This is a genomic window from Rhizobium sp. BR 315, assembly GCF_050577975.1.
GTDB classification, from domain to species: Bacteria; Pseudomonadota; Alphaproteobacteria; order Rhizobiales; family Rhizobiaceae; genus Rhizobium; species Rhizobium miluonense.
The window spans coordinates 115,344-171,561 of sequence record NZ_JARWKZ010000007.1 but is presented as its reverse complement, the minus strand read 5'-3'; the positions used below and the strand labels follow the sequence as shown (position 1 = coordinate 171,561).

At 60.7% G+C, this 56,218-nt stretch carries 57 protein-coding genes, 1 pseudogene and 1 riboswitch (2 of these 59 only partly in view); of the genes and pseudogenes, 23 read left to right on the top strand and 35 right to left on the bottom strand.

Features of this window, described 5'->3' with window-relative positions:
- The 7 genes from QD409_RS10855 to QD409_RS10825 form a co-directional block, all read right to left on the bottom strand.
- Window positions 1-7, bottom strand: partial view of a K(+)-transporting ATPase subunit C gene (locus QD409_RS10855; protein ID WP_430762715.1) — the start only. It extends 599 nt beyond the left edge of the window; only the first 7 of its 606 coding nucleotides appear in the window; its start codon is at window positions 5-7; its stop codon lies off the left edge, out of view.
- Window positions 8-19: 12 nt separating this feature from the next.
- Entirely contained in the window at window positions 20-2,107 is a 2,088-nt protein-coding gene (kdpB, locus tag QD409_RS10850; protein WP_430762714.1) for a potassium-transporting ATPase subunit KdpB, read from the bottom strand.
- 221 nt (window positions 2,108-2,328) lie between these two features.
- On the bottom strand, window positions 2,329-4,032 hold the full coding sequence (gene kdpA / locus QD409_RS10845) for a potassium-transporting ATPase subunit KdpA (RefSeq protein WP_430762713.1): 1,704 nt from the start codon (window positions 4,030-4,032) through the stop codon (window positions 2,329-2,331).
- 27 nt (window positions 4,033-4,059) lie between these two features.
- Entirely contained in the window at window positions 4,060-4,149 is a 90-nt protein-coding gene (gene kdpF / locus QD409_RS10840; protein WP_034509905.1) for a K(+)-transporting ATPase subunit F, read from the bottom strand.
- Between the two features lie 453 nt (window positions 4,150-4,602).
- Window positions 4,603-5,613: a zinc-dependent alcohol dehydrogenase family protein gene (locus QD409_RS10835; RefSeq protein ID WP_430762712.1), complete on the bottom strand. Its 1,011-nt coding sequence runs from the start codon at window positions 5,611-5,613 to the stop codon at window positions 4,603-4,605.
- A gap of 403 nt (window positions 5,614-6,016) precedes the next feature.
- Entirely contained in the window at window positions 6,017-7,027 is a 1,011-nt protein-coding gene (locus tag QD409_RS10830; protein ID WP_092844508.1) for a Tim44 domain-containing protein, read from the bottom strand.
- 200 nt (window positions 7,028-7,227) lie between these two features.
- Window positions 7,228-7,449: a hypothetical protein gene (locus QD409_RS10825; protein ID WP_092844511.1), complete on the bottom strand. Its 222-nt coding sequence runs from the start codon at window positions 7,447-7,449 to the stop codon at window positions 7,228-7,230.
- Window positions 7,450-7,844: 395 nt separating this feature from the next.
- Between QD409_RS10825 and QD409_RS10820 the strand changes: the two genes are divergently transcribed.
- The gene (locus QD409_RS10820; protein ID WP_092844513.1) at window positions 7,845-8,123 is read left to right on the top strand and encodes an HU family DNA-binding protein; all 279 of its coding nucleotides are present in this window, start codon (window positions 7,845-7,847) and stop codon (window positions 8,121-8,123) included.
- A 146-nt stretch (window positions 8,124-8,269) separates the two neighbouring features.
- Here the strand turns inward: QD409_RS10820 and QD409_RS10815 are convergent, their stop codons facing one another.
- From QD409_RS10815 to QD409_RS10765, 11 genes and pseudogenes are all read right to left on the bottom strand, one after another.
- Window positions 8,270-9,103, bottom strand: coding sequence for a glycerophosphodiester phosphodiesterase family protein (locus QD409_RS10815; RefSeq protein WP_430762711.1), 834 nt, complete (start codon window positions 9,101-9,103; stop codon window positions 8,270-8,272).
- A gap of 210 nt (window positions 9,104-9,313) precedes the next feature.
- Entirely contained in the window at window positions 9,314-10,288 is a 975-nt protein-coding gene (nrdF, locus tag QD409_RS10810) for a class 1b ribonucleoside-diphosphate reductase subunit beta (RefSeq protein WP_092844515.1), read from the bottom strand.
- 25 nt (window positions 10,289-10,313) lie between these two features.
- On the bottom strand, window positions 10,314-12,431 hold the full coding sequence (gene nrdE / locus QD409_RS10805) for a class 1b ribonucleoside-diphosphate reductase subunit alpha (RefSeq protein ID WP_425348512.1): 2,118 nt from the start codon (window positions 12,429-12,431) through the stop codon (window positions 10,314-10,316).
- A gap of 80 nt (window positions 12,432-12,511) precedes the next feature.
- On the bottom strand, window positions 12,512-12,919 hold the full coding sequence (gene nrdI / locus QD409_RS10800; protein WP_430762710.1) for a class Ib ribonucleoside-diphosphate reductase assembly flavoprotein NrdI: 408 nt from the start codon (window positions 12,917-12,919) through the stop codon (window positions 12,512-12,514).
- Entirely contained in the window at window positions 12,919-13,140 is a 222-nt protein-coding gene (gene nrdH / locus QD409_RS10795) for a glutaredoxin-like protein NrdH (protein ID WP_092844521.1), read from the bottom strand. Before nrdH ends, nrdI begins: the two co-directional genes overlap by 1 nt.
- 249 nt (window positions 13,141-13,389) lie before the next feature.
- Window positions 13,390-13,609, bottom strand: a riboswitch (cobalamin riboswitch).
- 116 nt (window positions 13,610-13,725) lie between these two features.
- Entirely contained in the window at window positions 13,726-14,871 is a 1,146-nt protein-coding gene (locus QD409_RS10790) for an acyltransferase family protein (protein WP_430762709.1), read from the bottom strand.
- 229 nt (window positions 14,872-15,100) lie between these two features.
- Window positions 15,101-16,198, bottom strand: coding sequence for an FUSC family protein (locus tag QD409_RS10785; protein WP_430762708.1), 1,098 nt, complete (start codon window positions 16,196-16,198; stop codon window positions 15,101-15,103).
- A 247-nt stretch (window positions 16,199-16,445) separates the two neighbouring features.
- Window positions 16,446-16,999: pseudogene (locus QD409_RS10780) on the bottom strand (DUF1269 domain-containing protein).
- 53 nt (window positions 17,000-17,052) lie between these two features.
- A complete protein-coding gene (locus tag QD409_RS10775) occupies window positions 17,053-17,343 on the bottom strand; it encodes a hypothetical protein (protein WP_092844525.1) in 291 nt (96 codons plus the stop codon).
- A gap of 100 nt (window positions 17,344-17,443) precedes the next feature.
- Window positions 17,444-17,614, bottom strand: coding sequence for a hypothetical protein (locus QD409_RS10770; RefSeq protein ID WP_430762707.1), 171 nt, complete (start codon window positions 17,612-17,614; stop codon window positions 17,444-17,446).
- A gap of 4 nt (window positions 17,615-17,618) precedes the next feature.
- The gene (locus tag QD409_RS10765) at window positions 17,619-17,843 is read right to left on the bottom strand and encodes a hypothetical protein (protein ID WP_430762706.1); all 225 of its coding nucleotides are present in this window, start codon (window positions 17,841-17,843) and stop codon (window positions 17,619-17,621) included.
- 61 nt (window positions 17,844-17,904) lie between these two features.
- Here QD409_RS10765 and QD409_RS10760 point away from each other — a divergent pair, with 61 nt between their 5' ends.
- Entirely contained in the window at window positions 17,905-18,081 is a 177-nt protein-coding gene (locus QD409_RS10760; protein ID WP_430762705.1) for a hypothetical protein, read from the top strand.
- 15 nt (window positions 18,082-18,096) lie between these two features.
- Here the strand turns inward: QD409_RS10760 and QD409_RS10755 are convergent, their stop codons facing one another.
- Entirely contained in the window at window positions 18,097-18,264 is a 168-nt protein-coding gene (locus QD409_RS10755) for a hypothetical protein (RefSeq protein ID WP_430762704.1), read from the bottom strand.
- Window positions 18,265-18,501: 237 nt separating this feature from the next.
- Between QD409_RS10755 and QD409_RS10750 the strand changes: the two genes are divergently transcribed.
- A complete protein-coding gene (locus tag QD409_RS10750) occupies window positions 18,502-19,266 on the top strand; it encodes a putative nucleotide-diphospho-sugar transferase (protein WP_430762703.1) in 765 nt (254 codons plus the stop codon).
- A 67-nt stretch (window positions 19,267-19,333) separates the two neighbouring features.
- On the opposite strand, the gene QD409_RS10745 is transcribed toward QD409_RS10750, so the two are convergent.
- Entirely contained in the window at window positions 19,334-20,263 is a 930-nt protein-coding gene (locus QD409_RS10745) for a phytanoyl-CoA dioxygenase family protein (RefSeq protein WP_430762702.1), read from the bottom strand.
- 97 nt (window positions 20,264-20,360) lie between these two features.
- Here QD409_RS10745 and QD409_RS10740 point away from each other — a divergent pair, with 97 nt between their 5' ends.
- A complete protein-coding gene (locus tag QD409_RS10740; RefSeq protein ID WP_430762701.1) occupies window positions 20,361-21,185 on the top strand; it encodes a helix-turn-helix domain-containing protein in 825 nt (274 codons plus the stop codon).
- A gap of 53 nt (window positions 21,186-21,238) precedes the next feature.
- Here QD409_RS10740 and QD409_RS10735 read toward each other — a convergent pair whose 3' ends face one another.
- On the bottom strand, window positions 21,239-22,135 hold the full coding sequence (locus QD409_RS10735; RefSeq protein ID WP_430762700.1) for a helix-turn-helix domain-containing protein: 897 nt from the start codon (window positions 22,133-22,135) through the stop codon (window positions 21,239-21,241).
- Window positions 22,136-22,230: 95 nt separating this feature from the next.
- Here QD409_RS10735 and QD409_RS10730 point away from each other — a divergent pair, with 95 nt between their 5' ends.
- From QD409_RS10730 to QD409_RS10720, 3 genes are all read left to right on the top strand, one after another.
- Entirely contained in the window at window positions 22,231-23,793 is a 1,563-nt protein-coding gene (locus QD409_RS10730; RefSeq protein ID WP_430762699.1) for a 4-hydroxyphenylacetate 3-hydroxylase N-terminal domain-containing protein, read from the top strand.
- Window positions 23,794-23,803: 10 nt separating this feature from the next.
- On the top strand, window positions 23,804-24,316 hold the full coding sequence (locus QD409_RS10725) for a flavin reductase (RefSeq protein WP_430762698.1): 513 nt from the start codon (window positions 23,804-23,806) through the stop codon (window positions 24,314-24,316).
- A 144-nt stretch (window positions 24,317-24,460) separates the two neighbouring features.
- Window positions 24,461-25,111, top strand: coding sequence for a glutathione S-transferase family protein (locus QD409_RS10720; protein ID WP_092844787.1), 651 nt, complete (start codon window positions 24,461-24,463; stop codon window positions 25,109-25,111).
- Between the two features lie 14 nt (window positions 25,112-25,125).
- Here QD409_RS10720 and QD409_RS10715 read toward each other — a convergent pair whose 3' ends face one another.
- The 7 genes from QD409_RS10715 to QD409_RS10685 all read right to left on the bottom strand — a co-directional run bounded on the left by QD409_RS10715 (window position 25,126) and on the right by QD409_RS10685 (window position 34,622).
- On the bottom strand, window positions 25,126-25,827 hold the full coding sequence (locus tag QD409_RS10715; RefSeq protein WP_430762697.1) for an ABC transporter ATP-binding protein: 702 nt from the start codon (window positions 25,825-25,827) through the stop codon (window positions 25,126-25,128).
- Window positions 25,824-27,539 carry an ABC transporter permease subunit gene (locus QD409_RS10710; protein WP_430762696.1) on the bottom strand — a complete coding sequence of 572 codons (1,716 nt, stop codon included), beginning with the start codon at window positions 27,537-27,539 and terminating at the stop codon, window positions 25,824-25,826. Before QD409_RS10710 ends, QD409_RS10715 begins: the two co-directional genes overlap by 4 nt.
- Complete coding sequence (locus tag QD409_RS10705; protein ID WP_430762695.1) at window positions 27,526-28,395, bottom strand: branched-chain amino acid ABC transporter permease; 870 nt, start codon at window positions 28,393-28,395, stop codon at window positions 27,526-27,528. Before QD409_RS10705 ends, QD409_RS10710 begins: the two co-directional genes overlap by 14 nt.
- 106 nt (window positions 28,396-28,501) lie before the next feature.
- Window positions 28,502-29,677 carry an ABC transporter substrate-binding protein gene (locus QD409_RS10700; protein WP_430762694.1) on the bottom strand — a complete coding sequence of 392 codons (1,176 nt, stop codon included), beginning with the start codon at window positions 29,675-29,677 and terminating at the stop codon, window positions 28,502-28,504.
- Between the two features lie 58 nt (window positions 29,678-29,735).
- Window positions 29,736-31,397, bottom strand: a complete 1,662-nt coding sequence (locus tag QD409_RS10695; RefSeq protein ID WP_430762693.1) for an amidohydrolase — start codon at window positions 31,395-31,397, stop codon at window positions 29,736-29,738.
- A gap of 234 nt (window positions 31,398-31,631) precedes the next feature.
- Window positions 31,632-33,110 carry an aldehyde dehydrogenase gene (locus QD409_RS10690; protein WP_430762692.1) on the bottom strand — a complete coding sequence of 493 codons (1,479 nt, stop codon included), beginning with the start codon at window positions 33,108-33,110 and terminating at the stop codon, window positions 31,632-31,634.
- Between the two features lie 57 nt (window positions 33,111-33,167).
- The gene (locus QD409_RS10685) at window positions 33,168-34,622 is read right to left on the bottom strand and encodes an APC family permease (protein ID WP_430762691.1); all 1,455 of its coding nucleotides are present in this window, start codon (window positions 34,620-34,622) and stop codon (window positions 33,168-33,170) included.
- Window positions 34,623-34,937: 315 nt separating this feature from the next.
- On the opposite strand from QD409_RS10685, the gene QD409_RS10680 reads away from it, so the two are divergent.
- The 16 genes from QD409_RS10680 (at window position 34,938) to QD409_RS10605 (ending at window position 50,517) form a co-directional block, all read left to right on the top strand.
- Window positions 34,938-35,708 (top strand): IclR family transcriptional regulator, encoded by a 771-nt coding sequence (locus QD409_RS10680; protein WP_430762742.1) that lies wholly within the window; start codon window positions 34,938-34,940, stop codon window positions 35,706-35,708.
- A gap of 13 nt (window positions 35,709-35,721) precedes the next feature.
- Window positions 35,722-36,975, top strand: coding sequence for a Tm-1-like ATP-binding domain-containing protein (locus tag QD409_RS10675; RefSeq protein ID WP_430762690.1), 1,254 nt, complete (start codon window positions 35,722-35,724; stop codon window positions 36,973-36,975).
- A complete protein-coding gene (locus QD409_RS10670; RefSeq protein ID WP_430762689.1) occupies window positions 36,972-37,622 on the top strand; it encodes an HAD-IA family hydrolase in 651 nt (216 codons plus the stop codon). Before QD409_RS10675 ends, QD409_RS10670 begins: the two co-directional genes overlap by 4 nt.
- A 17-nt stretch (window positions 37,623-37,639) precedes the next feature.
- Window positions 37,640-38,995, top strand: a complete 1,356-nt coding sequence (locus tag QD409_RS10665) for an aspartate aminotransferase family protein (protein WP_430762688.1) — start codon at window positions 37,640-37,642, stop codon at window positions 38,993-38,995.
- 2 nt (window positions 38,996-38,997) lie between these two features.
- Window positions 38,998-40,281 carry an aspartate aminotransferase family protein gene (locus QD409_RS10660; protein ID WP_092844543.1) on the top strand — a complete coding sequence of 428 codons (1,284 nt, stop codon included), beginning with the start codon at window positions 38,998-39,000 and terminating at the stop codon, window positions 40,279-40,281.
- A 7-nt stretch (window positions 40,282-40,288) separates the two neighbouring features.
- The gene (locus QD409_RS10655) at window positions 40,289-41,308 is read left to right on the top strand and encodes a homoserine kinase (RefSeq protein ID WP_430762687.1); all 1,020 of its coding nucleotides are present in this window, start codon (window positions 40,289-40,291) and stop codon (window positions 41,306-41,308) included.
- Window positions 41,309-41,361: 53 nt separating this feature from the next.
- A complete protein-coding gene (locus QD409_RS10650; RefSeq protein WP_430762686.1) occupies window positions 41,362-41,748 on the top strand; it encodes a 5-carboxymethyl-2-hydroxymuconate Delta-isomerase in 387 nt (128 codons plus the stop codon).
- 44 nt (window positions 41,749-41,792) lie between these two features.
- Entirely contained in the window at window positions 41,793-43,310 is a 1,518-nt protein-coding gene (gene hpaE / locus QD409_RS10645; RefSeq protein WP_092844546.1) for a 5-carboxymethyl-2-hydroxymuconate semialdehyde dehydrogenase, read from the top strand.
- Between the two features lie 30 nt (window positions 43,311-43,340).
- Window positions 43,341-44,321, top strand: a complete 981-nt coding sequence (gene hpaD / locus QD409_RS10640) for a 3,4-dihydroxyphenylacetate 2,3-dioxygenase (protein WP_092844547.1) — start codon at window positions 43,341-43,343, stop codon at window positions 44,319-44,321.
- 66 nt (window positions 44,322-44,387) lie between these two features.
- Entirely contained in the window at window positions 44,388-45,842 is a 1,455-nt protein-coding gene (gabD, locus tag QD409_RS10635) for an NADP-dependent succinate-semialdehyde dehydrogenase (RefSeq protein ID WP_430762685.1), read from the top strand.
- 25 nt (window positions 45,843-45,867) lie between these two features.
- Window positions 45,868-46,740, top strand: a complete 873-nt coding sequence (locus tag QD409_RS10630) for a fumarylacetoacetate hydrolase family protein (protein ID WP_430762684.1) — start codon at window positions 45,868-45,870, stop codon at window positions 46,738-46,740.
- Window positions 46,740-47,543: a 2-oxo-hept-4-ene-1,7-dioate hydratase gene (gene hpaH, locus QD409_RS10625; RefSeq protein ID WP_430762683.1), complete on the top strand. Its 804-nt coding sequence runs from the start codon at window positions 46,740-46,742 to the stop codon at window positions 47,541-47,543. The genes QD409_RS10630 and hpaH overlap by 1 nt, the downstream gene beginning before the upstream one ends.
- A gap of 11 nt (window positions 47,544-47,554) precedes the next feature.
- The gene (gene hpaI, locus QD409_RS10620; protein ID WP_430762682.1) at window positions 47,555-48,361 is read left to right on the top strand and encodes a 4-hydroxy-2-oxoheptanedioate aldolase; all 807 of its coding nucleotides are present in this window, start codon (window positions 47,555-47,557) and stop codon (window positions 48,359-48,361) included.
- Window positions 48,362-48,531: 170 nt separating this feature from the next.
- Window positions 48,532-49,320, top strand: a complete 789-nt coding sequence (locus tag QD409_RS10615) for an SDR family NAD(P)-dependent oxidoreductase (RefSeq protein WP_430762681.1) — start codon at window positions 48,532-48,534, stop codon at window positions 49,318-49,320.
- A 16-nt stretch (window positions 49,321-49,336) separates the two neighbouring features.
- Complete coding sequence (locus tag QD409_RS10610; RefSeq protein ID WP_430762680.1) at window positions 49,337-50,116, top strand: MoaF C-terminal domain-containing protein; 780 nt, start codon at window positions 49,337-49,339, stop codon at window positions 50,114-50,116.
- Window positions 50,117-50,127: 11 nt separating this feature from the next.
- Window positions 50,128-50,517 (top strand): nuclear transport factor 2 family protein, encoded by a 390-nt coding sequence (locus tag QD409_RS10605; protein ID WP_092844559.1) that lies wholly within the window; start codon window positions 50,128-50,130, stop codon window positions 50,515-50,517.
- Between the two features lie 38 nt (window positions 50,518-50,555).
- Here QD409_RS10605 and QD409_RS10600 read toward each other — a convergent pair whose 3' ends face one another.
- From QD409_RS10600 to QD409_RS10570, 7 genes are all read right to left on the bottom strand, one after another.
- Window positions 50,556-51,500 (bottom strand): helix-turn-helix domain-containing protein, encoded by a 945-nt coding sequence (locus QD409_RS10600; protein WP_430762679.1) that lies wholly within the window; start codon window positions 51,498-51,500, stop codon window positions 50,556-50,558.
- 11 nt (window positions 51,501-51,511) lie between these two features.
- On the bottom strand, window positions 51,512-52,228 hold the full coding sequence (locus tag QD409_RS10595) for an SDR family NAD(P)-dependent oxidoreductase (RefSeq protein ID WP_430762678.1): 717 nt from the start codon (window positions 52,226-52,228) through the stop codon (window positions 51,512-51,514).
- A gap of 15 nt (window positions 52,229-52,243) precedes the next feature.
- The gene (locus QD409_RS10590) at window positions 52,244-52,960 is read right to left on the bottom strand and encodes an ABC transporter ATP-binding protein (RefSeq protein WP_430762677.1); all 717 of its coding nucleotides are present in this window, start codon (window positions 52,958-52,960) and stop codon (window positions 52,244-52,246) included.
- A gap of 1 nt (window position 52,961) precedes the next feature.
- Window positions 52,962-53,666: an ABC transporter ATP-binding protein gene (locus QD409_RS10585; protein WP_092844567.1), complete on the bottom strand. Its 705-nt coding sequence runs from the start codon at window positions 53,664-53,666 to the stop codon at window positions 52,962-52,964.
- Window positions 53,663-54,700, bottom strand: a complete 1,038-nt coding sequence (locus QD409_RS10580) for a branched-chain amino acid ABC transporter permease (RefSeq protein WP_430762676.1) — start codon at window positions 54,698-54,700, stop codon at window positions 53,663-53,665. The genes QD409_RS10585 and QD409_RS10580 overlap by 4 nt, the downstream gene beginning before the upstream one ends.
- The gene (locus tag QD409_RS10575) at window positions 54,697-55,563 is read right to left on the bottom strand and encodes a branched-chain amino acid ABC transporter permease (protein ID WP_430762675.1); all 867 of its coding nucleotides are present in this window, start codon (window positions 55,561-55,563) and stop codon (window positions 54,697-54,699) included. Before QD409_RS10575 ends, QD409_RS10580 begins: the two co-directional genes overlap by 4 nt.
- A gap of 69 nt (window positions 55,564-55,632) precedes the next feature.
- Window positions 55,633-56,218, bottom strand: partial view of an ABC transporter substrate-binding protein gene (locus QD409_RS10570; protein ID WP_430762674.1) — the end only. It continues 668 nt past the right edge of the window; only the last 586 of its 1,254 coding nucleotides appear in the window; its start codon lies off the right edge, out of view; the stop codon is at window positions 55,633-55,635.

The window sequence follows — 56,218 nt, the reverse complement described above, 5'->3', positions numbered from 1 at the left end:
TGAGCATGGTGCAAACTCCTTAGACGAGGCCGATGGCGGTGATCGCCATGTCGATGGCCTTGATGCCGATGAAGGGTACGATGATGCCGCCGAGACCATAGATCAGCAGGTTGCGGCTGAGCAGCGCGCCGGCGCCGATCGGCCGGTAGCGAACGCCCTTCAGCGACAGCGGGATCAGCGCAACGATGATCAGCGCATTGAAGATGATGGCCGAGAGAATGGCGCTTTGCGGCGTCGCAAGGCCCATGATGTTCAGCGTCTTCAGCTGCGGGTAGAAGGCAATGAACATCGCCGGGATGATGGCGAAGTACTTCGCAATATCGTTGGCGATGGAGAAAGTGGTCAGTGCGCCGCGGGTCATCAGCAACTGCTTGCCGATCTCGACGATCTCGATCAGCTTCGTCGGGTCGCTGTCGAGGTCGACCATGTTGCCGGCCTCGCGGGCGGCCACAGTGCCGGTATTCATGGCGACGCCGACATCGGCCTGGGCAAGCGCGGGAGCGTCGTTCGTGCCGTCGCCGCACATGGCGACGAGCTTGCCCTTGGACTGCTCCTCGCGCATCAGCGCCAGTTTCATTTCCGGGGTCGCCTGGGCGAGGAAGTCGTCTACACCGGCTTCTGCGGCGATCGCAGCTGCCGTCAGCGGGTTGTCACCCGTGATCATGACGGTGCGGATGCCCATGCGGCGCAGTTCGGCAAAGCGCTCGCGGATGCCGCCCTTGATGATGTCCTTGAGATGGATAACGCCGAGCAAACGACCGTCGCGAGCAACGGCAAGCGGCGTGCCGCCGGCCTTTGCGATCTCGTCAGCAATCGCCTGCAGTTCGCGAAGCATCTCGCTCGAGGTTCGCGAGATCACTGTCGTACCATCGGTTCCGCCATTGGCGGCACCATCCACATAGGCCAGCACGGCATCGACGGCCCCCTTGCGGATCGACGAGCCCTCGAGATCAACGCCACTCATGCGCGTCTGCGCGGTGAAGGGTACGAAGGTCGCCTTCAGGCTCGTCATGTCGCGGCCCCGGATCGCGTATTTCTCCTTGGCAAGCACGACGATGGAGCGGCCTTCCGGCGTTTCGTCTGCAAGTGAAGCGAGCTGGGCGGCATCGGCCAGATCCTGTTCGCTGACGCCCCGAACCGGACGGAAGGCGGTTGCCTGGCGATTGCCGAGGGTGATCGTGCCGGTCTTGTCGAGCAGCAGGGTGTCGACGTCGCCGGCGGCCTCGACGGCACGGCCGGACATCGCGAGCACGTTGAAGCGGACCAGGCGGTCCATACCGGCAATACCGATGGCCGACAGCAATGCGCCGATGGTGGTCGGGATCAGCGTCACGAACAGCGCAACGAGTACGACCGTCTGAATCGAGCCACCGGCATAGGCGGCAAAGCTCGGGATCGTGACGGTCGCCAGCACGAAGATCAGCGTCATGCCTGCAAGCAGGATGTTGAGCGCGATTTCGTTCGGCGTCTTCTGCCGCTCGGCACCTTCGACCAGCGCGATCATGCGGTCGATGAAGGTCGAGCCGGCGGCAGCGGTGATGCGCACGCGGATCTCGTCCGACAGGACCTGCGTACCGCCGGTCACAGCCGAGCGGTCGCCGCCCGATTCACGGATGACAGGGGCGGACTCACCGGTGATCGCAGCTTCGTTGACGGAGGCGACACCTTCGATGACTTCACCATCCGACGGGATGATGTCGCCGGCCTCGACGAGAACGACGTCGCCGACCTTCAGGCCGGTGCCCGGCACCATCTTGTAATCGGTGCGGCTATTGCCAACGAGCAGCTTTGCCTGGGTTTCGGTACGCGACTTGCGCAGCGAATCCGCCTGCGCCTTGCCGCGGCCTTCCGCAACGGCCTCGGCGAAATTGGCAAACAGCACCGTGAACCACAGCCAGATGTTGATCTGCAGCGAGAAGGCGAGATTGCCGCCGCCGGTGACGAGGTCGCGCAGGAAGAGGACGGTCGTCAGTGCCGAAACGACGGCGACCACGAACATGACGGGGTTCTTAGCAAGCGTGCGCGGGTTCAACTTCTTGAAAGAAGCGCCGATCGCCGGAACGAGGATGCGAGAATCCAGAATACTCGCTGATTTTAACTGGCTCATAAGAGGCTCCAGCGTGAAGAGGAAAACGTCAGATCGGAACGCTGCCGATCAGCCGATTAGAAATCCGAAGACGACAAGACCGAGGAACAGGGCAACCATCGCCAATAAAATGGCGTCTGAAGCGCAGGTTATTCCGGCCGGGCCACGCCCCCTGTCGAAGGGGCGTGGATCGATGACTTTTCGAAGCCTGGCCAAAAGCGGTTGGCTCATGACATCATTCCTTAAAAGGTCTGGCCTGCGATCATCGCCAAATGGTCGACGATCGGTCCGAGCGCGAGCGCCGGGAAGAAGGTCAGGCCGCCGACGATGAGGATAGTACCGACCAGTAGGCCGACGAAGAGCGGACCGTCTGTCGGGAAGGTGCCGGCCGAAGCAGGTACCGTCTTCTTGGTGATCAGCGAGCCGGCAATCGCAAGCGCGGGAACGATGACCAGGAAGCGACCGATCAGCATGACGAGACCGAGCGTGGTGTTGTACCAAGGCGTATTACCGGACAGGCCACCGAAGGCCGAGCCGTTGTTTGCCGCCGCCGAGCTGTAGGCGTAGAGGATTTCCGAGAAGCCATGCGGGCCGGAATTGCCGACAGAGGCGACGGCGGAGGGCAGCACAGCGGAAATGGCGGTGAAAATCAGCATACCAAAGGGCAGGCAAAGCACGGCAAGCATTGCCATCTTCACTTCCTTGGCTTCGATCTTCTTGCCGAGATATTCCGGCGTGCGGCCGACCATTAGGCCCGCAACGAAGATGGCGATGATGACGAACATGATGATGCCGTAGAAACCGGCACCGACGCCGCCGATGATGACTTCACCGAGTTGCAGGTTGATGAGGGGGATCATGCCGCCAAGTGCGGTGAAGCTGTCGAGCATGCCGTTGACCGCACCACAGGACGCCGCGGTTGTGATGACGGCGAAGAGCGAGGAGGCAGCGATGCCGAAGCGGACTTCCTTGCCTTCCATGTTACCGCCCTGGATGCCGAGCGCATGAACGAGCGGATTGCCGGCAGCTTCTGCCCAATAGGTGACGATCACACCTGCAATGAACAGCGTGCCCATCGCAGCCAGAATGGCCCAGCCCTGACGCTGGCTGCCGACCATGCGACCGAACACGTTGGTCAGCGCCGCACCGATGACGAAGATCGTCAACATCTGGATGAAGTTGCTGAGCGCATCGGGATTCTCAAATGGGTGGGCGGAGTTGGCGTTGAAGAAACCGCCGCCATTCGTGCCCAGCATCTTGATGGCAAGCTGCGAGGCAACCGGGCCGACGGCGATCGTCTGCTGCGCACCTTCAAGCGTAGTAGCATTGACATAGGGCCCGAGCGTCTGCGGAACGCCGAGATAGACGTATACCACCGTCAACACGATACACATCGGCAGCAGGACGTAGAGCGTCGCGCGGGTCATATCGACCCAGAAATTGCCGATCGCCTTGCCCGAGGCGCGCGAGAAGGCGCGAATCAAGGCGATGGCGATGGCAATACCGGTCGCTGCGGACACGAAGTTCTGCACCGTCAGGCCGGCCATCTGCACGAGGTAGGACATCGTGCTCTCGCCGCCATAGTTCTGCCAATTGGTATTGGTGACGAAGCTGGTCGACGTGTTGAAGGACAAGTACGGGTCGAGCGAAGTCATGCCGGCCGGGTTGTACGGCAGGCTGCCCTGCAATCGCTGAAGGAGGTAAAGCACGATGAAGCCGGCAAGGCTGAACAGCAGCATGGAGACCGAATAAGTCGTCCAGTGTTGCTCTTCACGTTCGTTCGTTCCGGACAAACGATAAAGCCCCCGCTCCACCGGACCGAAGACGTAGGAAAGGAGTGTGCGCTCGCCCGTAAAGACACGCGTCATGTAACCGCCAAGCGGTTTGACGAGCAGGAGAAGGATCCCGATGAAGATCAGGATCTGAAGCCATCCGTTGAGGGTCATGGAAGTAACTTTCCCTATCCAGCGCCGTTAGAAGCGCTCGGGACGAATGAGAGCGTAGATCAGGTAGGCGGTGAGAAAGAGCGTCACGCCGCCACCGAGAATGTAATCGAGAAGCATTGCCGTCTCTCCGATTAGAGGCTGTCGCAGGCCTTGGTGTAAGCGACGCAAAGGAGGAAGAATAAGACGCCGATCCCGACAAGAATTATGTCCATCATCGATCGCGATTCCTTGATTGTTATTGTTGACTGCAGAAACGACGAGGGAGCGCTCTCGGTGAAAGCGCCTCTTTCATTCTGCCGAGGTGAAGCGCACTTCGCGTGCATCTTCGACACGCAATATGCGACCGAACGGCATTAAGGTTCGAGACGGCGGGAGAACGGAAGATATAAAAATCTTATAAATGCCGGGGCGGACCGGCATGGCAGGAAGCGGTCTTTGTACGCCACCCCGGGCCCGGCGGCTTCGATCAGCTGATCGAGCGCGATTCAGCCGGGCCTGCCCGCGATTGACGCGGGCAGGCATCCGCAAAGCATGGCGCAATTGCATTCAACCGCATGACGTCAAGCAAGGCTAGGGTCGAACGATAACCTTGATCTCGCCCGATAGCGGGGCGCTGCCGACAACCTCGGCGACATCCTCAAGACCTATGGTCTTCGTCACCAGGGAATCCAGCTCCAATACGCCGCTTGCCACCATCGCCGCAGCGCGCGAATGGGTAAACGGGTTGAGATAGGCCGGCCTCATCTCGACTTCGTTGACGAGCAGATCGAAAGGCAGAACAGGCACTTCAAGTCCAGCCGGCGTCACGCCGAACAGGACGAAAGCGCCGCCACGCCGCACCATCCTGACACCGGTCTGCAAGGTCTCGGGAACGCCGGCACATTCGATGACGACATCGGCGCCGCCATGGGTACGCTCCCGTACCGAAGCGACGGTGTCCGAGGCAGCCGGATCGAAGGCATGCGTAGCACCTAAACGCAGCGCGGCTTCGCGCCGCGATAGCTGACGCGTGATCAGGATCACCTCACCGGCACCGGCCTGTCGCGCCAGCTGCACCATCAGCAGCCCGATCACCCCTCCGCCGAGGATCGCGATGGCATCGCCTGGGCGAATCCGCGCCTTGTCGATGGCGTGAATGCAGCATGCCAGCGGCTCGCAAAAGGCGCCGTGGACAGGATCGAGATCGGGCGGCAGCACGAATGCCTGGCTGCTCGGCACCGCCGCATATTCGGCAAAGCCGCCATCCCGGGTCACGCCGATTGCGTTCAGGTTCTCGCAAAGGTTCGGTCGCCCGCGCCGGCAGGCCGCGCAAGCGCCACAAGCGATATTCGGGTCGACGGTAACGAGCTCGCCGCCATTGAACGCCGAAACGCCATCGCCAACCTCCTCCACAAGACCGCAGAATTCATGGCCCAGGGTCACCGGGATCGCCGTCGGATACTCGCCCTTGAACATATGACGATCCGAGCCGCAGATGCCAGCGGCCAGCACCCGGACAACGAGCTCGCCCGGTCCGGCGCTTGGCCTTTCAACGTTGCGCATGGTCATGGACCCGACCGCTTCCAAACGTACTGCCCTCATTCTCCTCCTCCGATTACAGCGCCCGACGAGTTGACGTCGCAGCACCACTCCCTTCGGCATACTATAGCGTGATACCCGGCGGCGTGAAGAACCCGGCCCGCGAGACAGATGAGAAATGCATCTCCTTTGCCTCAGCCAGAAGAACCGACCTGACGGAGATGCCAGCGGTCGCAGCTGCCTTCAGAGGCATTGCTGGCCTTGAAAGAGGCGCAGATAATGAGCGGGACGGGTGCGGTATCGTTTCCACACCCGTCCCGCTCAAGGGTTCCGGAGAATATCAGAACGGTCGTCAAGACCGGCGGCAAATGCCGCTTGAATGCAGGGATGCGGGCCGGCAAAAGGAACATGATCGGCTAATTGCCCCCAGACATATCGAGGAGCAATCTCTTTACCGAAGACGGGTTCAGCCGTGGTTAGATTCCGTTCCCTGGATCGCCGAAAGTATCCAGTCCGCGCCGGACTTGCGCACGAAAGTCCAGAGCTCGACCGTTTCCGAGGGGTTGCGATCGTCACCATTAACGAGCTTGCCCGTCGTGCGATCGAGCATGGCATCGATGCTGGAATAGCGCATAGCAAGCGTCGCATACTCCGCATTGTCCTCGCGCCAGGCCTCGGCAATATCGCCCTGCAGCAGGCGAACGTCGGAGACGCTGTTGCGCACGCCGTTGGTGGCGTTCTCCCCAAGCTCCTCTGCCAGGTAGGACATTGCCTCCGGCGTGGTCAGCCGGCGCAACGTCGCATAGTCTTCCTTGCCATAGGCTGTCTGGACTTCGGTGAGAAGCCGCTCGAAGCGATCAAGATCGGCTTGCTGCAGCCCGATCTCGTCGCTGGCCTGCCGCGTTTTATGCGCGGCGGCTGCCGTCCCGCCGCCGATTGTCGGGATGGAAAAGGAAGGGCGCGGCGACGCACCGGCATTGTTCATCGGGTTCGTATTGTAGGACTGGCCCGACCCCGGCGCCGCATATTGCCCGCGCTGGCGATTTGCGAAGAACCGCATGGCAAAGCTGATCAGCAGCACGATCAGGCCGATCTGCAGCAACATGCCAAGGAAGCCGACACCTCCGCCGAAGCCATGGCCGAGCAGCATGCCGAGAAGACCACCGGCGATCAATCCGCCGATCATCGATCCGCCGAAACCACCAAAGAAGCCCGGGCGCTGCTGGCCGGCGATCGGCGGTTGCGTGGCGGTTTGCGGCTGCTGCGGCCTGGGTGTCATCGTCCGGTCGATCGGAGCGGCTTGCGTCGGAGCCGTCCGCGTTGTGGCAGGCGCGTCGAAAGTCCGCGTTCCGCGGCTGCCGAACCCGCTGGAGCCGGCACGACGTGCGTCGGCAACATCGAAGGTCGCTAGAGCAGACGCGGCAGCGAGCACGACGATGGCTGCGATCTTGGCAAAACGGGGACCTACCCTGAGCATTTGCTCTCCTGTGATTGAGCGGAACAACGATTTTGGCTGGATATGGGGATGGCGGGTTGCGATTGTAAGTTGGTGCGCCTTCAAATCTCAAACCACAGCGCGCTTTATATTAGCCGGCTCGATGAATTTCGCCTCGAACGCCCCAGAAACATTGAGCTTTCCGGCCTCGGGGGATCGGTTAGCGGCCTCGCCGTCAAAACCTAATTTTCCTCGACGCCCTCGAGCAACCCGTCGTAGACCTCCATCAGCGCATTGGTGATCGCCTGCCCAAGTGTATTGCCGGCCGCGCGAACCTCGTCGTCCGTACCGTCGCGCGCCGCCCTGGCCAGCTCGAAGCCTTCGCCGCTGACGATCTGCTTTGCCACTTCGATGGCCCAGAGGCCGAAGTCGCCACGATTGTCGATCTTGATCGGGTCTTCCATTACCTGTCCTATTCACTGGTCTTCGTTCATCGCTGTCAGGCTCTATACGCTCAAGCTGAGCAAAGCGAGCATTGATGCGCGGCCAAGACATCGCGCTCGATCAGATATGGGGCATTGTAGCGACTGTCCACTCCGGAAGCGCGCTTCGAGGAGGCTCTGAGTCTGATGCCAAAGGCGGATCGCCGGAGCCGTGGCAGGAAGCGCTCATACTATCGCTGAGGCCATCAATGCCGCCGCACCACCCGGGATCGGGCGGCTGCAAGGGCGAAAGAGGCCATCGAAACGTTGGAAATTGTGGAAATGCGCCTTTCTGAGCCCTCAAAGACCAAGAGCCCCCGTGACAATGACCGGCTGCAATGGAAATGATTCCGCTGTAACCATTGCGGGGAAGCATCATGACCACCACCAATGAAATCGCAGACAAGATTGCCGCTGATCACAAGCTGACCAAGGCTCAAGGCAAGGCCATCGTCGAAGCCGTTTTTGCGTCCATCGCCGGAGCAGCGTCTTCCGGCGCCGAGACCTCCATTCCAGGCTTCGGCAAATTCAAGGTAAAGGACACGCCGGAGCGTGAAGCACGCAATCCGGGAACGGGCGCAACCATCAAGGTTGCTGCGGCAAGGAAGCTCGCTTTCACGCCCGCAAAGGCGTTGAAGGATGCGCTCAACAAGTAGTCCTTTGCCTTGAGCCATCGAGGCTCGATGCATCGAACGGCCGGCCTTGAGGGGTGAAGCCGGCCGTTGGTGCGCGCAAACTCATCAAGATGGGGATGCGCTCGCCATGAAGCACAATATTGTCCGCCGCCCGCGCGAGGCCTCGCCTAGCTTGCCCGGCGGCTATCGAGATAGGCTCTCAGCGCTGCGGCTTCGTCCGTCTGGATCGCGGAGATGCCTGCATCGATCAGGCGCCCCCAGATCGCTTCCGGATCCTTCAGCGCCGTGGAATCGGTAAAGCCTGCACAAGAAACCGAGTCGAGCGTGTTGACCCAAAGCGCGATGCCGGCCTTCCGGAAAAGCGCCTGCCGCTCTGCGACCTGTTCCAGCCTGTCGAAATAGATTTCGCAGAGGAACGGGTTCAGTTGGAACAGAAGATCCAACTGGCTGCCGACATCCGGAGCCACGAGGCGTGTCTTGGCCATGAAGGGAACGGCCTGCGCCGACACATTGGCGCGGATCCATGCGAAATCCTCACCCGTCTTTAGATCGCCCCAGAAATCGACTTGCTGATCGACGCCCATCGCACGGGCGCAGGCGATCACATCCGGGATCATGTGCCTGCGTTTGACGTCGAGATGGATGAAGATACGACCTCGCGTCAGATCGAAGACATCCTTCAGGCTCGGCAACTTTTCCTCTGTCATCGGGTTCGCCTCGCCGCCATCCCGATCGCGCAGGCTAAGACTGGATAATTGCTGCAGTGTCAGCGCCTCGGGCTCCTGATCGCGGCCCGCCATCCGCTCGAGCGTATCGTCATGCAGAAGGAAAAGTTCGCCGTCGTTGCTGCGCCGCACGTCGATCTCGACCACGTCGTAACCGGCTGAAATGGCCCGCTCGATCGAAAGCAGGCTGTTTTCCGGTGCTGCGCGCCAAATGCCGCGATGAACGACGATTGCGCAGTCGCGTGCCGGATCGGCGATATAGTCGATATAGTTCATGATGCGCCCCTTTCTCGCCGTGGACGCTTGCACGGCACTCTCCGCAACCGGACGTCTCGTTCGGGGCTATCACAGGACTTTGTCAGATCTGCAAAGCGCATTGCGAGCTGCAGCGGCTATGACATGCACGTTCAAGACATCAATCGCAGCCGCGCGGCTACGATTGGAAACGCACGAGCCGTGCCAGTCAGCTCGTAGTCGGTCGAGATCTTAGAAGTCCCAGTCTTCATCCTCGGTGGCGACCGCCTTGCCGATGACATAGGACGAGCCGGAGCCGGAGAAGAAGTCGTGGTTCTCGTCGGCATTGGGCGAGAGCGCCGAGAGGATTGCCGGATTGACCTTGCAGGCTTCTGCGGGGAAGAGGGCTTCATAACCGAGGTTCATCAGCGCCTTGTTGGCGTTGTAGTGCAGGAACTTCTTGACGTCTTCCGTCAGACCGACGCCATCATAGAGCGCCTCGGTATATTTCGCCTCGTTGTCATAGAGTTCGAGCAGCAAGTCGAAGGCGAAATCTTTGATCTCCTGCTTGCGCTCTTCCGAAAGCCGCTCCAGCTCTCGCTGGAACTTGTAGCCGATATAGTAGCCATGCACCGCTTCGTCGCGAATGATGAGGCGGATCATGTCGGCGGTGTTGGTGAGTTTGGCGCGGCTCGACCAGAACATCGGCAGATAAAAGCCCGAATAGAACAGGAAGCTTTCAAGGAAGACGCTGGCAACCTTCTTCTTCAGCGGATCTCCGGAGACATATTGCTCCATGATCAGCGCCGACTTGCGCTGCAGGAACTCGTTCTCCTCCGACCAACGATAGGCATCATCGACATCGGGTGTCAGGCAGAGCGTCGAGAAGATCGACGAATAGGAGCGAGCGTGCACGGCCTCCATGAAGGAAATGTTCGACAGCACCGCCTCTTCATGCGGCGTGACAGCATCGGCCATCAGCTTGACGGCGCCGACGCCGTTCTGGATCGTGTCGAGCAGGGTCAGGCCGGTGAAGACGCGGATGGTGAGCTGCTGCTCCTCCGGCTTGAGTGTCGCCCAGGAAGGGATGTCGTTCGACAACGGCACTTTTTCGGGCAGCCAGAAATTGCCGGTCAGGCGGTTCCAGACCTCGAGATCCTTGTCGTCGTCGATGCGGTTCCAGTTGATGGCGCGGATGCGGCTTGCCGGCTTGAATTGCATGTTCACGGGAATGTCCTTCTCAAACCGGAAATCAGAGGGCGCAGGAAACGCAGCCCTGCACCTCGGTGCCGGACAGCGCCATCTGGCGAAGACGGATGTAGTAAATGGTCTTGATGCCCTTCTTCCAGGCGTAGATCTGGGCCTTGTTGATATCGCGCGTGGTCGCGGTATCGCGGAAGAATAGCGTCAGCGATAGGCCCTGATCGACATGTTGGGTGGCCGCCGCATAGGTGTCGATGATCTTTTCCGGCCCGATCTCGTAGGCATCCTGATAGTAGTCGAGATTGTCGTTGGTCATGAAGGCGGCCGGGTAATAGACGCGGCCGATCTTGCCTTCCTTGCGGATCTCGATCTTGGAAACGATCGGATGGATCGAAGAGGTCGAGTGGTTGATGTAGGAGATCGAGCCAGTCGGCGGTACGGCCTGCAGGTTCTGATTATAGAGACCGCCCTTCATCACGGCCTGCTTCAACTCCGCCCAATCTTCCTGCGTCGGGATGGCAATGCCGGCCGTTTCGAACAGCTCGGCCACACGCTCGGTTGCCGGCTTCCATGCCTGACCAGTATATTTGTCGAAATATTCGCCGGATGCGTATTTCGAATTCTCGAAGCCCTTGAAGCTCTGGTCTCGTTCGACCGCGAGCAAGTTCGAGGCGCGGATGGCGTGATAGGTCACGGTGTAGAAATAGATATTGGTGAAGTCGACGCCTTCTTCAGAGCCGTAGAAAATGCGCTCGCGGGCAAGATAGCCGTGCAGGTTCATCTGACCGAGGCCGATGGCGTGACTGTCGTCATTGCCCTTCTCGATCGAAGGCACCGACGAGATGTGGCTCATGTCGGAGACTGCCGTCAGCGCGCGGATCGACATCTCGATCGTCTTGCCAAAATCGGGGCTGTCCATTGCGGCTGCGATGTTGAGCGAGCCGAGATTGCAGGAGATGTCCTTGCCCATATGCTTGTAGGAGAGGTCGTCGCTATATTCGCTGGCTTCGCTGACCTGCAGGATTTCCGAGCAAAGATTGCTCATGGTGATGCGCCCGGCAACCGGGTTGGCGCGGTTCACCGTGTCTTCGAACATGATGTAGGGATAGCCGCTCTCGAACTGGATTTCGGCGATGACCTGGAAGAAGTCACGCGCCTTGATCTTCTTCTTGCGAATGCGGCTGTCGGCCACCATCTCGCGATACTTTTCCGTGACCGAGATTTCCGTGAACGGCACGCCGTAGACGCGCTCTACATCATAGGGCGAGAACAGGTACATATCGTCGTTGTTCTTCGCGAGCTCGAAGGTAATGTCCGGAATGACGACACCGAGCGATAGCGTCTTTATGCGGATCTTCTCGTCGGCGTTCTCGCGCTTGGTATCGAGGAACCGCATGATGTCCGGGTGATGGGCGTTGAGGTAGACCGCACCCGCACCCTGCCTGGCGCCAAGCTGATTGGCGTAGGAGAACGAGTCCTCGAGCAGCTTCATCACCGGGATGATGCCGGATGACTGGTTCTCGATGTGCTTGATCGGCGCACCGGCCTCGCGGATGTTGGTCAGCGACAGGGCGACGCCCCCACCGCGCTTGGAAAGCTGCAGCGCGGAATTGATGGCACGGCCGATCGACTCCATATTGTCTTCGACACGCAGCAGGAAGCAGGAGACCAGCTCGCCGCGCTGTTTCTTGCCGGCGTTGAGGAAGGTCGGTGTGGCCGGCTGGAAGCGACCCGAGATGATCTCGTCGACCAGATCGCGGGCAAGCTGCTCGCTACCCCGCGCCAGCGTGAGCGCCACCATGCAGATGCGATCTTCATAGCGCTCCAGATAGCGCTTCCCATCAAAAGTCTTCAGCGTGTAGCTGGTGTAGTATTTGAAGGCACCGAGGAAGGTCGGGAAGCGGAACTTCTTCGCATAGGCATGGTCGAAGAGATCGCGCACGAAATTGAAGGAATACTGGTCCAGCACCTCCTGCTCGTAATAGCCTTCAGTCACCAGGTAATCCAGCTTCTCCCGCAGGTTATGGAAGAAGACGGTGTTCTGATTGACGTGTTGAAGGAAATACTGCTTGGCCGCCATGCGGTCCTTGTCGAGCTGGATTTTTCCCTGCTCGTCATAGAGGTTCAGCATGGCGTTTAGGGCGTGATAGTCGAGCGCCGCTTCCATAACCTTTGCTGGCCGGTCGCTTGTGGGATGAGAGAAAGCGTTTAGCGGCTTCTCGCCTGCATCCCGCGACAAAGAAGGGGTTAACGTGTCCAAAATCGTTCCAATCCGTGTCTGACATTGGCGACATCCTCCTCCGTTCCCAAGAGCTCGAACCGATATAGAAACGGCACCTTGCATTTGGTGGAGATAATGTCGCCGGCGATACCGTAGGTCGCCCCGAAGTTGCTGTTGCCCGCGGCGATGACCCCGCGGATTTTCGAACGGTTATCCGCATCGTTGAGGAAACGGATCACCTGCTTGGGCACGGCGCCCTTGCCCCCCTCGCCGCAATAGGTCGGGACGATGAGGACATAGGGATGGGCAGCTCGAAGCTCTTCTCCCGCGCCGAGCGGAATGCGAGCGGCCGGCAATGCGAGCTTGGCAACAAAGCGATGGGTGTTTTCAGATCTGCTGGAGAAATAGATGAGCTCGCCCACTGCAAGGCTCATCAGGCGAGAGCGCTGATCATGTCAGGGCGAAAACCCGCCCAATGCTGCTCGCCGGCGACAACGACGGGGACCTGACGATAACCAAGACCCTGCACCAGCTCATAGGCTGCGCTATCGGTGGACACGTCGATGATCGTGTAATCGATGCCCTGGCGGTCGAGCGCGCGCGTGGTTGCTGTGCACTGGACGCAGGCGGGCTTGCTGTAGACGGTAATGCTCATGAGATATCCTCGTATATTATAGGCATGCAAAAGCGTTCGGGCACCGAACGATGCCCGCAGCGCGAGATGAAAATGGAGGCAGGCGCGACTGGTAGCCGGCCGCTTAGACGACCGTCATTCCCGTAGCCTGTTGTGGGTACTCGAAAACATGGATTCACCCCGAAGTTGTTTATGCGGGGCACTTGCGGCAGCGAAGGCGGCGGCAATCGTGCCGCACGAATCCTTGCTCGCCATACGGACACCCCGCCCGTGGACGCTATGCTCGAGGCAGGTCTCCTGGCTCGCGGGTCGCAGCACTCAATCTCACCTTCCCAAGACGCATGCGTCTCAGTGGCCATGTCGATCGAACGCTCGCCGCTCACAGTTGCGGGGGCAGCTACGGCTTGGCGATCATCATGCTCGCCGACCATATTCCCATCTTAGCCTCCAATCCTTGCGAATCGAAGGAACCTCGAACACTATATATAGTATCTAAGGCTGAGGATGCGTCAACTGGTTCTCCGTCTCGATATCCATTTCAATATTGATAATATGTGGGCAGCACCACCAAACCCTGCATCTGCTGGGCTCCCTTGCAAGTTTGCATCAGGCAAAACGGGCCGGAAACATAGCCTTGTAGGAAGCTTCAAGATGCCGCCTCAGCTCATAAAGCAGCGCACAGATCGCAAGCGTGGCAACGGCGATCGGGATAAAGAACGAGACGGACATCAGTCCCATCTGGTCCAGAGCATAGGCAATCAGCAGCATGACCGTCTGATGCAGTACGTAATAGGTCAGGATTGCCCTGTTCAGATAACGGATGACAGCATTCTCGGAATTGCACCAGATTTTTGCATAACCGAGAATGGCGACAATGGCGCACCACTGAAAAGTGCCTGCAAGGATTCTTCCCGCCAGCGCCTGCACCCCTTCAGGCTCGACTGCTGGCAGGGCTGGAAAGAGCAATGTCATAGCCACCGCGCTTGCCACTGCCAGGATCAGGGCGGGCCTTCGCATATTGACGATTGCATCCCAATAGTCATTGCGCATCGCCATCGCCGCTGCGACAAAGAACGACGTGACATAGACGGCATGGCTGTACCAGTCGTCCAGCATATTGGGCGTCGGCGGGAAGGCCGGTCGCAGCACCAGCCTCAGCAGCACGAAGTACAAGGCGGGGAGTATCAGGATCCATTTTCCCGTCAGCCAGATCGCCAGCCGGTCGCCCGCGTTCGTCAGCAGCCGTGGCCACGCCGACAAGGCAAGCGTCAGAAGCGCGGTATAAACCCATAGGTAGGCGAGATACCAGAGATGCTGCATTCCTGCGAGTTCCACATAGCCGCCATCCGGCAGTTGAACCGGCGTCCAGGTCACGTAGTGCCAGAAGACATCATAAAGGCTGATATTAACGCCCAATCCGGCATTGAGGGAAATATACATCTGCGGCGGTATCAGAAATAGAAGACCCAGCAGCAAAGGTATCAGCAATTGCCTTGTACGCGCACTCCTCAGCTCATCCGGAGATTGCCGAGTCAGCAAGATACCCGTCACGGTGCCCGAAATGATGAACAGGAGGGACATTCGCCAGGGATGCGTCCATAAATGAATCATGTCGAAGAGAGGAAAGGTCTGGGGTGCCTTCAGCAGGAACTCTCTCGAGTCGTAGATCAAGCTGACATGATAGATGATCAGCAGCATGAAAGCCGCAACCCTGACAAAATCTAGATCATATCGACGCGGCGTCCTCTCCATAATTTAGCATATTGAACTTTACCCCTTAATGGACCGTCAAAAGGGGAATGTAATAAATCATAGCGCGCGAGATTAAGCTCCGTTTTTGACGACCCCAGACCCAGCATGAAGGTCATCAATATCCTGTAATCGCGCGGCATTTTGCGTCCACCGACCCATCTCAATCCGATCGTCCGAATCTGCGCGCTCAAGGGAAGCAGCGGCCTTCCGAGACGTCGGCCGCCTGCCCTCAGGTGACCTGGCTTTCGCGGATGCGATCGGCGAGGTCGAGAAAGTTCTGGCGCAAACGGCGCAGCGTGAAATCAAGGCCAAAGAGACGCCCGCTTTCGCGGAAGCCGATCGACTGGGCGGCTTTCGAGTTCTGAAACGCTTCGAAAGCGGCTTCCAAAGCGCTATCGGCTTCGGACAGGCGCTCGGAATCGATCTCGCTTCCGTCGCGAAGGGCTTTCCCACAAGCCTGGGCAAAATCGGCCTGAGAACGCATGACCTGTGCAGCCTGCGGCCCGAGCGCCGCAACGACCTCGGCCGGAAACGGGGCTTCGAGCAGATGGCTGACATAGGTCATGTCATTGCGGATGCGCCATAGGGAGCGTGGAATAGCGTCGGAAATTCCCTGCCTTGCGAGCCATAGGGCGCGCTCGCGCTGCGCATCGGTCAACAGTGCCTCCGCAGCCACCAGGGATTGCCGCAGCCCGATATTGGCCTCCGTCGCCGACACCGCTTCTCCCTTCTCGGCGGCTGCCGCGAAAGTGCGCAATATCTGCGCCATCACGTCGAGCGCCGAGGCGAAGCGATCGAGCACCACCGTCCGCGACCGCGTCGGCAGGATGACGAGGCTGGCAAGCACCCCGATGACGCCTCCCAGCGTGATCTCGGCAATCCGGTCGATCACGAAAACTTCCACAGGAACCGCCTGGGAATGCGTGAGCATCACGATTGCCGCAGTCAGCCCGGCATTCCGCAGGCGCGGCTCGCGCATGGAAACGAAGCTGGCGATCCCGACGACACAAATCAGTGCGATCCCGATCGGAAGCGGCTGATGCGGTGTCAGGAAGACTGCAACGCCGCCAAGCACCGCGCCGGCGACCGTCGCCACCAACCGGTCGACGGCCATGCCAGCCGTTGCGCCGACCGAGTTCTGCATGACGATCAACACCGTGAAGACGGCCCAATAGCCCTGCTGGAGATTAAGGAGCTGGGAAAGGCCATAGGTGACCGTGCAGGCAATCATGACCCGCAGCGCCTGTATCGCCGCGCGCTTGGTCTGGATCGAGAAGGTTTTCGGCGGAGCCGGAGGCTCGCTTCGACGAGATGCTGTCTCGGTCATCGTGCCGCTTTCCGGATGGAGATGTGTGTTGACAATGGCCGTTCGGGTCTTGCCCCCTCCCTCTCCTGCGGTGCCGGCGCTATCGACAGCTCCTTTCCAGACAATGGCAGCATTCTTGCTGATGGGAAAGAAGTGCTGCGAAGCGGATCCGCAACGCCATGGCCTTTCAAACCATTGCAATATCGAAATCCGGGCAATCGCTGTGATTGCCCGGATTTCGATAAGCTAAGGATATTACGGCTTGTTGTCAGACCGTCGCTGATGCCGTGACCGAGCCGGGAGATGGCGCAGGCGTGTCGTCGAGAAGCGCCTGTCGCAACCGCGCCTCCTGCTCCGGCGAGAATGAGGTGCGAAGGATCCTCGCATGCTCGCCTTTGAACTCCGCCAGTACCTTTTCCGGCTGGACCTTGCGGATCAGCAGAAAAAGGGCGGAGCTGTTTGCGGGAATGGTTTCAGCCAGCTTCTTGATGAGGTCGTCGTCGATGCCGTAATCCGCCATCGACCCTGCCAGTGCGCCCGACCCTGCGCCAAGCGCACCGCCGACGACCAGGCCCGCCAGAGGGTTCAGAAACAACAGACCGACCAGGGAGCCCACAAGGCACCGGAAAGGCCGCCGCTGGCCGCGCCTGCGGCGGTCAGATTGACGCTCTGCTTGAGCCGAACCTTGCCGCTCTCGTCTCTGACCGCGATGACCGCGTCTTCCAGGTCGATCAGATATTCCTTCTCAAGCTGAACGAGACGGTTGAGAACAGTATCTGCCTTGTCTGCATTATCAAAACCAAGCACCACGAGTTCAGACATCGAAAATCCTCCGGGGTCGTATCGACGTGGCAGCAGATAGTGCACTGCAGCGATTAGTGAACAGCGGTGCTGATCAATCGGTAAGGATGGGTGGCCTTGAACTGCGAGATGACCTCGGCGGCCTGCTTAAGTACTTCGTCCGCACTTTCCGGATCGTCGCGGGCCAGCTCATCGGCGTTGACGCGGATCGCCTCTGCCATATTGCTCGAAAACGCCGCAAACTGCTTGTCGCCTTCGACCAATGCCTCGCGCGCCGCACCTTCCAATGTCAGGGCGACATCGATGAGGATTTCTTCGCGTTCTTCGACGCTCAATTCTTCGATTACTTTCGTTCTATCTTCCATTTTGATCACTCCGAATAGACGTGATTGCGACCGAGCTCGCATAGCCTCGATCAGTAAACACCTAAGAACGGAGAAATTCGGATTCAAGATCCTCAAATCTTCAGCCCATGTTCGGGCAAAGCCGGATCGACCAGCCGGCACGTTCTGCGTCGAGGAAATCCAGCTCGCGCTCGAGCCTGATCGCGACCTTGCGGCCGAGCTGTCTTGCGCGCAGCTTGCGAACGATCTCGCTACATTCGGAATGAGTGGACGTGCGCCGGCGCATGGCCAATCGGCTATTCTTCCCACTCCTCTTCGTCTGCCGAAAGCAGATCAACCAGGATGGCTACCATTCCCGCCGGCAAGTGCCGGCCCTCGCCGATCATGGCTTCGTCGCTATTCACCCAAGCCCATGCTTCGGCAAGCTCGGCCGGTGTCGCACCCGTCGCAATGATGTCGGCCGCAAGCGTTTCATCCGTGGGTCCAAGGACAGAAACAACGTCCTGCAACGTCAATGTCATGTCTCGCTCCCTACCGTTTTCTCGATTGGACAGAGAATAATCTCGATATAGAAGCCTACTGGTGAAATTCCACCGCCACGGCGACAAGTTGCGTGCACCCTTCGATTCCGGCGAGACAATTTGCCTGCGGAATTACTTCAGCCCCCTTCTGGAAATGCTGCAGGCGGAACAGGATCGGGCCGGCATACGCCTGCTTCTGCCGGGTGATGCACCTGGCCACCTGCTGTCTCAATGCTGAAGAAGGTCTGACTCGTCAGAACCCCGGGCCGGCAGGACCGCCCTTCAGGGTGAAGTAAGCAAAGGCCGCTATGAAAAACGCGACGACGGCGACAATCGCCAGCAAACGCTTCAGCCACGGCGGCGTTTGCCGTGGCGGTTTCGGCTTGGGACGGCGCTCAAATTTGACAACATTGTCTGACATGCTACCCGCTTAGCGAAGATTGAACACTTTGCCAATCCAGTATGAGCGCCAGCGAGGCAACCTTTCTGCAACCAACTAAGTCGCTCAACCCAATTCCCGATCCGATCTACGACACACCGGGGGCGTGCAAGTAGGTCGCTGTCAATACCCACAGTCAAAGCAAATGTGCCAGGCTCAAATCGCGAGTGCGTGGCCGGGCATGAGAACAAAATCCACTAAGCTCCCGAAGGTATCTTCTTGAATATACTCAATTCAATTCGCCCCTGGACCGCCCAGCAGCGTGCCTTGATCGTCCCATTCCCCGCAGCGCAGGAGCTCGCCGAGCGCAAGTCTAAAGCGACTGCCGCCGATGGTCCGGTGGTTGCATTTTTTACCGAGGGCAGCTTTTACGAACAGGAAAGTAAGCGCATGTCCCGCTCGGCCGAACGGCTCGGCCTCAAGGTACATGCCACGGCATTGCCGAGTGCCGGTAGCTGGGTGTTGAATGCCGGCCTGAAGCCCGGCTTCCTGTTGCAGGAAAGAGCAAAGCTGCGCGGACCGTTGCTTTACGTCGACGTCGATGCGGTCTTCCATCGCAATCCCTGGCCGGAACTTCGCAAGCTCGATTGCGATATCGCCGTCTACTACGAAGCCGACGGCCGTCTGGTCAGCGCGACCATCCTCCTCAACGACACACCCGCGACGGCGCAGCTTCTGGAGCTTTGGCGGCAGGGATGCCTTGCCAATCCTGACATGTGGGACCAGCTCGTTCTTGAAGAGATCATTGCCGAGGATGAGAAAAGCGCCAATCCGCAGTTCCGCGTCGTGAAGCTACCCGTATCCTTTTGCTGGATCTTCGATCGTGTTGAAAATGAAGAGGTCCGTGAGGTCTTCATTGAGCAGCTTCAGGCCAGCCGGGAGGCAAAAAAGCGCAAGCGCTGGTTCGGCCGCATCGGCAAGCGCTTGAAACGCCGTCGCGACCGGATCGATGACATAGAACGCATCTTGGGCAGCGGGAGCTGACGGGGTTGTCCTTCGCTTCGAATAGCGCTTGAAGCCAGCACTCAATCGCGATCCGACCGCTGCGCGATCACAACATGTCGCCAAGGGACCAATGGTTGCTCCAGCGGGCATCGATCTCGTCTTCGACATTCTGGTATCGGATGTCGGTGGAAAGACGCAGTCGCTGCCGCTCGTCCTGGTTGGTCGTCGAGGCGTGGATCATGAAGGGCGAGTGGAGCATGATGTCGCCCGCCTCGTAGCCGGCGATCAGCCAGCGGGTATCGAAGCGCTCCGCCATGTCAGGCAGATCCTTCGAAACCCATCCGCCTTCCGTCATGTTGCGATTATAAGCGCTCACACGTTCCTCGGGACTGAGATCCTTGTTCTGTTCGGCGAATTCACGCTCCATTTTCGCGCCGATCGCGTGGGATCCCTCGAGATAGGTCAGGCCGCCCATTTCGACGGGAATGTCACCGATGGGAATCCATGTGGTCACGACCCGGCTTGTCCCACCGCGCAGATAGACGAGATCATAATGCGCAGGCGTCGCGGTCGTCGTTCCGGGCCGGACATGGCGCATGATCTTGCGCTTGTGCAGATAGGAAATGCCTTTCAGAAACTCATCCATGAAACGCGCCATGCGCGGCTGCGCGCAGAAGCCCTCGTAAGCTACCGAGCGCACCAATGACATCAAACAGCGGTCCACGACCCTGTTATCGGGGGCGATAGCGGAGGCGATCCCATCGCGCGGATCCGTGCCCGGTGCAATCAGACCAGTGGCAGCCATGTGACCGAACACCCAGCCGCGGAACTCGATGACCTCGTTTCGCGGCAAAAACCCTTTCAGCCAGACATATCCATTCTCTTCATAGAGACGACGGATCGCCGCAACGCCGATGCTCGGATCGGTGGGCGTGAGATAACCGAGCCGATTTGGCGCCGTCGACAGGACCTTCTCATCTGCAACAAGGCCAAGCTTCTTCTTATCAGTCCGCGCCGTCTGCACTGAAATCGACATTTCACTCGCCCGAGATTTGAGTTTATGGCCCGTTGAATCTAGCGAACGAAGCTGCTTTCCTACATGGAGGAAAATGATACTGGACTTTTCGCTCACCATGAAAATGACAGATGCAATCTATCGATCACCTCTCGCCACCATGGGAGGATTGGTGGTCACCGGCAGCGGCAAACAGTATGTCATGCATTCGGTGAAGGCTCGGAAGCTGCCGAGCTATGCGGCCGTTCTGGTCGAGCATGGCCAAGGCTTTCTGGAAACCGATGCAGGCGGTCGTCAAAGCGTGAACGGCCCTGCCCTTTTCTGGCTTTTCCCAAATCGCCAGCACTCATACGGTCCCGATGCCGACGGTTGGAGCGAGCGATGGGCGCTATTCGAAGGCTCTCTTGTGCGTGACTTCCTGCGCTTGCGGCTGATCAGCGAGCAGTATCCGATCACGCCTCTTCGCAACCTCGATCGTGTGCAACGCCTCTTCAGCAGCCTTCACGCCGACCTGCTCGAGGATACGCCCCTCGCCAGAGCTTCGGCCGCTTCGACACTCCATCAGATCGTCATCCTGTCGGCACAGCAAACGAGCCGGGCCAAGCCTTCGCCGCAGGAGGGCCTTGACATTGCAGGGATCATCGATGCCCTTCGCAGGCGAGCGATGGAGCCGCTCGATATGGTGGCCTTCGCCGCCGAGCATGGCATATCGCCCGCAACACTGCGCAGGAAGGTCGTGGCGGAAGTCGGGCTGCCACCGAAAGGCTTTCAGCTGCGGCTGCGTATGGATCACGCCAAGGAGCTGTTGGCCACGACGGATGACAAGATCGAGATCGTCGCCGGCAAGGTCGGCATCGATGATGCGTTTTACTTCTCACGGCTGTTTCACGAGCGGGAAAACTGCACGCCGCGCGAGTTCCGCGCGCAATTCAGAAGAAGCTGAGCTGCCGAGGGATTGGAGACTAACCTTACCATGGCCTCATCGAAACCTGTCGCTCACGCTTCGACATTTCCGTCAGTGGCGTTCCGCTCCAAATTCCGCCGTCGCCAGGCTGCCGGTGCCTCTCCGATCCGCTTGCGGAAGAAACGTGAAAAATAGGCCGGATCTTCAAAGCCCACTTCCCGGCCGATATCCTCGATCGAGCGGATGGTGAACATCAACAGCCGCTTGGCCTCAAGCAGCCGCCGCTCAAGCAGCAGCTCCTTGACGGTGAGCCCGAAAATCTCGCGCGCTGCCTTGTCAAGCAGATGCGGGGTCGTGGCGAGCAGCTCAACGTATCGGCCGACCGGCCAATCGCTCCTGTAGTGACGATCGACAGCGCTTCGCAGCGACAGGGCAAGAGCGAGCGTCGGCGAGGCTGCCGGCAATGCAGCGCTGCCGCCAAGGCGGCCAATCAGCGAGAGCACGACGCCGATCAGTCCCAGCATGACTTTTTCGCCCTGACCGCCGCGATCTGCATATTCGGCGCTCACCATTTCCAGCAGGGCATCGACCCGCTTCCACGATGGATCTTCGGGTCGGCCCGTCAGAAAAGTCGGCGTATCGAGGCTGAGATCCACCTGAGGCGCAAGCGCCTTCAGCGTATCGTCCGAGACGGACACGACGATAGCATCCGACTGATCGTCAACCTCGAATCCGTGGATGATATTGCTCGGCACGAAGCTGATGGTCGGAGCGGAAAAATTCCAAGTGCTGTCTTCGATGCGATAACGGCCGCCGCCCTTGAACCAATAGGTAATCTGCCCCATCGACGGATGCTTGTGCGACGCGACATGCCCGAAATGCAGCGTTTTCCGGTCCATGACCGTCTCGACATGCAAGAATCCGACATCAAGCACGCGGCTGGGCTCACCGTAGACAAAGAAATTCGGGATCTCGTTCTTCTGCGACATGCCAGAAAAAGTACCAGCGAATTGCCTCCTTTGTCCATGGCCGCAATTGCGGCGGCGACGTAGCATCAGCCATGATCTCAAGGGAGGAATACGAGATGCGAGCTGAAGACCACCGCGGCGACAAGACCCGTCCTTTTACCGGCGCCGAGTATCTGCAAAGCCTGCGCGACGGCCGCGAAGTCTATATCAACGGCGAACGCATCGTCGATGTGACGGCGCATCCATCCATGCGCAATTCCGCCCGCTCGATCGCGCGGATGTATGATGCGCTGCACGACGAAAAGACCAGGGAGCGGCTGACCGCGCCGACCGACACCGGCTCGGGCGGCTACACCCACAAATATTTCCGAGTGGCAAAATCCTCCGCCGAACTCGTCGCGCAGCAGGGCGCCATCGCCGATTGGGCGCGCATGTCCTATGGCTGGATGGGCCGCACCGCCGATTACAAGGCCGCCCTCATGAACACGCTCGGCGCCAATGCCGACTGGTACGGTCCGTTCAAGGACAATGCGTTGTCCTGGCACAAGCGCGCGCAGGAATCCGTGCTGTTCATGAACCACGCGATCGTCAATCCACCGATCGACCGCCACAAACCGGCCGATGCCGTCAAGGATGTCTTCGTCCACATCACCAAGGAGACCGATGCCGGCATCTATGTTTCCGGTGCCAAGGTGGTGGCGACGTCCTCGGCCCTCACCCATTACAATTTCCTTGCCCAAAGCTCGGCGACAGTCACGGAAGATCCGTCGCTGTCGGTCATGTTCATCGTTCCGATGAATGCGCCCGGTATCAAGATGTTCTGCCGCGTCTCCTATGAGCAGACCGCCAATACGGTGGGGCACCCCTTCGACTATCCGCTATCGTCACGCTTCGACGAGAACGATGCGATCCTGGTGCTCGACAACGTCTTCGTGCCCTGGGAAGACGTGCTCGTGCTGCGCGATGCGGCCAAGATCCTCTCCTTCCATCCGGCCTCCGGCTTCATGCATGGCTATTGCTTCCAGGGCTGCACGCGTTTCGCCGTCAAGCTCGACTTCATCGCCGGACTGCTGGCGAAAGCACTGCGCGCGACCGGCGGCGATGCCTTCCGCGGCAATCAGGCGGCACTCGGCGAGGTTATCGCGCTCCGCCACATGTTCTGGTCCTTCTCCAACGCCATGGCCTACAATCCGCAACCCTGGGCCAATGGCGCAGTGTTGCCGAACATGGAAGCCGCCCTTTCCTATCGCACCTTCATGTCGGAGGCCTATCCGCGCGTCATCGAAACGGTGCGCAAGGTCGTCGCCTCCGGCCTCATCTACCTGCCGTCCTCCGCCAAGGATTTCGGCAATCCGGAGATCGACCGCTATCTCGCGCAGTATGTACGCGGCTCCAACGATATGGGCCATATCGAGCGCATCAAGATCATGAAGCTGCTGTGGGACGCGACCGGCACCGAGTTCGGCGGGCGGCACGCTCTTTATGAGCTCAACTATGCCGGCGCGCCGGAGGAAGTCCGGCTGCAGGTGCTGAAAGGTGCCGAGCGCGGCGGGCGGCTGAAGGAAATGGAGGCCCTCGTCGATCGCTGCATGAGCGATTACGACGAAAACGGCTGGACCGGAGATACCTGGCTTCCGCCGCTTGGGCAAACCTCCCCTATCCGCAACGCCGCCGAGTGAGACCGTTGCCATGGAGGAGCAACTCTCGAAAACCGAATTCCGCAACGCGATGGCCAGGGTCTGCGCCCCGGTCAACGTGATCACCACCAACGGCCCTGCCGGGCGGGGCGGCTTCACAGCGACGGCCATGTGCAGCGTCACCGACGAGCCGCCGACGCTGCTGGTCTGCATGAACAGCCGCTCGATGCAAACGGCGCTCTTCTTCGAAAACCGTCGCTTCTGCGTCAATGTCCTGACGCAGGAGCACAAGGAGCTGGCCGGCTATTTCGCCGGTCAGCGCGCCGAGATGGAAGAGCGCTACGCCGCTGCGGAATGGATCAACTTCCGCTCCGGCAGCCAGGCGCTTTCCGACGCCATTGTCTCCTTCGATTGCCGACTGACGGAGGCTCGCCTCGTCGGCACCCATCATATCTTCATCGGCGAAGTGATTGATATCCGCAGTCGCAGAGATGGGCACGCCCTTCTCTATTTCGACCGCAACTATGTGCATGTGCCGACCCAGACGGGCAGCTTCGGCGGTTAAGTGCCGGGACGGGGACGTTGCCGGAGCGCGCGGAGGACGGCTGACACGCAATGCCGACCGATGATCGCCCCATAGCGACGACGCGCTTTCCTTTCTGCAACGTCTGAAAGCTGCTAAGATCGACTCCACGGGATGGAGGCGCCGATGAGCGATCTGGTTCTGAACACTTTCGATTGGGTTCCCGAGAAGCCGCGTGGTTATGTCCGTGACCTGCGCGTCCGTTGGGCTATGGAAGAGGCCGGGCTCCCGTACAGCGTCAGAGGCGTGCCGTTTCGCGATCGGGATGCCGAGCATTTCGCCCACCAGCCTTTCGGCCAGGTGCCGTGGCTGACCGATGGCGACATCTCGATCTTCGAGAGCGGCGCGATCCTGCTTTACCTCGGAGAGCGCAGCGATGTGTTGATGCCCTCCGATCCGCATGGCCGCAGCAAAGCGCTGGAGTGGTTGTTTGCCGCCCTCAACTCGGTGGAAATGGCAAGCCTGCCCTGGTCGATCATGATGTTCTCTGGCCACACCGATGACACGCCGGCCTGGAACCGCTTGCAGCAATTTCTCACTGCCCGGCTCCAGCGTATGGAGCCGGTATTGGCCGCACGCGAATGGCTGGCGGGCACCTTCTCCGTCGCCGACATTCTCATGGCGGATGTGCTGCGTCTCGTCGACCGATTCGACGGATTGGCGGAATATCCCGCCTGCCGCGATTATGTGGCGCGCGCCCTTGAGCGCCCTTCATTCGCGAAGGCACATGCGGACCAAATGGCACATTTCGCGGCCGGAGACAGCGCCAGACATTGACGGTCACGTGACCGTCAGGCCGCAGCATCTCCGAGATAGAGACGATGCAGATGCGCCGGATCGCCGGCGAGCGTCGCGCAATCGCCATCATAGACGATCGCCCCTCGGCGCAGCACATAGGCGCGGTCGCCGATCGCAAGCGCGAGCGCCGCGAACTGTTCGACTAGAATGACCGCCATGCCGGCATCGGCCAGTTGCCTAACAGCCCGCATCAGGCGGCTGACAATGACAGGCGCGAGACCAGAGGACATTTCGTCGATCATGATCACCTTCGGCCGTGTCAGCAGCGAGCGGGCGATGACGACCATCTGCTGCTCGCCGCCGGACAACATGCCGGCCTTGATGTCACGGCGCTGACGCAGCTCCGGGAACAGCTCGTAAGCCTCCTTGAGATCGGCGGCGGAATCGAGCGCGACCTTGAGATTTTCCTCCGTGGTCATCTCCGGAAAGACGGTTCGTCCCTGCTCGACGTGGCTGATGCCGGCGCGGGCGCGCAGACCGGCGCGCAGCTTCAGAAGCTCCGAGCCGTCCATGGTGACCGAGCCGGCCGCGGCTGGGATGATGCCCGACAGGCTTTCGAGCAGCGTGGTCTTGCCCGCACCGTTCGAGCCAAGCAGCACGCTGATCTCGCCACTCGACACGGCAAGATCCACGCCGCGAACGACCGGGATACCGGATCGGTTGACGACGAGGCCGTCAATGGAAAGTGCGGTCATTCGGCGGCCTCTTCAAGTTCGATGCCCATATAGGCCTTCTGGACGATCGGCATGGCAAGCACGCTTTGCGGGGCGCCGTTGGCGATCACGCGTCCGAAATCGAATACCGTGATCGCCGAGCAGGCCCGCCGCACGAGATCCATGTCGTGCTCGATCAGAAGCACGGCACTACCGAAGGTTTCGGGTATGGCGGCGATGCGCTCACCAAGCTTGACGGCATCGGCATAGGATTGGCCGGCGGCTGGCTCATCGAGAAGGATCACGGGCGGGCGCGAAGCGACGACGCCGGCGACATCGAGCAGACGCCGCGTACCCGCATCGATCGACGCAATCGGCGCATCGGCCGGCGGACAATCAAACCATTGCAGAATAGCGGAAAGTTCGTCATCGCTGATGGCGCCTGCGGCGAGCCGGACATAGCTTCCGACGCTGAGCTCCGGCGCAATGCGGGTCGTCTGCCAGGTGCGGCGGATGCCCAATCGAGCCCGACTCGTTGCGGAGAGGCCTTCGAGGGGCTTGCCGTTGAGCTTCACCGAGCCGTCATAGCGCGCGAGAAATCCTGCAATCGCATCGACCATAGTCGACTTACCGGCACCGTTCGGCCCGACAAGACCGACAACCGTGCGCGCAGGCACCTTGAGATTGACCTTGTCGAGTGCGACCACAGCACCGTAGCGGACGGTCAGATCGCTGACCTCGAGCGCCAGTCCCGGTTCGTGCGCCGCGGTGGCCGGCAAGCGGCCGGCTTCGCGGTGAGCGGAAGCTTTCCTGCCCCCCGGCAGCACCTTGCCGGCAAGCCGTGCCCAGGTCTCGCTGATGGTTTCGCCCGACGAAAGGGCGTGCACCGCACCGATGGCGAAGAAGACATTGCCGACATCCTGCGGCAGATTGAGCCTGCGCAGAAGTTCCGGAAACAACGTGATTAAGATGCCGCCGATGACAGCGCCGAGCGTGAAATGCGCGCCGACCATCGTCGCCACGGCAAAGAGCGCAAGCGACTGCATCATCGAGAAGTTTTCAGAAACCAGCGTTCCCAGATAGCCGGCGAGAAGGCCGCCCGACACGCCGGAAATGAAGGCGCTGATGGCGAAGGCGCTGAGCTTGGCGCGTGGTATCGAAACGCCATGAGCCGCCGCTGCCCGCTCCGAATGCCGCACCGCAAGCCAGGAAGCCCCAAGCCGCGAACGGCTGACGAATTCGAGGCTAACGGCAATTACACCATAGGTAAGAAGCACGAAGAGGAAGAAGCTGCGGTCGCTCTCAAAAAGCTCCGGACGCACGACCTGCGTAAAGGTCGTTTGACCGGGAAAGGTGATCGTCGCCAGTACGGTGTCGAAGGCAGCTGCGAAGCCGAGGGTGACGATTGCCAGATTGATGCCGCGCAGACGCAACGCTGGCAGGCCGATGGCAATACCGACCGGCACGGCCGCAAGGCCGCCAATGATCATCCACACGATAAGACCGCCAGGCGCCTCGATGACATTTAGATATCCCGTGACCCAGGCGCCGACGCCGGCAAAGGACATCTGACAGAGCGAGATCATGCCCGTGCGGCCGGCGACGAGACCAAGGCTTTGCAGGGCGATGCCGGTGATGAAGACGGCCGTGAGCAGAAACACCCAGTATTTGGGCAACAGCAAAAGAATGATTGCGCCGACCGCGGCAAGCGACAGGGCCGTGACGGCGGCGGCGCGGAAACTAGCGTGCTTCATCCCAGCGGGCTCCTCTTTGCGACCATAGGAGGACGGCAAGAATGACGATGAATGGAACGGTGCTTCGATACTGGCTTATTAAATCGATGGTGCTGACCGCACCCTCCAATACGCCGATCGTCACGCCGCCTAGAAGGGCAGCGCGGAAGCTGGCGAAGGCGCCGATCAGCGCAGCAGCCAGAGCGGGCACGACGAGCAGGCTCAGCGACGAGAAATCGGGGGAGCGCAACGGCGCGATAATCATCAGCGCGAAGGAGGTCACGCCGCCGGTCACAGCCCAGACGCCGAGCGCCAGCAGCCGTACGCGGATGCCGATCAGCTCAGCTGCCATCGGCCGCTGCGACAGGGCTCGCAATTGCAGTCCTATCCGAGTGCGCGCGAGGAATTGCTCCGTCAGCACGGTGAAGACGACGGAGAGAAGCAGTGTCGTGACGGCCGCCCAGGTGACTTCGACGCCGGCAAGGCGGAAGGCCGATCCGGGGATCAGTTCGGGGAAATAGTGCGGGTGCTGGCCGCCGGTCAGGCGCAGGCCGATGGCGATGATGCCAACCAGAAGCGCCGCCGTTACCGCCGCTTTGGTCGATGCGTTGGCGTTGGCAAACCAGGTTGTCATAACGAGCCCTATCAGAACCCCGGCCAAGGCGCCGACAGCAATGCCCAAGAGCGTTGCCGGCAGCAACGGCATGCCGGCCTCGTGCAGCGCGACCATGATGAAAGTACCCATGGCGCCGATCGCGGCACCGGTAAAGTTCACCACGGCCACCAGGCGGTAGGTGAAGATCGCGCAGACGCCTAGGATGGCATAGGCGCCGCCTGCAGAAAGACCAGCCACAGCGGCTGTAAAGAGAGCGTTCATTACGGAACTCCGGAAGCGGGCATTTCCGCCTCACCAGATCAGATCATCGTCACGGCTCGATACCCGGCCTTGCTCCTATGTGGATAAGGCCGGGCAAGTAGCCATCTTACTTGGCCTTCGCCAGCGTGTACCAATCCGGCGTCTTGACGGTCCATTTGCCGTCAACGAGCTGCATGATCTTCGTGGCCTTCATAGGCGAATGAGCCCTGGCTTCGCCGAAGACATAGGGGCTGCCGGCGAGCGAATACTGCATTTCCTTGCCTGCCTTCAGCGCCGAGGTGACAGTTTCGCGCGTCACTTCGCCGTCAATGCCCGAGATCGTGTCGATCATCACCTTGGCGGCGAGATAGCCCCCTTGCGAGAAGGCGGTCTTTGCGAGGCCAGCCTTGTCCATGGTCTTGGCCCAGTCGGCATTGGCAGCGGTGTTTTCGGTATAGGGCTCCCATTCCGTGCCGACGTAAACGGGCTGCTTGCTGCCGGCCAATGCCTTGGCAACGCCCTCGGTATAGCCAGGCGCGAGGAACAGCCAGTTGATGCCCGAGATCTTCTGCGCATCCGCAGTCTTCGCCCATTGCACCACGCCCGGCTCGACCTGATTGGTGAGCACAGCGTCGCAGCCGGCATCGCGCGCCTTGATGACGTAAGGCGTGAGATCACCCTGCGGCGGCAAGGTCATGTCGACGAGGCCGACCTTGTTGCCGCTCAGCTTCTGCCAGGCTGCAACCGCGTTGCCATAGGCTTCCTGCGTGCCACCGAGGATCAGGAAGAAGGCGCAAACCTTCTTCGCTCCGAGGTTCTTTGTCGCATAGTCAAGCATGACCGTGGTCAGCGTGAAGGGGCCGACATTGACGGGAGAAATGCTCGGCGCATTGAAGCAGAGTGGATCGACACCCACGCCCTGAACCGCGAGCACATCGTTGCGGTTGTAGGTACCGGCATTGACGGCGCAGTCGAGCAGGCTTGCACCACCTGTAAGAGCCACAACGCCCTTGTTGTCGATCAGGTCGCGTGCCGCCTGGGCCGCCACTTGCGGGTCGCCCTTGTCGTCGGCCAGCGAATAGTCGACCTTGCAACCGTTGATGCCGCCGGCATCGTTCAGTTGCTCGAAGACGGCCTTGGTGGCCTTCGGCGCATCGGAAAAGTCGACTACGCCGGTGACGGTCGAGACTGCGCCGATCTTGATCGGCCCGCTCTTGCAGGTCGGCCCTGCGGCAAAGGCGGACGAACCGGTAAATGCCAGACCGGCAACGGCCAGGCCAACGGCGATAAGTGTGGATGTCAATTTCATTCTCTTCCCTTCCCTCCTTGTAATTTGCGGCGTTTCCTCTTCGCCGCGCCAGCTAGCGCTGGTAGACCGGCTCGCCCGCGAAGTATGTGGTGAGCACCTTGGTGTCGGCGATTTGATCGGCCGGCACTTCGAAGACATTTTGATCAAGCACGATGATGTCTGCGAACTTGCCGGCGACAAGCGAGCCGGTTTCCCCGTCCAGCCGCATCGCCTTTGCCGAATTGAGCGTGTAGATTTCGATTGCCGAGGCGAGGTTGATCGCTTGCTCCGCCCATAGCGAAACACCCGGGAAGGCGCCGGACGGGTTCTGCCGCGTCACCATGCCTTCAATCCCGTTCCACGGATCCGGGATCGGAATGACGGGCCAATCGGAACCGCCCGCCAGCAATGCGCCGGTGGCCTTCATGCTCGCGATCGGCCAGAAACGCGTTGCCCGCTCCTCGCCCATCACTTCCTTATGACCTTCCAGGAAGGTCGTCGGATACCAGATCATCGGGCAGAGATCGGCGACGACGCCGAGTGCCGCGAAGCGGCTGATATCCTCGTCGCGCAGATAGCTCGCATGAGCGATGTGATGCTTGATGTCCGTCGGGCCGTTGAAATGCCGGACGGCTTCGACCGCATCGAGCATTTCGGTCACGGAATAGTCGCCCGCGCAGTGGATCTTCAACCCCATGCCCAGCTTTTCGGACTTGTCGATTTGGCGGACGAGATCGGGATAGCTCACCAACACTTCGCCGCGATAGCCATGCGGATGTGCGGCATCCGCGACATAGGCGTCATGGAAAGCCGCCGTGCGCGCGCCGGGAACGCCATCCAGAAAGATTTTCGTGAAATTCGGCTTCACATGCTCGGTGCGATACTCGTCGCGCAGCGCCAGCAAGGCGTCGCCCGAAAGGCCGAACATGAAGCTCGGCTCGATCAGCGGCAGCGAGGTAACGGCCCAGGCCGTCAACTTGCCCTTTACATCCAGATTCTTAAGTGCCTTGAGGATCGGCAGAACGGAGGCGGCATCCTGGAAGGCGGTCACGCCGTAGGAATTGACGACCTCGATGGCGCGGGCCACAGCAGCCTCGCCCATTTCCTCGGTGAAGGCCTCGGCTGCGGTCCGCTCGACGATACCTGAGGCGGATTCGACCAGCAAACCGGTCAGCCTGCCGGTGACGGGATCACGGCCGAAGGAGCCTTGCGGCGGATCGGGCTGGTTGTTGGAAATGCCGGCAAGCCGCATCGCCTCGCTGTTGACCCAGCGGTTGTGCATGGTCTCGTCGCGCAGAAGAACGGGATGCCCGAGGCTCGCCTCATCCAGCTTCTCGAGCGAAGCCTCGCTGTTGATCGCCGTAATCATATCGGCGCCCCATTGATTGCCGACGATCCATTGCCCTTGCGGAACGATCTCGACCTGGCTGCGGACGTGAGCGCAGATCGCCTCGATCGACGCGCCGGCAGGAATCTGGGTTTCGAACAGCTCGGCCTGACCGCCCATCATGATGTGATTGTGGACGTCGATGAAACCCGGCATCGCCATCTTGCCGGCGAGATCGACAACGCGTGTTTCCGGCCCCTTCAGCACTTCGATGTCAGCGCGATTGCCGACGGCCAGGATGTGGCCGTTCTTGATGGCGAGAGCCTCGGCCCAGGGCCGGCTCGGTTCCACAGTATAAATTCGTCCATTGATAAGAATGAGATCGGCAAAGCCGAGCGAAGCCGTCATGTTAAGTTCCCGCTTAGATTCATTATTTGAACCATTTATTCAAATATTGAGAGTGATGCAGGGCTTGGCGTTTGTCAACATAGTTCACACGTTAAATATATTGACGTGAGTACCGTCAGGGCAACCAACCTCAGAATTCCGCCCACGAGATATCGGTCGCTCGTAAAGCCTATGCTTCGGAGACGTTGACAACCGGCGCACTTTCGCGCTGGTCTTTCGCTTGGGATCACCGCGTCAGAGCTGGATCCATGCCGTTTTCAGATCGACATATTTATCGAGCGCGTGCAGCGACTTGTCATGGCCATTGCCCGACTGCTTGACGCCACCCAGCGGCACGCTGTTGTCGGCGCCGCCATAGGTGTTGACATGCACGACGCCAGCCTGGATCCCGCGAACCATCCGATGAGCACGCGACAAGTTCGACGTCCAGACGGCAGAAGCGAGGCCATATTCGGTGGCATTGGCAATCCGCAGGGCTTCCGACTCGGTCTCGAACGGAATGATCGACAGAATCGGCCCGAAGACCTCTTCGCGCGCCAAGGTCATCGACGGCGTGACGTCAAACACGGCTGGCCGCATATAGTAGCCGCCGGTTTCCTCAAGGATGCGCGAACCACCGGTGAGCAAGGAGGCGCCTTCGGATAGAGCTTGCCCGACATAGCCGAGATCTTTCTTCAGCTGTATCTCACTGGAGATCGCGCCTGCTTCTGTCGATAGATCCAGGGGATCGCCGACCTTCATCGCATCGGCGATACGTGCGACCTTTTCCGAAAATGCCTCGTGGATTGATTTCTCGACGAGCAGGCGGGAGCCGGCGACACAAACCTGGCCGGAATTGCGGAATATGCCGTAGGCCGACACCTTGGCAGCCTGATCCAGATCCGGCGCATCGGCAAAGACGATGTTCGGGGATTTGCCGCCGAGTTCGAGATAGACGCGCTTCAGATTCGAGCGCGCCGAATATTCCAGAAGCCGCCGCCCGATGGGACCGGAGCCGGTAAAGGCCAGGACATCGACATCCATGTGCAGGCCGAGAGCCTCGCCGCTGACGGCACCGCGGCCGGTGACGACATTGAAGACCCCTTCGGGCAGTCCCGCCTCGGCGCAAAGCTCGGCAAGCCGCAGCAGCGTCAGCGACGCGCCTTCAGCCGGCTTCAACACGACGGAATTGCCGGCCGCAAGAGCCGGCGCGATCTTCCAGGCGCCGATCATCATCGGAAAGTTCCACGGCACGATGGCAGCGACGACGCCGATTGGCTCGCGGTGGACAAGGCCAAGAACGTTGTTTGCGGTCGGCGCGATCTCGCCATAGACCTTGTCGATCGCCTCGGCATAGTAACGGAAGGTGCCTGCAGCGCTGCCCGGCTCCGCCTTCAAGGCCATGGAGATTTCCGTGCCGTTGTCGCGCACGCCGAGCACGGCGAGTTCCAGTGCATTCTTCTCGATCAGCTCGGCGATCTTCAGCAGAACCTTTTTTCGCTCGGCGGGAGCCGCTTTCGACCAGCTACCCTTTTCGAAGGCACCACGGGCAGCCTTAACGGCGAGATCGACATCCTCGGTGCCAGCGTCGGCGATGGTGGTTAGCCTTTTTCCGTCGATCGGCGAGATGACGTCTATGACACTGCCGCTAACCGACGGCTGCCAAGCGCCACCGATGAACAGCGATTGCGGGGAAACGGACACCGTCCGAAGCTGATCGATCTTATCCTGCATCTCATTTTCTCACAAAAAGGGTGGCGGGTTTTGCCCGCCACCGCGATTGGAATTGCTCTAGGCTTCCTGTCCGGCGCCGAGGCGCGCAAAGCCATCGGCATCCGCCGATCTCAAACGGGCCGCCGCGGCAAAGCCGATGACCCCCGCGATCAGAACGAGGCACGGCAGCAGAACGGCAAGCACGCCATTCGCTCCGGCGATCGCGCCGAAATTCGCCGAGATATAATAGACAAGCGCCAGAAGAATTAGCCCCGTCAGGATCGGCAGTACCTTCACCGCCAGCATGTTGCTTTCAAGCCCAGGATTACGGCTGAAGAAGATGACGATTGCGAAGGCGGTAAAGGCCATGAGCAGAATGATCGCCAGCGTTGCTACATTGGTCAGCCAAGAGAAGAGCCCCAGCACGGGATCTTGACCGGTCGCAGCAAAGAGCGCCACGACGAGCACGGCAATAACGGTTTGAATGATCGAGCCGACATGCGGGCTCTGGAAAACCGGGTGCGTGACGCCGACCGATTTCGGCAGCAGGCCTTCGCGACCGGCGACATACATGTAGCGCGCGACGCCATTGTGGAAGGCGAGGATGCCGGCAAATAGGCTGGTGATGAAGAGAACACTCATCACGATGGTGATCCAGTGGCCGACATAGCGCTCGGCAAGTCCGAAGAGGAACGTAGTCGGATCGGCAAGACCCTGCAAGGTGGGGACGAGCTTCTCGACGCCAGCCCCGGCCACCATCAGCCAGGAGGTCAGCATATAGAAGAGCCCGATGATCAGCACCGAGATATAGGTCGCGCGCGGTACGGTCTTGTGCGGCTCGCGTGCTTCTTCGCTGTAGATGGTCGTCGCTTCGAAACCGATGAAGGCGGCAAAGCAGAACAGGAGGCCGATTGCCGGCGTTCCGCTCCAGAAGGCGGTTGGCGTGAAGGGTGCGGCAGAAAGGCCGGCATCGCCGCCCTTGACGAAGATCGCGCCATCGATGACGAGGACGACGAGATATTCGAGAATGACGAGCACCGTCAGTACCTTCGCAGAAAGGTCGACACGGCGATAGCCGAAGACGGCAACGAAGGCGATGCCGATATAGCTCCAGACCCACCAGGGAAGGTCCAGGCCAAGCTGTTCGGCAAAGAAGCCCTTGGTCGCCGCGCCGAAAAGCCCGAGAACGCCGATCTGCATGGCGTTATAGGCGAGAATGGCGATCAGAGCGGCGGCGCCGCCCATGAGACCGCCGAGGCCCCGGGCCGTATAGGCATAGAAAGCACCGGCGTTGCGGATATGGCGGGCCATGGCCACATAGCCGACCGCAAAAAGCAGCAAAATGCCCGTCACCAATAGAAAGGTCAGCGGAATGCCAGGCCCGTTGCCGAGCATCATCGATAGCGGCACGCCACCGGCAACCGCCGTTAGCGGTGCTGCGGCCGAGACGACCAGGAAGGTCACGGCGCCGACGCCGAGACTGTTTTTGCGCAGCTGATTCTCAGCCGCACCTTGCGAATTTTGCGTGTTCATCTGCGTTCGTTCCCCTTGTTGAGAGCATCCGATCGTCGCTGCGATTTCCCGCAAACGACCTCCATCAGAACCGGACTGACGAGCGGGGGCTTGAGCTTTTGTTGATTTTGCCGCCATCAGCGCTTATGGTTCATTATTTGAACCTCAGCTTCAAATATAGACTTGCAAACATTCCCGGCCTCTGTCAAGTTATTTCGCATGTTAAGTATCTTGGGTCGCCGCTACCGTGCTGCGGCGCAAGGTCAACGAGCTGATTTGACGCAAGCTCCGGCTGGACGCACAAAACAGACGCTGACCAACCCAAGAGGAGGAACGATGAGCACGATCGGAAAGGCGCTTTCATTGCTGGATACCCTGTCACGGCTGGATAAGGAGGCGGGTCTGACAGACATCGCCAACCTGTGCGCGCTCGACAAGGCAACAGCACGACGTTTTCTGGTCGAGCTGGAGAAACACGGTTTCGTCGAGCAGGATCCAGATACGCGCCGATATCGGATCGGATCGGCGCCGGTTCGCCTCGCCCGCATCCGGGAAGCGCGTTTCCCGTTTCTGCGCATTGCCATTCCCTTCATCAAAACGCTCGCCGAATCATCGACCGAGACCGTGCATCTCTCTGAATTCTCAGGTGGGCAGCTCTCGACCATTCACGTGGAAGATTCGCCACGCGCGCACCGCATCATCGTCGATGTCGGCAGCCTCCTGCCCTTCCATGCCACGGCGTCCGGCGTCGCTTTCCTGGCCTTCTGCCCGCAGACAAGAATCGATGAAGCTCTAAAGAAGCCGCTCGAGAAATTTACCGACCACACCGTCACCGATCCGCAGCTAGTGCGCGCCATGCTTAAAGAGACGGCAGCACGCGGCTTTTCCATCAGTCATCAGGGCCTTGAGGCTGGCGTTATCAGCACGGCCGCGCCGGTGCGCACGCCGAGCGGCCATCCGATCGGCTGTGTGGCGATTGCCGCTCCGCTCTCGCGCACCACGAATGCTGCCATCCACGAATTCGGCGCACAGGCCGTCGCCGCGGCCAATGCGATCTCAGAAAAATATTACGGGTCGGAAAGACCCATGGGAACCATTGCAAAATGAGGAGGACAGATTGATGAGCCCAACGGCTCCCTCGCCAAGAATTCTCGTCATCGGAACCGGTGACACCAAATCCGACGAACTGCAATTCATGGCATCCGTCATCGAGGACGCTGGCGGCAAGCCGGTCATGGTCGATGTCAGCATTCTCGGCGATCCGCCCTATGTCCCAGATTACTCCAGACATGATATCGCAAAAGCCGCCGGGACCACGATTGAGGCGATCGCCGAAAGCGGCGATGAAAACAGCGCCATGGCCGGCATGGCAAAGGGTGCCGCCGCACTGACGAAACGTCTCTACGATGACGGGCTGGTCGATGGGGTCATCGTCCTTGGCGGCTCCATGGGAACCGATTTGGCGCTCGACGTCGCTGCCATCCTGCCGCTCGGTGTGCCGAAATTCGTGGTTTCGACCATCGCCTATTCCCACCTCATTCCGCCCGAACGCATAGCGCCCGACCTGATGATGATTCTCTGGGCCGGCGGTCTTTACGGCCTCAACAGCATCTGCAGCTCGGTCCTGTCGCAGGCCTGCGGCGCCGTCGTTGGGGCGGCGAAGCATGGAACCAAGTCCGATCGCAAGCGTCCGCTCATCGGCATGACCTCGCTCGGTTCGTCCTGCCTGAAATATATGAAGCATCTGCGGCCCGAGCTGGAAAAGCGCGGCTATGACGTTGCCGTGTTCCATTCCACCGGCATGGGCGGGCGGGCCTACGAAGCGATCGCTTCGCAAGGGGGCTTTGCCGCCGTCTTCGACTTCTGCATTCAGGAAGTCAGCAATCATCACTACGACACCGTGGTTACCTCGGGACCGGACCGGCTCGAAAATGCCGGACGCGCCGGCATTCCGCAGATCGTCGCACCCGGCGCCGTCGACATGGTCGATCTTCAGGCATGGCGACCCTTGCCGGAGATCTTCGCCGAGCGCCCCTATCACGCGCATAACCGGTTGATCGGATCGGTGACGACATCGCCCGAAGGGCGGCGGGAAGTCGCCCGGCTGATCGGACGCAAGCTCGCAAGCGCCGATGCGAAGGTCGCCTTCCTGCTGCCGACCGAAGGGATTCAGGAATGGGACAAGCCGAACGAACCGCTGCACGATCCGGAGGGGCTTGCCGCCTTCGTGGAGGAAATGCGCCGTGCCGTGCCACCTTCCGTCGCCCTGGAAGAGGTCGATGCCCACATTAATTCTCCAGCTTTTTCAGCGGCCGCTCTCGCCGTCTTCGACCAATGGGTAGCTGAAGGCGTCATTCCGGAAGGAAGACCATGACATCGGAACGCGCTCTTATCCTCGATTTCGGCGGCGTCGTCACTCGTACGCTGTTCGAGACGCACGATATTACCGAACGTACGCTCGGCCTTCCAAAGGGGTCGCTGACATGGCTCGGACCGTTTGACACAGCCACGGATCCGCTCTGGGTGTCGATGCAGAACCGCGAGATCACCGAACGCGACTATTGGCTGACGCGGGCCGGAGAAGTCGGCAAAATGGTCGGCGAGACCTGGACCGACATGCAGACATTCGTGCGCCGTGCACGCGGTGCCGAGCCCGAGCTGGTGCTGCGCCCGGAAGCGCGCGATGCCATCCTAAGGGCCAAGGAAGCCGGGCTCAAGCTGGCGATCCTGTCGAACGAGCTGGATCTTTTCTACGGTGTCGAGTTTCGCGAGCGTTTCCCGCTGATCGACCTTTTCGATGTCATCGTCGACGCCACCTACACGAAGGTCCTCAAGCCCGATCCCCGCTCCTACGAGCTTGTGCTTGCTGAGCTCGATCTGCCACGCGAGGCCTGCGTCTTCGTCGACGACCAGAAGAAAAACATCGAGGGCGCCGAAGCCGTGAAACTGCCTCACGTGCATTTCGACGTTACCCGCCCCGCCGAAAGCTATGCCCAAGCACTTGCGATGCTGGGACTCTGAACCAAGAGGAATTTGACATGCGCGAAACCAATTTCATCATTGAAAACAACGCCCGCCACCTGTGGCACCCAATGGCTCACCCGGCCGAAATGCAGGCGCATCCGCCGCGCATCGTCAATGCCGGAGAAGGCGTCGAGATCGTCGACATTCAGGGCAAGAAGGTGCTCGATGCGGTCGGCGGTCTCTGGAACGTCAATCTCGGCTACTCCTGCGAGCCGGTGAAGAAGGCTATCCGCGACCAGCTCGACGAACTGCCCTATTACTCAACCTTCCGCGGCACGACGAACTCGCCGCTGATCGAGCTCTCCTACGAACTCGCCGAATGGTTCAAGCCGGACGGTCTGAGCCGTTCCTTCTTCACCTCGGGTGGTTCGGATTCGGTCGAGACCTGCCTGCGGCTGGCGCGCCAGTACCATAAGGTCAACGGCCAGCCCGAGCGCACCAAGTTCGTCGCGCTGAAGAAGGGTTATCACGGCACGCATTTCGGCGGGGCCTCCGTCAACGGCAATCAGAATTTCCGCCGCAACTACGAGCCGCTGCTTCAGGGCGTCATCCACCTGCCCGCGCCCTTCCCCTATCGCAACCCATTCAATATCACCGATGGCGCAGAGATCGCAGCGGCGATCGGCAGGCTGTTCGAGGATGAAATCGCCTTCCAGGGTGCCGACACCATCGCGGCCCTGATCGTCGAGCCGGTGCTCGGCGCAGGCGGCGTCATCGTCCCGCACGAAACCTTCCTGCCGCTGATGCGCGAAATCTGCGACCGCCATGGCATCCTGCTGATCGCCGACGAGGTCATCACGGCTTTCGGCCGCACCGGCGCCTGGACCGGATCGCGTCTCTGGGGCGTCAAGCCGGACATGATGTCGACGGCAAAGGCGATCACCAACGGCTATTTCCCCTTCGGTGCCGTCATGATCTCCGACAAGGTCGCCGAGGTCTTCGAAAGCAACAAGAACTCGGTCGGCAATATCGGCCATGGCTACACCTATTCCGGCCACCCGGTCGGCGCCGCCGCAGCGCTGGCTACCTTGAAGGAAACCAAGCGGCTCGACGTGGCTTTCAATGCCGCTGCCCGCGGCGAAGAGCTCCTGGCCGGCCTGAAGGCGTTGCAGAACAAGCATGAACTGATCGGCGATGTGCGCGGCAAGGGCCTGATGTGCGCTCTCGAGCTCGTCAGCGACCGTGCGAAGAAGAGTGCGGCCGCCAAGGACGTCGTCCAGAAGGTCCATGATGCCACTTACGATGCCGGCGTGATGGTCCGCACCTCCGGCGCCAATGTCATCATGTCGCCGCCGCTGATCGTGACGGCCGCGGATGTCCAGACCATCCTGACCGCGCTCGATGCCGGCCTCTCTGCAGCGGGAGCCTGATCATGTCCGACAACGCAGTCCTCATCGCGCGGCGCGAGCGGCTTCTCGGCCGGAACATGTCGCTCTTCTATGAGGATCCGGTCCATCTGGTGCGCGGCGAAGGCGTCTGGCTCTGGGACGCCGACGGGAGAAAGTATCTCGATTGCTACAACAATGTGCCACATGTCGGCCATTGCCACCCGCGCGTGGTCGAGGCCATCACGCGCCAGGCGTCGACGCTGAACACGCACACGCGCTATCTGCACGAGGGCATTCTCAACTATGTCGAGCGGCTGACGGCGACTTTCGACAAGAGCCTTAATGCCGCGATCCTGACCTGCACGGGCAGCGAAGCCAACGACGTAGCGCTGCGCATGGCGCAGGCAATGACCGGCAAGACCGGCGTCATCGCTACCAACCACACCTACCACGGCAATACGACCGCCGTGTCGCAATTGTCGACGCGCATGCCGCCGGTCGGAGGTTTCGGTGGCCATGTCCGGCATGTACCCGCACCGGACAGCTATCGTCCGCTCGGTGGCGAAGGCGGCGACGCCTTTGCTACAGCTTTCGCAGCAGAGGTCGAGAAGGCGATCGCCTCACTTCAGGACAGCCCGCACGGCTTTTCCGCCATCATCATCGATCCGTTCTTCGCCAACGAAGGTTTCCCGGATCTGCCGCCGGGCTTCCTGGACAAAACGGTCGCCGCCGTACGGCGGGCGGGCGGTCTGGTTATTACCGACGAGGTGCAACCCGGTTTCGGTCGCACTGGCACACATATTTGGGGGCATCAACACGCCGGCATCGTTCCCGACATCGTCACCCTCGGCAAGCCGATGGCCAACGGCCATCCGGTCGGCGGCGTCGTTGCCAATGCCGATACGGTGAATGCCTTCCGCAAGGCGTTCCGCTACTTCAACACCTTCGGCGGCAATCCAGTCTCCTGCGCGGCAGCGATGGCGGTTCTGGACGTTATCGAAGATGAGAACCTCATCGAAAACGCCCGCAAGGTCGGCGAATACACGCGCGTTGCCTTCCAGAAGCTCGCGCAAAAGCATTCGATCATCGGCGACGTGCGCGGAAGCGGCCTCTTCATGGGGACGGAATTCGTACTCGACCGCGCGACCAAGGAACCCGCGCCGACACAGGCAACCCGGATCGTCAATGAAATGCGCGAGCGCGGGGTGCTGATGGGCAAAATCGGCATTCATCAATGCGCGACCAAAATCCGGCCGCCCATGCCCTTCACCACAGAGAATGCCGATTTCATGCTGTCGATTTTCGACGACGTGCTGTCGGGCTTGTGAGGCTGATATGGCTGACGAATTGCCGCAGGCCATACGGGATGCCCTGCAGAAGCGAGCGCTAGAGGCGCTCAACCATTGGGCGGTTCAGGCTCACGAACCGGTACTGATGAAATATCGGGAGAATGCCGTCTTTCGCATCACTCTCGACGACGGACAGTATGCCGCCCTGCGGCTGCATCGTCCGGGCTATCACGACGAGACGAGCCTGCGCTCGGAACTGCATCTGATGGCCGCACTCCGGCTCGGCGACCTCAACGTGCCGAGCCCTATTCCCACAAGCGACAGGCAAAGCCTTGTTCGGCTCCCGGCCAACCGGCAATTTTCCGAGCAGCACGCCGATATCGTTAGCTGGATCGACGGGGCGCCGCTCGGCCAGAGCGGCACACCGCTATCGCAATCGGCCGAGAAGCAGGTGGAAATCTTCTTCCGCGTCGGTAGCTCGATGGCGGCCATGCATAATCTCGCCGATGCCTGGGCGCCGCCGGAGCGGTTTCGCCGCCCGGCATGGGATGTAGAGGGCCTCGTTGGCGAAAAGCCGCTGTGGGGGCGATTCTGGGATTGCCCGGGCCTCTCGCACGGCGACGCCGCGGCGCTGACGGCATTGCGGGGCCAGCTGCGCCAGGCGCTTGAAAAGGTGCGGGAGCGCGGCCTCGACTATGGGTTGATCCATGCTGATCTCGTGCGCGAGAACATCTTCCTCACGGACAACGAAAGCGATGTCGCCTTCATCGATTTCGACGATGCCGGATATGGCTTCCGTCTTTTCGATCTTGCAACGACCTTGTTGAAGAACCGCAACGAACCTGCCTATCCGGAAATCGAAAAGGCGCTGATTTCAGGCTATCGAAGCCAGCGTGAGCTTACCGACGCCACGCTGGAATTCCTGCCGCTCTTCATGGTTCTGCGCAGCCTCTCCTACATCGGATGGCTGGCCGAGCGGCCCGAAATTCCGAACGCCGCCCCGCGCCTGGCTCGCTACGTCAACGAAAGTCTGGAGATGGCAAGAAAGCTGAGCAGCATCGCTTGACTTCTCTCGGAAATTTATTAACGTGTTAAGTAACTAAGGGATCGGGAGGACGCATGCCACATCTCGCCATCGAGTATTCGGCCAATCTGGAAGGCCGCGCTGATATCGGCGCGCTTTGCGAACGACTGCTGAAGACCGTGCTGGAAACCGGCCTTTTCGAGACCGGCGCCGTGCGTGTTCGGGCCTTCCGCGCCGATCACTACGCAATCGCAGACAAGCTGCCAGAGAACGCCTTCGTCGATCTGAATTTCCGCATCGGCAAGGGTCGCACGGCTGACGAAAAGAAGCGCACCGGCGAAGCGATCTTTGCGGCAGCAACCGAGGTTCTAAGCCCCCTCTTCGAGACGCCGCATTTCGCGCTCTCGCTGGAAATTCGCGAGATCGATGCGGAACTCAGCTGGAAGAAGAACGCCATCCATCCGCGGCTTCGCGGCAAGTGACCACGCCCGCCCGACGGGACGACATAACATCAAGGAAATAGACGATGTCCAAATTGCAGGAAAACATCGCAAAGGCCGAAAGCTTTCTGGCCCGGTTCAAGGAACGCGGTGTTCTCAACCGCATCAACGGCGAGGATGTCCCTGCCGACGACGGTTCGACCTTCGAGACCATTTCGCCGGTCGATCTGAAGCCGCTGGCCACTGTTGCCCGTGGCAAGGCGACCGATATCGATCGCGCCGCCAAGGCTGCAAAGGCCGCTTTCGCCGAATGGGCTGCCATGCCCGGCGACGCACGCAAGAAGCTTCTGCACAGGATAGCCGACGCGATCGTCGCACGCGCCGAAGAGATCGCCTTCGTCGAATGCATGGACACCGGACAGTCGCTGAAATTCATGGCCAAGGCCGCATTGCGCGGCGCCGAGAACTTTCGCTTCTTCGCCGACCGGGCCCCCGAAGCCCGCGACGGCAAGACGCTGCGCGCCGAAGGCCAGGTGAACGTGACGACACGCGTTCCGATCGGCCCGGTCGGGATCATCACGCCCTGGAACACGCCTTTCATGCTGTCGACCTGGAAGATCGCGCCGGCACTTGCCGCCGGATGCACCATCGTCCACAAGCCGGCCGAATTCTCGCCGCTGACGGCGCGGCTGCTGGTGGAAATCGCCGAGGAAGCCGGCCTGCCGAAGGGCGTATGGAATCTCGTCAACGGCTTCGGTGAGGATGCCGGCCGTGCACTGACGGAACATCCTTTGATCAAGGCCATCGGCTTCGTTGGCGAAAGCCGCACCGGTTCGATGATCATGAAGCAAGGCGCCGACACGCTGAAGCGCGTGCATTTCGAACTTGGCGGCAAGAACCCGGTCGTCGTCTTTGCCGATGCCGATCTTGAGCGCGCGGCCGATGCTGCCGTCTTCATGATCTACTCGCTGAATGGCGAACGCTGCACCTCCTCCTCGCGCCTGCTGGTCGAGGAAAGCGTCTACGACAAGTTCACCGCGATCGTCGCCGAGAAGGCCAAGCGCATCAAGGTTGGCCATCCGCTGGATCCGGAAACGGTCGTCGGCCCGCTCGTCCATCCCGTGCACGAGAAGAAGGTGCTGGAATATATCCAGATCGGCAGGTCCGAGGGTGCAACGCTTGCCGCCGGCGGCGAGAAGGTCAATGGCCCGGGCGGCGGTTGCTATGTCTCCCCGACCCTCTTTACCGGCGCCAACAACAAGATGCGCATCGCCCAGGAAGAAATCTTCGGGCCGGTACTAACAGCCATTCCCTTCAAGGACGAAGCCGATGCGCTCGCCCTCGCCAACGATGTCCAGTACGGCCTGACCGGCTATCTCTGGACCTCCGACGTCACCCGCGCATTCCGTTTCACCGATCATCTCGAAGCCGGGATGATCTGGGTGAATTCGGAAAACCTGCGCCATCTGCCGACCCCTTTCGGTGGGGTCAAGAATTCCGGCATCGGCCGCGACGGCGGCGACTGGTCCTTCGATTTCTACATGGAAACCAAGAACGTCGCCTTCGCCACCAAGCCGCACGCAATCCAGAAACTCGGCGGCTAAGCCGACCGCACGCATAAAGAGGAGGAACAAATGCCCCTGCCGAAACCCAATCTCTATCCGCCCTTCAACATCGTGCGCCTCAGCCATGTCGAATTCGGCGTCACCGATCTTGCCAAGTCCCGCGCCTTCTATGTCGACACGCTCGGCCTGCAGGTGACGGACGAGACGGCCGACACGATCTATCTGCGGGCGCTGGAAGAGCGCGGCCATCACTGCATCGTGCTGAAGAAATCCGACAAGGCCGAGGCCCGCGATCTCGGCTTCAAGGTTTTCGACGATGAGGATCTCGACAAGGCGGCGCATTTCTTCAAGGGCAAGGACCTGCCGGTGGAATGGGTCGAGCGCCCCTATCAGGCACGGACCTTCCGCACCCGCGACCCGCATGGCATACCCCTTGAATTCTATTCGAAGATGGATCGCCTGCCGCCGATCCATCAGAAATACGCGCTTTACAAGGGCGTCAAGCCGCTGCGCATCGACCACTTCAACTGCTTCTCGACCAATGTCGACGAAAGCGTTGCTTTCTATAACGAACTCGGCTTCCGCGTGACCGAATATACGGCGGACGAAGAAACCGGGCGCCTCTGGGCAGCGTGGACGCACCGCAAGGGCGGCGTCCACGACATCGCCTTCACCAACGGTCGCGGCCCGCGCCTGCACCACACCGCCTTCTGGGTGCCGACGCCGCTCAACATCATCGACCTGCTCGACCTGATGGCGACCACCGGCTGGGTTTCGAATATCGAGCGTGGCCCGGGCCGCCACGGCATCTCCAACGCCTTCTTCCTCTATATCCTCGATCCGGATGGCCATCGCATCGAGATTTACTGCTCGGACTACCAGACCGTCGATCCAGATCTGGAGCCGATAAAATGGGACCTCAAGGATCCGCAGCGTCAGACTCTTTGGGGCGCGCCCGCTCCCAAATCCTGGTTCGAACATGGTAGCCTGTTCGCTGGCGCAGTAGTCGCGGAACCGGAACTGAAGGCACAGCCGATTATCGCGCCTTAAGCGTTACCCTTGAGAGTGGGCGAAAGTGCGCGCTCTTTTCAACGTTATCCAGGCGAGGAGATAGTCATGAAATTGAAGGACGCAACGCTGTTCCGGCAGGCTGCACTGGTCGGCGGCGAGTGGATTGAAGCCGATCCATCCAATGCAATCAAGGTCGACAATCCGGCAACAGGCGAGATCATCGGCCTGGTTCCCAATCTGGGTGCTGCCGAGACCAAGAAAGCGATTGCCGCAGCCGAGGCGACCCAGAAGGAATGGGCCGCCCGCACCGCCAAGGAACGTTCCGGCATCCTGCGGCGCTGGTTCGAGCTGATGATGGAAAACCAGGATGATCTCGGACGCATCCTGACGGCCGAACAGGGCAAGCCGCTTGCCGAAGCCAAGGGCGAGATCGCCTATGGCGCAAGCTTCATCGAATGGTTTGCCGAAGAGGCCCGTCGCGTTTACGGCGACATCATCCCCGGCCACCAGAAGGACAAGCGCATTCTGGTCATGAAGCAGCCGATCGGTGTCGTCGCGGCGATCACCCCCTGGAATTTCCCGAATGCGATGATCACCCGCAAAGCCGGGCCTGCCTTTGCTGCCGGTTGCGCCATGGTGCTGAAGCCTGCCTCGCAGACACCGTTCTCGGCGATCGCCATCGCCATTCTTGCCGAACGCGCCGGCCTGCCCAAGGGCCTGTTCAGCGTGATCACAGGCTCGGCCCGCGCCATCGGCGGCGAGATGACCGCAAGCCCGGTCGTGCGCAAGCTGACCTTCACCGGCTCGACCGAAGTCGGCGCCGAACTCTACAAGCAGAGCGCGCCGACCATCAAGAAGCTCGGGCTGGAGCTCGGCGGCAATGCGCCGTTCATCGTGTTTGACGATGCCGATCTCGATGCGGCTGTCGAAGGCGCACTGATCGCCAAGTTCCGCAACAACGGCCAGACCTGCGTCTGCGCCAACCGCCTCTATGTGCAGGACGGCGTCTATGATGCCTTTGCCGAGAAGCTCTCCAAGGCGGTCGGCTCGCTCAAGACCGGCAACGGTTTCGACGAAGGCATCAACCTCGGCCCGCTGATCGACGAGGCGGCTCTCAACAAGGTCGAAGAGCATGTCGCCGATGCCGTCTCCAAGGGCGGCCGCGTCGTTACCGGCGGTCATCGCCACCAGCTCGGCGGACGCTTCTATGAGGCGACGGTGCTTGCCGATGTCACTCCCTCAATGGCCGTTGCCAAAGAAGAGACCTTCGGACCGGTGGCTCCCCTCTTCCGCTTCAAGGATGAGGCCGATGTCATCGTTCAGGCCAACGACACCGAATTCGGTCTTGCCTCCTACTTCTATGCCAAGGACCTCGCCCGCGTTTTCCGCGTTGCGGAAGCCCTGGAATACGGCATGGTCGGCGTCAATACCGGCCTGATCTCGACGGCCGAAGCACCCTTCGGTGGCGTCAAGCTCTCCGGCCTCGGCCGTGAGGGTTCGCGCTACGGCATCGAGGAATTCACCGAAATCAAGTATGTCTGCCTCGGCGGCGTCGTCTGAGGTCAAAAACCAAGGCCATGAAAGCATGACCCATCCAAGATTCCTGTCCTTTTCGAGAAACGGCCGTCATGGTTACGGGCTTGCGGTCGACGGCGGTGTCGTCGACCTCTCCGCCCGCCACAGCGCGACATGGCCGACTTTGCGCGAAGTGATCGAGGCCGGTCGCCTCGTTCAGCTCGCGGAGGAAGCCAAGACGTTGAAGCCGGATTTCGCGCTCGACGACATCCGCTTCGAAATTCCCATTCCGTCGCCGGAAAAGATCATTTGCGTCGGGGTCAACTTCCCCGACCGCAACGAGGAGTACAAGGATGGGCAGGCTGCCCCTTCCAACCCCTCTCTCTTCATCCGCTTTCCACGTTCGTTCACCGGGCATGACCAGCCGCTGATCAGGCCGCCGGAAAGCCCGCAGCTCGACTACGAAGGCGAGATCGTCATCGTCATCGGCAAGGCTGGCCGCCGGATCGCCGAAGCCGACGCCTTCTCCCATATCGCGGCCCTGTCGCTCTGCAACGAGGGCACGATCCGCGACTGGGTACGTCACGCGAAGTTCAACGTCACCCAGGGCAAGAACTTCGACAATACTGGCTCGATCGGCCCCTGGCTGATCCCGTTCACCGATCCAGCACAGCTCGAAGACATTGCGCTCACGACCCGCGTCAACGGCGAAGTGCGACAGAGCGACCGCACCAGCCGGATGATCTTCTCCTTCCGCAAGATCATCAACTACGTCTCCACCTTCACCACGCTCGTTCCCGGCGACCTCATCGTCACGGGCACGCCAACAGGCGCCGGCGCCCGCTTCGATCCGCCGATCTGGCTGAAGCCAGGCGATGTCGTCGAAGTCGAGGCCGATGGCCTCGGCATCCTCAAAAACACCATCGCCGACGAGGTGCGCTGATGCTGTCGCATGACGAAATCCAGGCTGCGGCCGAAAGCCTTGATCAGGCGGAGCGGACGCGTGTCCAGACCGGGCTCCTCTCGCTCAAGCATCCCCAGATGACGATGGACGATTCCTATGCCGTCCAGAGCGCCTGGGTCAAAAAGAAGATCGCGGCAGGCCGCAAGCCGATCGGCTGGAAAATCGGACTGACGTCGAAGGCGATGCAATACGCCCTCAACATCAACATTCCGGATTCCGGCGTGCTCTTCGACGACATGGTCTTCGAGGATGGCGCCACCGTGCCGGCCGACCGCTTCATTCAGCCGCGCATCGAGGCCGAGATCGCTTTCGTCATGAAGGCGCCGCTCAAGGGACCGAACGTCTCGATCTTCGATGTGCTGAATGCCACCGACTATGTGACACCCGCCCTCGAAATCCTCGACACGCGCATCCTTCGCGTCGATCCCGACACGAAGAAGGCGCGCACCATCGTCGATACCATCTCCGACAATGCCGCCAATGCCGGCATCGTCACCGGCGGCCGCGCCGTGCGGCCCGACCAGATCGACATGCGCTGGATGGGGGCGATCGTCAGCCGCAACGCCGAGGTCGAGGAAACCGGCCTTGGCGCCGGCGTGCTCAACCAGCCCGCACGCGGCATCGCCTGGCTTGCCAATCGCCTGTCGCAATATGGCGACGGTATTGAAGCCGGTCAGATCGTTCTTGCCGGGTCATTCATCCGCCCGATCGAGGCGCGGCACGGCGATACGATCACTGCCGATTTCGGTCCTTACGGATCGGTCAGCCTGTTCTTTGCATGAAGGAGTAAGACATGCCTGCGCCCAAGAACCTTTTTAAACAGGCATTGAAGGAAGGGCGGGCGCAGATCGGCCTCTGGCAGGCCCTCGCCAATGCCTACACGGTCGAAATCTCCGCCGGCGCCGGTTACGATTGGCTGCTGCTCGATGCCGAACATGCGCCGAACGACATACCGCTTCTCGTCTCGCAATTGCAGGCGATGAAGGGGACGACAAGCCATGCGGTGATCCGTCCGCCGATCGGCGAGACCTGGATCATCAAGCAGATGCTCGATATCGGCGCCCAGACCCTGCTCATCCCGATGGTCGATAGCAGGGAAATGGCCGAGACCATGGTCAAGGCTGTCAGATATCCGCCGCATGGCGTGCGCGGCGTCGGTGCGGCCCTTGCCCGCGCCTCCGCCTTCAACCGCATTCCCGACTACCTGCCGACAGCCAATGACGAGATTTGCCTGCTCCTGCAGGTGGAAGGCCGCGCCGGACTTGAAGCGCTCGATGCCATAGCCTCGACGGATGGCGTCGACGGCATCTTTATCGGCCCCGCCGATCTCGCTGCCGACATGGGCTATCTCGGCAAGCCGGGCGCACCCGAGGTGCAGGCGGAGGTCGAAAAGGCGCTGGCGAAAATTCAGGCCCATGGCAAAGCGGCTGGCATCCTGATTGGCGATCTCTCGCTTGCGAAGCGCTATCTCGAACTTGGCGCGACCTTTGTCGCCATTGGCAACGACGTCACTTTGCTTGCCAATGCCACGACCAAGCTCCTGGACGATTTCAAGAAGGCGGAGGCCGCCAAGCCGCCGGCAGACGCGAAAGTTTACTGATCGCCTCGGACGCCTATCGCAGACCAGCGAGGGGCGTCTGTCAATCACACGGCGGAGGAGCCATGTGATCGGACGCGTTGTGCACGCTCAGTCAAAACGGACTGCACAGCTGGACGCGACGCCCGCGAACGCATCGGCCATGATGCTCAAGAAATCCAAGAGGAGGAAACATGCGTTTCAAGAACAAGACGGCCCTGATTACGGGTGGTGGCACGGGTATCGGCGCAGCGGTCGCGCGCCGCATCCGCCAGGAAGGCGGCAATGTCGCGCTCGTTGGGCGCCGTCCCGAGCCGCTTAGAAGCGTTGCCGAAGAGATCGGCGCGACTGTCGTCGCAGCCGACGCTGCCGATGGCGCCGCGATGAAGGCTGCCGTGGAGAAAGTCGTCGAGACCTATGGCGGCCTCGACATCCTGATCGCCAATGCCGGTGGCCACGGAGTCGGACCGACTGTCAGCATGTCGGACGAGACATGGGATCTTGCCGTTCGTCTCAACCTCAATACCGCATTCGTCAGCGCACGCGAATCCCTGCCCCATCTCATCAGGAGCAAGGGCAACATCGTCGTTCTCGCCTCGATCGCCGGCCTCTTTGCCGGGCCGGATGCCGCGGGCTACGTCACCATGAAGCACGGCTGTATCGGCCTCGCGAAATCGCTGGCGCGCGACTACGGCCGCAAGGGCGTGCGCACCAACACCGTCTGCCCCGGCTGGGTAACGACGGCCATGGCCGACGAGCAGATGGAGTTCATCGTCGAGAAATACAAGCTGAACAGCATCGAGGAAGCCTACGCGCTCGTCACCAAGGACGTGCCGCTTGGCCGGCCGGCAACCGCCGAAGACGTCGCCAACGCCGTCTGCTTCCTCGCCTCGGGCGAAGCTTCAATGATCAACGGCGCGGTCCTGACCGTCGACGGCGGCGCCGGCACGGTCGATCTGCCGACGCTGGCATTTGTGGAATAAGGGGGAGGAAATAGCGATGAACCAGAATCCAAAGGATTGGAAAACTTACGACCAATTCGCCTATGGCATCGACACAAACCGCCTGCCGGCGACGGATGCTCTTGCCGGCTCGTCTCACAAGGTTGCCTTTGATGATGGCCACAAACTGGAGCTTGCCTTCGGCAAGGAGGACGTCAAATGGTCCGATGGCAAGGACAGCGCCACCGACAAGGCCGAAGTGATCGAAGTCGCGCCGAATACTTATTTCGTCGAGGTTGTCTTTGCCGGACGTTCCAAGGAAGCGGAAACGCTGATCCTCAACGTTGAGACGCGTCGCGCCCTGTCGATCTACTCGATCGTTCGCGAGCTGAAAGATTCGGACGGTGAGCCACAGGTGGCACAGATCTTCCGTCCCGGCATCATCGAGGGCGGTGTTGTCAGCGGCCAGGCTCCGGCGGAAAGCCGCGACCTGATCGGGCTCAGAGCACATTTCACCTACAGCCCGAACCACGTTTACGAGCACACCTATCTGTCGTCGCAGCGCTATGCCTGGCAATGCCTCGTCGGCGTTCAGCGCGGCCATGGCGACGTCGACCTGACCACCACCTACAAGTTCGACGAAAACCACTACATCTTCACCTTCCGCGAATTCAAGATCGCGGTCGCATCGACATTCTTCTACAATTTCAACGACATGCGCTCGACGGGCAAATTCCTGGGCATCACCGGTGACGGACGCATCCAGAACAGCCCGGCCGGCGCTTTCATCCGCAAGGCCTCGATGACCTATTACCTGCCCGGCCAGGAACCAGTGTGAAGGATGGCACTATGCGAACAGCTTTCGATATCGTGAAGGCGCATTACGACGCCAACCTCCGCCGCGACATGGATGGCATGCTCGCCGACATCGCACCCGATTGCCGCTGGACCGAGATGGATGGTTTCCCCTGCGCCGGCACCTATGTCGGCCCGCAGGAAATCTTCAAGAATGTCTTTCAGGCACTCGGCCAGTCATTTGACGGATACACCTTCACGCTGGAACGCCTACTCAATGCCGGCGACGACGTGGTCGCTGTCGGCGAATATACCGCCACGAATAAGCAGACGGGCAAATCTTTCAAAGCCCGCGTCGTACACGTCTGGGGCGTAGCACAGGATAAGATCCGTCGGTTCGAGCAGTTCACCGACACACTTCGGGTGGCTGAATCGATGCGTTAATCGGTCGAGGCGGCCCAGCTCCAGGCCGGGTCGCCTCTCTATGCGATCCCAGCCCGACGCCATTGCGACGGCGAAACGCCGAAGCGATTGCGGAAGGCCCTGGAAAAATGCGCGCTGGATGAAAAGCCGAGTGCAAAAGCGATTTCAGATATTTCGCCGGCATAGCCTCCGGCTTCGCGCAGCTGTGCGGCAGCCTTCTGCAGACGCAAATTCCAGATATAGTCCGAAGGCGTCAGGCACTCGACCTCGAACGCGCGGTAAACATAGCGCACCGAGCAGCCCATGCGGCGCGCGATCATTGTGATGGTCAGGTCCGGCCGCTCGACATTGCTTTCGATAAAATCCTTGATCCGCTGCAATAGCAGGTCCAACGGATTGGCAACCGGTCTTGCCGGCTGTGAATCAGCGCCGATCACGGTGCGGACGAGATCGATCATGGTCTGGCCGATCCCGGATCGACGTGCCTCATCGAGGTGGCCGATCTCATGCATGGTCGATTCCATCAAAGACAGCAGGATGCGGCACATGCCGTCCTGCTCTGCATGAGCTGTAAAAGGTGTCGCCAGCCGCTCGATGGCGCTGTGCGAGAGTGCATGCCGCGGCAACTGCAGTAGAAGCTGGCGCACGGACGTGCTGTTGGTCAGCACATAGGGCCGACGTGGGTCATAGATGACAAGAACATCGGTCTGGACCGGCGCATGCTTTCCGCCCTGCAGGAGCGAGGTTGTCCCTTCCGTCTGCAGGATCAACTTGATCGCATCCGGATCATCCGGCCCCGCCGTGACGCGTTCGCCGAAAACGACATGCCGATCCGCCTCCAGGTGGGTCAGCCGGCATGCGCCGAGCATCGCCGACACCATACGGCTCTTATTCTCGTCGGCTGCGCCGAAATCAAGCCGGACATTGCCGAAGAGATTGCGGGCCAGCCCGGCAAAGTCTCGCCCACCGGCGATGTCGACATGACGTTGAGGCGCCCCAATCATGATAGAACCCCTCAAGACGTGAGATATCCGCCATCGACCGGCAAGCAGGCGCCCGTCACATAGCGAGCCGCCTCCGACGAAAGGAAGACGATCGCATCGGCGATTTCCTCGGCAGTGCCCCATCTGCCGGCAGGAATGCGCTGGAGAATAGGTCCGCAAGCAGCCTCATCGGCGAAAAGAGCCCGGCTGAGGGGCGTGACGATCCAGCCCGGCGCAACAGCATTGACGCGGATTCCCGCTTGCGCATATTCCTGCGCCAGCGATTTCGTCAGCTGCACGATCGCTCCCTTGCTGGCGGCATAGGCCGGACGGTCGGCAGCGCCGAAGGTCGAATACATCGAAGCGATGTTGACCATCGCCGAGCCGGCCTGCATGCGCGGACGCGCGAGCCGGCAGCAATCCATAACCGAAGTCAGGTTGATCGCCATGACCTCGTCGAACACAGGCTTCGACCATTCGCCGCGATCGCGGCTGACGCCGGTGCAATTGACCAGGACATCGATCGTTTCGACCGACGCGAAGAAAGCTTCGAGCGTCCCTGGCATGAGCACATCGACTTCATGGTTTTCGATCCGAGGTCCGGCGGGCGCCTTCGATGCGCCGAGGCCGCAACTCACAACACGGGCACCAAGCTCGGCAAAGCGCTGCACGCTGGCAGCACCTATGCCCGATGTGCCTCCGGTGACGACGATCGTTCGTCCGGTAAAAAGATCGGAGGAAAACGTCATGGCAGCTCCCACATATCAGCTGGCGAGATAGGCGCCGTGGAGAATGTCCGGCTGCGCCTTCAAAGTGGCGGCGGAACCGTCGAAGACGAGGCGTCCCCGCTCCAAAACAAGCGCTTGATCGGCGAGATCGAGAGCGAGGTTGGCGAATTGCTCGATCAGGAGAACGCCGATACCGCCGGCGGCGGCGATCTTCAGCGCCTCGGCCAGCCGCTTGACGACAGTAGGCGCCAAGCCCAGAGACAATTCATCGACGATCATGAAGCGGGGCTTGGCGACGAAAGCCTGTGCCATCGCCACCATCTGCTTCTGGCCGCCGGACAGATCCGATGCCGATTGGCGACGGCGCTCGGCAAGTTCAGGAAATATTTCGTAGGCGTGCTCCAGCCCTTGCTTGCGGGCATTGGCCGACGGATCGAGAGCGGCAACAAGGATATTGTCCTCGACTGAGAGCTGCCCCAGCACGCGATGGCCTTCCGGAACGAGAGCAAGGCCCGCACGACGAATACGATCCGGCGCAAATCCATCGAGCACAATGCCGTCGAGACGTACCGAACCGCCGCGCAGCAGAGCGCCCGCCATGGCCATGACGGTGCTCGACTTCCCAGCGCCGTTGGCGCCAAGCAGCGCCGTCACCTTGCCGGCGGTCACCGAGAAGGAAACATCGTGAATAACGCGCTTGCCACCACGCTCGACGACAAGATTTTCGACGCGGACCTCGGACGTGCCGGTCATCTCAGAATTCCCCCAGATAGGCGCGACGCACGTTGGGATCCGCAAGCACGGCATGGGTCGGGCCGAGCGCAAGAAGCTTGCCGTAGTCGAGCACCATGGTCTCGCTGCACATGGAGCGGATGAGGTCGACATCGTGATCGATGATCAGCACCTGTGCCCTGAATTCCGCCGGGATGCGGAGAACCAGTTCGCGAAATGCCTTGCCCTCCTCCTCAGTCAATCCGGCGGCCGGTTCGTCGAGCAGGATGAGCTTCGGGTTGCCGATCACACATTTCGCAAGCTCGACGAGACGACGCTGAAACAGATTGAGCGACTGACCGAGCCGATCGGCAACTGACGTCAGACCGACAAAGGAGAGAGCCTGGTCGACGGCGCCGGAACGATGTCCCACGGGTACGACATGGTCGGCGATCGCAGCGATATTACCGGAAACCGTCAGGTCTTCGACGACCTGCTCGGTCTGGAACGAACGCCGCAGGCCCGCACGCACGCGCTGAAGCGGCGACATCGGCAACAGAGCCCGTTCGCCCAGCGAAACCGCGCCCTGAACCGGCCTGACGAAACCGGAGAGCACATTGAGCAGCGTGGTCTTGCCCGCGCCATTCGGGCCAATGAGGCCGGCAACCGGAGCCGTCAGCACCGCGCTGAGTTCATTGATCGGCCGCACGCCGCCGAACTGCACGACGAGATTTTCGATCTTGATCATCGCTCCCTCCCCGGGAAAAGCCTATCTCCGACCCAGGCGATCACACCCGATACCTGACCGGCAATGCCGGTCGGTGCGGTTGCCAGCGCGTGGAACAGCGCCATCCCGAAAATCCCGATCGTCACATAGCCGTCGATGCCGAGATCCGTCAGCAACGCCGGCACGGCGCGCAGCAGGAGCCCGGCAATCAGGGCGCCGTACCAATTGAACACACCGCCGACGATGGCCAGCGCAAAGAGATTGAGGCTATCGAAAGCGCCGAAGGCGCGCCCGTCGAGCTGGCCGACATTGCCGGCGAGCAGGCCGCCGGCAAGACCGGCCAGAAAGCCGCTCAGCGCAAAGGCCCATGCCTTGTAGATCAGAACATTGACACCGCTTGCAACGGCGACGGTCTCGCCCTTGCGGATCAGTGCCCAGGCGCGGCCCGGACGAGCAAGTTTGTGCCACTGCGCAATCAACAGGCCGATTGCCGCCGCCGCGCAGACGTAGAGGAAGTACGCAACCTCTCCATCGGCGATCAGAGGCCTTGCCAACATCTGGCGCCCGGAACCATCAGCCCGCCCGAGGAAGCCCGGACCGCCGTCCGGAAAGCCCCAGGCACCGATGACGATCTGGAACGCGCCGGCCAGCATCAGCGTGACAAGCGCCAGATAAAGGCCGCGCAGCCGCAACGCCGGCACGCCGAACGCCAGCCCCACCACCGAGGCAACGATCCCGCCGGCAAGCAGGCTGACCTCGAACGGCGGATGAAAGCCATGGCCGATACGAAGCGTCACCCAGCCGCCGACGCCGACGAGCGCAAACTGGCAGAGGGAGACCAAGCCAAGCTGGCCGTAAAGAATGGCAAGCCCGGCAACCGAGAGTGACAAGGCGACAGCGGATGTTGCAGCCGAGAGCCAGAAGGAATTGGCAAGGAGAGCGACGATCATCGAGAAGATCGCCATCGTCACCGGAACATGCAGAAGCTGCTTGGGCAAGCGCACCATCGATAGGCCTTCGGCGTTGGAGGCGATTGTCTGGTCCTGAACGGTCATCGGTCTTTCAACGCGGCTCTCGCCGTGCCTCCCAGGATCGTGACTGCAACGAGCGCGATGACGAAGGGTGCTGCTGCGCGATAGGGCGAGATCCAGGCGATCGGCGTCAGCACGGCCTCGGCGATGCCGATCAGAATGCCGGCAACAGCAGTTTCCCAAAGCGAGCGCAATTGGCCAAGGATCGCGGCCGCGATCGCCGGGATGACGAGCAGGGTCAGGAACGTTCCCTGCAAGCGGACGAGGTCGGCGAGCAATAGGCCGGCAAAGCCGGAAAAGATGCCTGTGATGATCCAGGCGGCGGTTTCCGTATAGAGAATACGCACACCAAGGACCGCACTGAGATCACGATCATTCGCAAGAGCTCGCATATCGAGACCAAGCCGGGTGCGGTTCAGCAACAGCGTGATGGCGACGACCATGGCGGCGGCCAGGATGATGGCGATGATGCGCGTGTAGGTCAGGCGAACGGCGAAGAGAGAAACGAACATCTGGTCGGTGGGAAACTGCAGGCGGCGCGGCAGCTCGCCCCAGATGACCCCCATGATCGCGATCAGGAGGAGAGCCGGCGCCAGCGTTCCCACCGCACGTACGACGATGTCGCGATGCGACAGCATGGGTGCGAAAATCCGACCATATAGAAAGCTGATCGTGGTGGAGACGGCAACGGCTGCCAGAATAGCAGCAACGAGCGGCATCTTCCACTCAAGCAGCTGCCAGGCACAGTGGGCGCCGATGGCACCGAAAGCACCGAAGGCAAAATTGAGAACGCCGGTCGCTCGAAACAGAACGACAAGGCCGACGCCGGACAAGGCATAAACGGCACCGATTCCCAGCCCGGAAATGACGAAGGGTAGAAAGTTCATGGATCGATCCTCTCGGGTCGCTCGGTTCCGCAGCGTTGCAGCCGCGGAACCGATGGCAAGCTTCAGGACTTAGTTGAGGCCGGCAGACTTTTCGAAAGCACGGATGTCCTTCAACTCCGGATCGGGCGACGGTGCGCAGTCGGAGACGACCTTCCACTTGCCGCCTTCGGCAACGGCCATGCTCGTCGTCGAATTGGCATTGTGACGGGTCTGGCCATCACCGAAGTACCAGGGAGCGCAGAAGATATCGCTCTTGAAGTCCTTGATCTGCTTCACGGCGGCGGACGCGGTCTCACGGTTGATCTTGGCCGGATCGAGCGTCATCAGCGCCTTTTCGGCGACGCGCGCCGCCAGATAACCGGCCTGAGCGAAGGTATCGCGCGGGTCGGACTTCTGACCGTACTGATCCATGACGGCAAGCCAGTTCTGATTGTCCGGCGTGGTTGCCTCGAGATCATTGAACTCCATGTTGACGTAGAACTTGCCATCCCAACCCGAGCCGATGGTGGATGGAACGGAGAGGTCATAGGCAGAAGCGGCGCTCAAGAAGGTAATCGACTGGTTCAGGCCCTGCTCTTCGGCTGCCGTTAAAAGCGGCACCGCAACACCCTTGGAAAGGCCGAGAACGATAACGTCAGGCTTGCTGGCAGCTGCC

Bases quoted from the DNA above. Each gene is read 5' to 3' on its own strand.
- QD409_RS10615 (WP_430762681.1), top strand. From the start codon at position 48,532: ATGCGTTTCAAGAACAAGACGGCCCTGATTACGGGTGGTGGCACGGGT.
- QD409_RS10595 (WP_430762678.1), bottom strand. From the start codon at position 52,228: ATGACGTTTTCCTCCGATCTTTTTACCGGACGAACGATCGTCGTCACC.
- QD409_RS10720 (WP_092844787.1), top strand. From the start codon at position 24,461: ATGAGCGATCTGGTTCTGAACACTTTCGATTGGGTTCCCGAGAAGCCG.
- QD409_RS10740 (WP_430762701.1), top strand. From the start codon at position 20,361: ATGAAAATGACAGATGCAATCTATCGATCACCTCTCGCCACCATGGGA.
- QD409_RS10605 (WP_092844559.1), top strand. From the start codon at position 50,128: ATGCGAACAGCTTTCGATATCGTGAAGGCGCATTACGACGCCAACCTC.
- QD409_RS10825 (WP_092844511.1), bottom strand. From the start codon at position 7,449: ATGGAAGACCCGATCAAGATCGACAATCGTGGCGACTTCGGCCTCTGG.
- QD409_RS10680 (WP_430762742.1), top strand. From the start codon at position 34,938: ATGAGCACGATCGGAAAGGCGCTTTCATTGCTGGATACCCTGTCACGG.
- QD409_RS10650 (WP_430762686.1), top strand. From the start codon at position 41,362: ATGCCACATCTCGCCATCGAGTATTCGGCCAATCTGGAAGGCCGCGCT.
- nrdE (WP_425348512.1), bottom strand. From the start codon at position 12,431: ATGGAAGCGGCGCTCGACTATCACGCCCTAAACGCCATGCTGAACCTC.
- QD409_RS10820 (WP_092844513.1), top strand. From the start codon at position 7,845: ATGACCACCACCAATGAAATCGCAGACAAGATTGCCGCTGATCACAAG.
- QD409_RS10575 (WP_430762675.1), bottom strand. From the start codon at position 55,563: ATGAACTTTCTACCCTTCGTCATTTCCGGGCTGGGAATCGGTGCCGTT.
- QD409_RS10670 (WP_430762689.1), top strand. From the start codon at position 36,972: ATGACATCGGAACGCGCTCTTATCCTCGATTTCGGCGGCGTCGTCACT.
- QD409_RS10745 (WP_430762702.1), bottom strand. From the start codon at position 20,263: ATGTCGATTTCAGTGCAGACGGCGCGGACTGATAAGAAGAAGCTTGGC.
- QD409_RS10715 (WP_430762697.1), bottom strand. From the start codon at position 25,827: ATGACCGCACTTTCCATTGACGGCCTCGTCGTCAACCGATCCGGTATC.
- QD409_RS10675 (WP_430762690.1), top strand. From the start codon at position 35,722: ATGAGCCCAACGGCTCCCTCGCCAAGAATTCTCGTCATCGGAACCGGT.
- nrdH (WP_092844521.1), bottom strand. From the start codon at position 13,140: ATGAGCATTACCGTCTACAGCAAGCCCGCCTGCGTCCAGTGCACAGCA.
- QD409_RS10830 (WP_092844508.1), bottom strand. From the start codon at position 7,027: ATGCTCAGGGTAGGTCCCCGTTTTGCCAAGATCGCAGCCATCGTCGTG.
- kdpB (WP_430762714.1), bottom strand. From the start codon at position 2,107: ATGAGCCAGTTAAAATCAGCGAGTATTCTGGATTCTCGCATCCTCGTT.
- kdpF (WP_034509905.1), bottom strand. From the start codon at position 4,149: ATGCTTCTCGATTACATTCTCGGTGGCGGCGTGACGCTCTTTCTCACC.
- QD409_RS10785 (WP_430762708.1), bottom strand. From the start codon at position 16,198: ATGACCGAGACAGCATCTCGTCGAAGCGAGCCTCCGGCTCCGCCGAAA.
- QD409_RS10735 (WP_430762700.1), bottom strand. From the start codon at position 22,135: ATGTCGCAGAAGAACGAGATCCCGAATTTCTTTGTCTACGGTGAGCCC.
- QD409_RS10790 (WP_430762709.1), bottom strand. From the start codon at position 14,871: ATGGAGAGGACGCCGCGTCGATATGATCTAGATTTTGTCAGGGTTGCG.
- QD409_RS10590 (WP_430762677.1), bottom strand. From the start codon at position 52,960: ATGACCGGCACGTCCGAGGTCCGCGTCGAAAATCTTGTCGTCGAGCGT.
- QD409_RS10685 (WP_430762691.1), bottom strand. From the start codon at position 34,622: ATGAACACGCAAAATTCGCAAGGTGCGGCTGAGAATCAGCTGCGCAAA.
- QD409_RS10815 (WP_430762711.1), bottom strand. From the start codon at position 9,103: ATGAACTATATCGACTATATCGCCGATCCGGCACGCGACTGCGCAATC.
- QD409_RS10710 (WP_430762696.1), bottom strand. From the start codon at position 27,539: ATGAAGCACGCTAGTTTCCGCGCCGCCGCCGTCACGGCCCTGTCGCTT.
- QD409_RS10630 (WP_430762684.1), top strand. From the start codon at position 45,868: ATGACCCATCCAAGATTCCTGTCCTTTTCGAGAAACGGCCGTCATGGT.
- hpaH (WP_430762683.1), top strand. From the start codon at position 46,740: ATGCTGTCGCATGACGAAATCCAGGCTGCGGCCGAAAGCCTTGATCAG.
- kdpA (WP_430762713.1), bottom strand. From the start codon at position 4,032: ATGACCCTCAACGGATGGCTTCAGATCCTGATCTTCATCGGGATCCTT.
- QD409_RS10730 (WP_430762699.1), top strand. From the start codon at position 22,231: ATGCGAGCTGAAGACCACCGCGGCGACAAGACCCGTCCTTTTACCGGC.
- QD409_RS10835 (WP_430762712.1), bottom strand. From the start codon at position 5,613: ATGAGGGCAGTACGTTTGGAAGCGGTCGGGTCCATGACCATGCGCAAC.
- gabD (WP_430762685.1), top strand. From the start codon at position 44,388: ATGAAATTGAAGGACGCAACGCTGTTCCGGCAGGCTGCACTGGTCGGC.
- QD409_RS10725 (WP_430762698.1), top strand. From the start codon at position 23,804: ATGGAGGAGCAACTCTCGAAAACCGAATTCCGCAACGCGATGGCCAGG.
- hpaD (WP_092844547.1), top strand. From the start codon at position 43,341: ATGCCCCTGCCGAAACCCAATCTCTATCCGCCCTTCAACATCGTGCGC.
- hpaE (WP_092844546.1), top strand. From the start codon at position 41,793: ATGTCCAAATTGCAGGAAAACATCGCAAAGGCCGAAAGCTTTCTGGCC.
- QD409_RS10610 (WP_430762680.1), top strand. From the start codon at position 49,337: ATGAACCAGAATCCAAAGGATTGGAAAACTTACGACCAATTCGCCTAT.
- nrdI (WP_430762710.1), bottom strand. From the start codon at position 12,919: ATGAGCCTTGCAGTGGGCGAGCTCATCTATTTCTCCAGCAGATCTGAA.
- QD409_RS10705 (WP_430762695.1), bottom strand. From the start codon at position 28,395: ATGAACGCTCTCTTTACAGCCGCTGTGGCTGGTCTTTCTGCAGGCGGC.
- QD409_RS10765 (WP_430762706.1), bottom strand. From the start codon at position 17,843: ATGACATTGACGTTGCAGGACGTTGTTTCTGTCCTTGGACCCACGGAT.
- QD409_RS10580 (WP_430762676.1), bottom strand. From the start codon at position 54,700: ATGACCGTTCAGGACCAGACAATCGCCTCCAACGCCGAAGGCCTATCG.
- QD409_RS10695 (WP_430762693.1), bottom strand. From the start codon at position 31,397: ATGACGGCTTCGCTCGGCTTTGCCGATCTCATTCTTATCAATGGACGA.
- QD409_RS10665 (WP_430762688.1), top strand. From the start codon at position 37,640: ATGCGCGAAACCAATTTCATCATTGAAAACAACGCCCGCCACCTGTGG.
- QD409_RS10655 (WP_430762687.1), top strand. From the start codon at position 40,289: ATGGCTGACGAATTGCCGCAGGCCATACGGGATGCCCTGCAGAAGCGA.
- QD409_RS10690 (WP_430762692.1), bottom strand. From the start codon at position 33,110: ATGCAGGATAAGATCGATCAGCTTCGGACGGTGTCCGTTTCCCCGCAA.
- QD409_RS10660 (WP_092844543.1), top strand. From the start codon at position 38,998: ATGTCCGACAACGCAGTCCTCATCGCGCGGCGCGAGCGGCTTCTCGGC.
- QD409_RS10600 (WP_430762679.1), bottom strand. From the start codon at position 51,500: ATGATTGGGGCGCCTCAACGTCATGTCGACATCGCCGGTGGGCGAGAC.
- QD409_RS10755 (WP_430762704.1), bottom strand. From the start codon at position 18,264: ATGTCAGACAATGTTGTCAAATTTGAGCGCCGTCCCAAGCCGAAACCG.
- QD409_RS10585 (WP_092844567.1), bottom strand. From the start codon at position 53,666: ATGATCAAGATCGAAAATCTCGTCGTGCAGTTCGGCGGCGTGCGGCCG.
- QD409_RS10775 (WP_092844525.1), bottom strand. From the start codon at position 17,343: ATGGAAGATAGAACGAAAGTAATCGAAGAATTGAGCGTCGAAGAACGC.
- hpaI (WP_430762682.1), top strand. From the start codon at position 47,555: ATGCCTGCGCCCAAGAACCTTTTTAAACAGGCATTGAAGGAAGGGCGG.